A 57,671-nucleotide genomic window follows, 5' to 3' on the forward strand; every position below is an offset into this window, starting at 1 on the left:
AGCGCGGTGAGGAACGTCGTCCGCTCGTCGCGGTTGCGGCGGAGCAGCGGGACCGCGCCCGGGGTCAGCGAGGTGAGTGCGGCGTCCGGCCCCACCTCGACGGGGAGTACGACGCCCAGGCCGCGAAGGGTCTCCACCGCCTCGTGATAGCGGACCGCTTCGCGGATGTGCCGGGTCCAGTAGTCGGGCGACGCCAGCTCCTCGGTCGTGGCGAGGGTGCCGGTGAGGGTGGAGATGATCGGGGTGTGGGGTGGGTGGAAGGTGAGTCCGGCGGCGACGGTGCGGAATTCGTCGAGGATGGGGTCCATGTGGGGGGAGTGGAAGGCGTGGCTGACGGTGAGGCGTCGGGTGCGTCGGCCGAGGGCCGTGAAGTGGGCGGTGACGCGCTGGACTTCGTCTTCGTCGCCTGAGACGACCACGGATTCGGGTCCGTTGACCGCGGCCAGGGCCACGCGCTCGCCCAGCAGGGGAAGGACCTCGTCCTCGGTGGCCTGGACCGCCGCCATGGTGCCGCCTTGAGGGAGCTCGCCCATCAGTCGTCCGCGTGTGGCGACCAGCAGGGCGGAGTCCTGCAGGGAGAGGACGCCCGCCACGTGGGCGGCGGCGAACTCGCCGATGGAGTGCCCGATCAAGTGGCTCGGGACGACGCCTCGGGCGGCCAGCAGTCGATGGAGCGCGACCTCGACGGCGAAGAGCGCGGGCTGGGTGTACTGGGTTCGGCGCAGCAGGGCGTCGTCCTCGGCGAAGACGATCTCCTTGAGCGGCCGGTCCAGATGGGTGTCGAGGGCGGCGGTCACCTCGTCGAAGGCGGCGGCGAACTCCTCGTAAGTCTCATAGAGTTCACGCCCCATCCCTGCCCGCTGGCTGCCCTGCCCGGTGAACAGGAAGGCGGCGCGGAGCTCGCCCTCCGCGGTGCCGCGCACGACCGCCGGGTGCTCCTCGCCGGCCTCCAGGGCGGCCAGCGACGCGAGGGCGTCCTCCCGGTCCTCGGCCAGGACCAGCGCGCGATGGGACAGCGCGGCCCGTCCGGTGGCCAGGACCCGCGCGGCGGCCCGCAGCGTGGTGTCCGGCCGGGCTTCCAGATGGGCCGACAGGCGGGCGGCCTGCGCCCGCAACGCCTCGGGGGAGTGCGCGGACAACGGCAGCAGCACCGGGCCCGACGCCGCTCCGGCATCCGGATCACGATCGGGCGCGTCGGACACGGCAGGCGTCGTGGCCGGAGCCGCCTCGGGCTCCTCCAGGATGACGTGGGCGTTGGTGCCGCTGATGCCGAAGGACGACACCGCGGCCCGTCGCGGGCGTCCGGCCGTGGTCCATTCCCGGGCCTCGGTGAGGAGTTCGACGGCTCCCGCCGTCCAGTCGACGTGCGGGGACGGTTCGTCGACGTGCAGGGTGCGGGGCAGGACGCCGTGGCGCATGGCCTCGACCATTTTGATGATGCCGCCGACGCCTGCGGCGGCCTGCGTGTGTCCGATGTTGGACTTGAGCGAGCCCAGCCACAACGGGTTCCCCTCCGTCCGGTCCTGTCCGTAGGTGGCCAGCAGGGCCTGCGCCTCGATCGGGTCGCCGAGCCGGGTGCCGGTGCCGTGCGCCTCGACCGCGTCCACGTCCGCCCCGGTGAGTCCGGCGCCGGCCAGGGCCTGGCGGATCACACGTTCCTGGGAGGGGCCGTTGGGCGCGGTCAGACCATTGCTCGCGCCGTCCTGGTTGACGGCGGAGCCGCGTACGACGGCGAGGACCTGGTGTCCGTTGCGGCGGGCGTCCGAGAGCCGTTCGACGAGCAGCAGCCCGACGCCCTCCGACCAGCCGGTCCCGTCCGCCGCCGCCGCGAAGGACTTGCAACGCCCGTCGGCGGACAGTCCGCGCTGCCGGCTGAACTCCACGAAGGTGTCCGGCCGCGCCATCACGGTGACGCCGCCGGCCAGGGCGAGGTCGCACTCGCCGCTGCGCAGCGCCTGCGCCGCCAGGTGCAGGGCGACCAGCGAGGAGGAGCAGGCGGTGTCGACGGTGACGGCCGGGCCCTCCAGGCCGAAGGTGTACGCCAGCCGGCCGGAGACCACGCTGGCCGTGTTGCCGGTGAGGACGTACCCCTCGAGCTCCTCCGGTGTCCTGGCCAGTCGCGCGCTGTAGTCGTTGTACATCACGCCCGCGAACACCCCGGTCCGGCTGCCGCGCACCGCCGCGGCGTCGATCCCGGCCCGCTCGAACGCCTCCCAGGCCGTCTCCAGGAGCAGCCGCTGCTGCGGGTCGGCGGCCACCGCCTCGCGCGGGCTGATCCCGAAGAACTCGGCGTCGAACTCGGCGGCCCCGTAAAGGAATCCGCCCTCCCGTGTGTACGAGGTGCCCAGGTGCTCGGGGTCCGGGTCGTACAGTCCGGCCAGGTCCCAGCCCCGGTCCGCGGGGAACGGCCCGATCGCGTCGGCACCCGAGGCGACGAGCTCCCACAGCTCCTCGGGTGAGCCCACCTCGCCCGGGTAGCGGCAGGCCATCCCGACGATCACGATCGGGTCGTCGGACACCGCCGCGACCGCTCCCGGCGCGCCCCGGTCGGTCCGCCCCGTGGCGGAACCACCCGGCAGCAACCCCACCAGATAGGCGGCGAGCGCCTCGGGGGAGGGGTGGTCGAAGACGGCGGTCGCGGGGATGCGCAGGCCGGTGAGGGCGCCGAGCCGGTTGCGCAGCTCCACGCCGGTCAGTGAGTCGAAGCCCAGGTCCCGGAAGGCTCGGGCGGCGTCGATCGACGTGGACGTGGCGTGGCCGAGGACGGTGGCGACGGTGGTCCGGACGAGCTCGGCCACCGTGCGGTCGCGATCGACCGGCGACAGCGCGCCCGTCCGCTCGGCCCAGGACTCCTCGCCGGCCGACCGCCCGGTCGCGGCTCCCGCCGCGGCCCGCCGCAGGGGCGTCCGTACCAGGTGCCGCAGCGGAGCCGGCAGCGGCCCGGCCGCCGCCCGCTCGCGCAGCGCCGCCGCGTCCAGCCGGACGGGGACGAGCGCACCCGCCGCACCGGCCGGGAGCGCGTCGAGCAGGGCCAGGCCCTCGGCCCCGGTCAGGGGGGCGAAGCCGGAGCGCGCCCACCGCGCCCGCTCGGCCGCGCCCAGCCCGCCCGCCATGCCGTCCTCGGTGTCCCACAGGCCCCAGGCCAGCGACACACCCGGCAGTCCGGCTGCGCGCCGCTTCTCCGCGAGGGCGTCCAGGACGGCGTTGGCGGCCGCGTAATTGGCCTGCCCGGCGGTGCCGACGAGACCGCTGACCGACGAGAAGAGCACGAAGGCGGACAGGTCCCGGTCCGCGGTCAACTCGTGCAGATGGAGGGCGGCGTCGGCCTTCGGCCGCAGGACGGCGTCCAGGCGGTCGCCGGTGAGCGACGCGAGCGTGCCGTCGTCCAGCGCCCCCGCCAGGTGGAACACCGCACCCAGCGGACGCTCCTCGGGCACGGACTCCAGCACCCGGGCCAGCGCCTCCCGGTCGGCGGCGTCCACGGCCGCGAACTCGGCCCGTGCACCGGCCGCGGTCAGCTCGGCCAGCAGCTCGTCGGCCCCGGCGGCCGCCGCCCCGGACCGGCTGAGCAGCAACAGGTGCCGTGCGCCGTGCCGCTCGACGAGGTGACGGGCCAGCAGCCGCCCCAGGGCGCCCGTGGCACCGGTCACCAGCACGGTGCGGTCCGCGAGCCCGGTCGGACCGCCGAGCGCCGGCGCGTCCGCGCCGTCCTCGGCGCCGACCAGCTTCGGTGCTCTCAACACGCCTGCACGCAAGGCGAGTTGAGGATCGCTCGACGAGGCGGCGGCCAGCGTCGTGAGCACGCCCTGAATCTCGGGCTCCGCCGCCCCCTCCGCCCCGTCCAGGGCGAGATCGACGTCGGCGACCGCGAACCGGTCCGGGTGCTCCGACTGAGCCGTCCGTACGAGCCCCCACACGGCGGCCGCCCAGGGGTCCGCCACCGCGTCCCCGTCGGCAGCGGCGACCGCACCCCGGGTGAGCAGCAGCAGCCGCGCGTCCCGGAACCGGTCCTCGATCAGCCAGGCGCGAAGCTGCTCCAAGGCGTGCCCGGCCCCCGCACGACCGGTCGGGACGCGGACCGCGACCACCGGCGGGACCTCGACCTCCGTTTCCCACTCGGCGACCGCGTCCACGAGGGCGACGGAGCCGGGCCGACCCGGCGCGGTCTCCGCGACGACCGGATCCCAGCGCAGCCGGTGCAGGTCGCGCGGACGCCCGGCGGGCGCGCCCAGCCGGGCCGGGTCCACCGGCAGCAGCGCGAGCGCGTCCGCCGAGACGACCGGTCGTCCCTCCGGGTCCACCGCCGTCAGCCGGCCGTCCGCCGACCAGCGCACCCGCAGGACCGAGGCCCCCGTCGCGTGGAGTTCCACCCCGGTCCAGGAGAACGGCAGCGGCAGCCCGCCGCCGGCTTCCCCGGCCGCTCGGATCACCGGCAGATGCAGAGCGGCGTCAAGGAGCGCGGGGTGCACGGCGAACCCCCGCGGCTCCGCGCCCGCCCGGGCCGCCGTGTCCGCCCCGGCCTCCGCGACCGGCAACTCCAGCTCGGCGTACAGCTCCCCGTCGTGTCGCCAGCCCGCGCGGACGCCCCGGAACGCGGGCCCGTAGCCGTACCCGAGGGCGTCGAGCTCCTCGTACAGCGCGGCAGGATCCACCGGCTCGGCGCCCGGCGGCGGCCACGAACCGGTCGATTCGGCTGCGGGTACGGCGGTACGGGCCGGGGTGAGCAGTGCGGTGGCGTGCCGGGTCCACGTGCCCTCGCCCGAGCCCGAGCCCGCGTGCGTCTCCGTGTCCGAGGCGCGACCGTGGACGGACAGACTGCGCGCCCCGTGCTCGTCCGGGGCCCCGACCGACACCTGCAGCCGCACCGGCGTGTCCCCGGCCAGGACGAGCGGGGCCTCCAGGGTCAGTTCCTCGACCCGCGGGGTTCCGGCCTGCTCGCCGGCGGCCAGGGCCAGGTCGAGAAACGCGGTTCCGGGCAGGAGCACCCGGCCCGCGATCCGGTGGTCCGCCAGCCAAGGGTGCGCCACCGCCGAGACCTGACCGGGCAGGACCAGGCCGCCGTCCTCGGCCAGTTCGATTCGCGAGCCCAGGAACGGGTGCCCGACCGCGGGCAGCCCCGTCAGCCCCAGGAGTTCCGCACCGCCCACGGCGGTGGGTGCGGCGAGCCAGTGCCGCTCGCGCTGGAAGGCGTACGTGGGCAGGTCGCCCCGGTGCGCGAGCAGGCCGGGGTCCAGCACGGACCGGTCGAGGACCGCACCGCTCGCATACGCGGCCGCGAGCGCGCCGAGCAGGGTGCGCCGCTCGTCGCGGTTGCGGCGCAGCAGGGGCAGAGCCCCCGGAGTCGTCGCGCTCAGCGCGGCGTCGGGACCCAGCTCGACCAGCACCTGCGTCCGTCCCGTCCCCAGGCCACGGAGGGTCTCGACGGCGTGGTGGTAGCGGACGGTCTCGCGGATATGGCGCGTCCAGTAGTCGGGGGAGGCGAGTTCTTCGGTCGTGGCGAGGGTGCCGGTGAGGGTGGAGATGATCGGGGTGTGGGGTGGGTGGAAGGTGAGTCCGGCGGCGACGGTGCGGAATTCGTCGAGGATGGGGTCCATGTGGGGGGAGTGGAAGGCGTGGCTGACGGTGAGGGGGCGGGTGCGTCGGCCGAGGGCCGTGAAGTGGGCGGTGACGCGCTGGACTTCGTCTTCGTCGCCTGAGACGACCACGGATTCGGGTCCGTTGACCGCGGCCAGGGCCACGCGCTCGCCCAGCAGGGGAAGGACCTCGTCCTCGGTGGCCTGGACCGCCGCCATGGCGCCGCCCTGTGGCAGCTCGCCCATCAGCCGTCCGCGTGCGGCGACCAGCAGGGCCGCGTCCTCCAGCGAGAGCACGCCCGCCACGTGGGCGGCGGCGAACTCGCCGATGGAGTGCCCGATCAAGTGGCTCGGGACCAGCCCCTGATGCTCCGCGAGGCGGAACAGAGCCGTTTCCAGGGCGAAGAGCGCGGGCTGGGTGTACTGAGTGCGGTGCAGCGGGGTGTCGTCCTCGGCGAAGACGATCTCCTTGAGCGGCCGGTCCAGGTGGGTGTCGAGGGCGGCGGTCACCTCGTCGAAGGCGGCGGCGAACTTCTCGTAAGTCTCATAGAGTTCACGCCCCATCCCTGCCCGCTGGCTGCCCTGCCCGGTGAACAGGAAGGCGGTACGGACCGGGCCCGCGGCCGTGCCCCGCACCACAGCCGGGTGGTCGTCCCCGGCCTCCAGCGCGGCCAGCGCGGCCAGCGCCTCCTCCCTGTCCTCGGCGACCAGCACCGCACGGTGCTCCAGAGCGGCCCGGCCCCGGGCCAGCGCGCCGGCGACGCCGGCGAGGTCGGCGTCCGGGCGATCGGCCAGGTACGCCGACAGGCGCGCGGCCTGTGCGGGCAACGCGTCCGCGGTCCGTGCGGACAGCGGAAGGAGCACCGGACCTGATTGCGGCCGGTTCTCCGCCACGGGCTCCGGGCTCCGCTCCGGACCCTGCTCCAGGATGACGTGGGCGTTGGTGCCGCTGATGCCGAAGGACGACACCGCGGCCCGTCGCGGGCGTCCGGCCGTGGTCCATTCCCGGGCCTCGGTGAGGAGTTCGACGGCTCCCGCCGTCCAGTCGACGTGCGGGGACGGTTCGTCGACGTGCAGGGTGCGGGGCAGGACGCCGTGGCGCATGGCCTCGACCATCTTGATGATGCCGCCGACGCCTGCGGCGGCCTGCGTGTGTCCGATGTTGGACTTGAGCGAGCCCAGCCACAACGGGTTCCCCTCCGCCCGGTCCTGTCCGTAGGTGGCCAGCAGGGCGTCCGCCTCGATCGGGTCGCCGAGCCGGGTGCCGGTGCCGTGCGCCTCCATCGCGTCCACGTCCGCCCCGGTGAGTCCGGCGGTGGCCAGGGCCTGGCGGATCACGCGTTCCTGGGAGGGGCCGTGGGGCGCGGTCAGGCCGTTGCTCGCGCCGTCCTGGTTGATCGCCGTGCCGCGCACGACGGCCAGGACCTGGTGTCCGTTGCGGCGGGCGTCCGAGAGCCGTTCGACGAGCAGCAGGCCGACTCCCTCGGCCCACGCGGTGCCGTCCGCCGCCGCGGCGAAGGGCTTGCACCGGCCGTCCGGCGCGAGTCCGCGCTGCCGGCTGAACTCCAGGAACATGCCCGGCGTGGGCATGACCGTCACCCCGCCGGCGAGCGCGAGGTCGCACTCGCCCTGACGCAGCGCCTGCACCGCGAGATGCAACGCGACCAGCGAGGAGGAGCAGGCCGTGTCCACGGTGACGGCCGGGCCCTCCAGGCCGAAGGTGTACGCCAGCCGGCCCGAGGCGACGCTCGCGGTGCTGCCGGTCAGGAGGTACCCGTCGTAGCCCTCGGCCGCCTCGTGCAGCCGCGGCCCGTAGTCCATGGCCGTCGCGCCGACGAACACGCCCGCCCGGGCGCCGCGCAGCCCGTCGGGAGCGATCTCCGCCCGCTCGAACGCCTCCCACGCCGTCTCCAGGAGCAGCCGCTGCTGCGGGTCCATCGCCGCGGCCTCGCGCGGGCTGATGCCGAAGAACGCGGCGTCGAAGTCACCCGCGCCGGTGAGGAATCCGCCCTCCCGCGCGTACGTCGTCCCGGGGCGGTCGGGGTCGGGGTCGTACAGTCCGGCCAGGTCCCAGCCCCGGTCCGCGGGGAACGGCCCGATCGCGTCGGCGCCCGAGGCGACGAGCTCCCACAGTTCCTCGGGGGAGCCGACCCCGCCCGGGTAGCGGCAGGCCATGCCGACGATCACGATCGGGTCGGTCCCGGTCCCGGCTGCGGGGCGGGCGGCGGCGGAAGCCGCGGCGCGGGGGGCGGCGTACCGCTCCTGGAGCAGGCCGACCACCGCCTCGGGCGTGGGCTGGTGGTAGATCAGCGCGGACGGCAGGGAGAGCCCGGTCGCGGACTGGAGCCGGTCCCGGAGCTCGACGCCGGAGAGTGAGTCGAACCCGAGCTCCTTGAAACTGCGCGCGGTGTCGACGGACTCGGCGGTGACGTGCCCGAGCACGAAGGCGATGTGCGTACGGACCAGTTCGGTCAGATCGGGTACGGCGGGCGGTGAGGCCGGGCCGCCCGGCTCGGCCGGGTCGACGGCCGATGCCTGCGCGGTGACCGGCTCCGTCTCGGCGGGCTCGGCCGCGACCGCTCCCTCCGAGGCGTCCAGCCAGTGCCGCTCGCGCTGGAAGGAATACGTGGGCAGCGGCACCGCCCGCCCGCCCCGGGTCGCGAAGAGCCCGGCCCAGTCCACCGCGGCCCCGTGGGCGTGCGCGCCCGCGACGGCGGCCAGCAGGGTGGACGCCTCGGGCCGGCCCCTCCGCAGTCCGGCCGCCAGGACGTGTCCGCCGTCCGTCTCCTTCAGGGTGCGGCGGGCCGCCCCGGTGAGCACCGCGTCCGGCCCGAGTTCGAGGTACACGGTGACGCCCACGTCGTGGAGGGCTCGTACGCCGTCGTGGAAGCGAACGGCCTCCCGGATGTGGCGGGCCCAGTAGTCGGGGGAGGCGAGCTCGTCGGCGGTTGCAGGGGCGCCCGACACGTTGGAGATCACCGGGATGCGGGGGGCGTGGAAGGAGAGTCCGGCGGCGACGGAGCGGAACTCGTCGAGGATCGGGTCCATGTGGTGGGAGTGGAAGGCGTGACTGACGGTGAGCCGTCGGGTGCGCCGGCCCTGCCCGGCGAAGTGGGCCGCGACCCGCTCGACCTCGTCCTCGTCGCCCGAGATCACCACGGAATCGGGCCCGTTGACGGCCGCGAGCGTCACCCGCTCGTTCAGCAGCGGCCGGACGGCGTCCTCCGGCGCCTCCACGGCGGCCATCGCGCCGCCCTGCGGCAGCTCGCCCATCAGCCGGCCGCGCGCGGCCACCAGCAGCGCCGCGTCCTCCAGGGAGAGAACTCCCGCCACATGAGCGGCCGTCAGCTCCCCGATGGAGTGGCCGGCCACATGGTCCGGGGTGATGCCCCAGGTCTCAAGCAGTCGGTACAGCGCGGTCTCCAGGGCGAAGAGCGCGGGCTGGGTGTACTGGGTCCGGTGCAGCAGGGTGTCGTCCTCGGCGAAGACGATCTCCTTGAGCGGCCGGTCCAGGTGGGTGTCGAGGGCGGCGGTCACCTCGTCGAAGGCGGCGGCGAACTCCTCGTACGTCTCGTAGAGTTCACGGCCCATTCCGGCCCGCTGGCTGCCCTGCCCGGTGAACAGGAACGCGGTGCGCGCCGGGCCCGACGCCGCGCTGCCGCGCACCACCGCCGGGTGGTCCCGCCCCGCCGCCAGCGCCGCCGTCCCGGCGAGCAGACCGGCCGTGTCCTCGGCGACCACCACGGCCCGCTCGTCGAAGCGCGTACGGTGCGCGGCGAGCGAGTACGCCGTGTCCACTGCGTCGTGGCCGTGCTCCTCCTGGTGCCGACGCAACCGGTCCGCCTGCCCGCGGAGCGCCGCGGCGTCGCGTCCGGACAGCAGCCAGGCCACCGGCCCTCCGGTCCTGCCGCCGTCCTCGCCCGGACGCCCCTCACCGGCCGTCCGTGTCGGCGCCGGGTCCACCTCGCCAGGACGCCCCTCACCGGCCGTCCGCGTCGACGCCAAGTCCGCCTCGCCCAGCACCACATGGCAGTTGGTGCCGCCCATGCCGAACGAGCTCACGCCCGCGATCAGCGGTCGGTCGGGCGTCGGCCAGGCGCTCTCGCGCGTCTGCACCCGCAGCCCCAGGGCGTCGAGCGGGATGGCCGGATTCGGCTCGCGGAAGTTCAGGCTCGCGGGGATGCGCCGGCGGGACACCGCAAGCGCGGTCTTCAGCAGGCCCACCAGGCCGGCCGCGCCCTCCAGGTGCCCCACGTTCGTCTTCGCGGAGCCCACCAGCAGCGGGGCGTCCGCCGGACGGCCCGCGCCCAGCGCGGCGCCGAGCGCCGCGGCCTCCACCGGATCGCCCACCGGGGTCCCCGTGCCGTGCAGTTCGACGTACTGGACGGAGGCCGCGTCGGTGCCGGCGCGCGCGTGCGCGGCCCGCAGCACGGCCTCCTGCGCGTCCCGGTCCGGCACCGTCAGGCCGGCCGAGGCGCCGTCGTTGTTGACGGCGCTGCCCAGGATCAAGCAGTGCACGCGGTCCCCGTCGGCGACGGCCCGGTCCAGCGGCTTCAGCACGACGGCGACCCCGCCCTCGCCCCGGACGTACCCGTTGGCGCGGGAGTCGAAGGTGAAGCACCGACCGTCGGGGGACAGGGCGCCGAACCGGGCGCTGTCCGCGCTGCTGCCGGGCGACAGGATCAGGTTCACGCCGCCCACCACGGCCAGGTCGGCCTCCCCGTGCCGCAGGCTCTCGCAGGCCAGGTGGACCGCGACCAGCGAGGACGACTGGGCCGCGTCGACGGTCAGGCTCGGGCCGGTCAGCCCCAGCACGTACGAGAGACGGTTCGCGATGATGCCCCGGCCGAGCCCGGTGACCGAGTGCCGTCCGGCCCCCGCCTCGCCGCGCCGGTGGTGAAGCGCCGCGTAGTCGTCCCACATGGCGCTCGCGTACACCGCCGTGCGGCTGCCGGCCAGCGCGCCGGGCACGATCCCGGCCTCCTCCAGCGCCTCCCAGCCCAGTTCGAGCATCAGGCGCTGCTGCGGGTCCATGGCCGCCGCCTCGCGCGGCGAGATCCCGAAGAAGGCGGCGTCGAAGCGGTCCACCTCGTCCAGGAAGGCCCCGTGCCGGGGAGCCGAGGCGGACCAGCGGTCCGCCGGCGGCTCCCCGACCGCGTCCTCACCCCGGCCGAGCAGCCGCCAGAAGGCGTCGGGGTCGGCGGCGCCCGGCAGACGGCAGGCGAGTCCGACGACGGCGATCGGTGCGGAGCTGGGCTTGGCCATGGTCTGTCACGTACTCCCTCGTCGAGGACGAATGCGTCACCAGACTCACCACCTGCCCTAACGGGGGTCTTTCGGCGTTCTAAACCCGGTCGGCCGCAGGGAGGACCTGGTCGGCCGCAGGGCGGACCCGGTCGGCCGCGGGCCGGTGCAGCCCCGCGCGCAGCGCCGTGAGGTGCTCGATCCCGATGCGCTGCTGCTCCTCGGGCTGCGCCCCGTCCACGAACGCGTGGTACGCACCGGGGAAGTTGTGCAGCTCCACCGGCACGCCCGCCTCGGCCAGCCGCAGCCCGTACGCCAGCCCCTCGTCCCGCAGCGGGTCGAGGCCCGCGGTCGAGATGTAGGCGGCCGGCAGGCCGCTCAGGTCCGCGGCCCGGGCCGGCGCCGCGTACACCGGCAGCGAGTCCCGGTCCCGGGCCGCGCCCAGGTACAGCCGCCAGCTCTCCTCGGCCAGCCGACGGTTCCAGACCGGGGTGTCGGTGTACGCGGCCATCGACGCGGTCACCAGCCGGTCGTCGAGCACCGGCGTGCTCAGGTGCTGGAAACACAGCGCGGGTCCGCCCCGGTCACGGGCGAGCAGGGTCAGCCCGGCGGCCAGCGCGCCGCCGGAGCTCGCCCCGGCGACCGCGAGGCGGGCCGGGTCGGTGCCGAGCTCGCCCGAGTGGCCCGCGGCCCACTCCAGCGCCGCCCAGCAGTCGTCGAGTCCCGCCGGGTAGGGGTGTTCCGGCGCCAGCCGGTAGGAGACCGCGACCACCACGGCCCGTGCGTGCAGCGCGGCCTGCGCGGCGCCCCCGTGCACGGAGTCCACGTTGCCCAGGCAGAACCCGCCGCCGTGGATCCACAGCACCGCGGGCAGCGCCGCCCGCTCGGCCCGCGGCCGGTACACCCGCACCCGTACCTCGGGCCCGCCGGGCGGCCCCGGGACGAGTCGCTCCCGTACGTCCACCCCGGGCACGGGCGGCAGCTCGGCGATGCTCAGCAGCCGGCCCCGGTGGTCCGCGACCGCGTCGACCAGACGTCCTTCGACCGGCATCCTCAGGCCTCCAGGGTGAGCGCCTGCGAGGGACACAGCGCCACGGTCCCGCGGACCAGCGCCTCCTCCTCCGGGCCGGTCACCGGGGCCCTGAGCAGGAGCACCGTCCCGTCGTCCGACTGGTCGAAACGGTCGGGGTCGGACAGCACGCACTGTCCCGCCCCCAGACACCGGTGGGTGTCGGCCGTGATGCGCATCTCTTCAGGTCCCTTCTGCAGTGCGGGCGACCGCGGTGCGATCGCGTCCCGCGGTTCTTTCACCAGGTGACGGGCAGTTCCCAGATGCCCTGCACGCCGCCCGGCTCCTTGAGCGGCAGGGTGCGCGACGGCACGGCGAGGCGCAGCCCCGGCAGCCGGCGGAACAGGGTGGACAGGGCGATCTCCATCTCGGCGCGGGCCAGGTTCTGGCCGATGCACTGGTGCACCCCGTGGCCGAAGGAGATGTGGTGGCGCGCGCCGCGCGCCACGTCGAAGGCGTCCGCCCCGGGGAAGGCGTCCTCGTCCCGGTTGGCGGTCGAGATCACCACGATCACCCCGTCGCCGGCCTTGATCCGATGGCCGGCGAGCTCGGTGTCGACGGTGGCGAACCGGGCCACCCCGTCGGCGATGGCCATGTAGCGCAGCAACTCCTCCACCGTCGTCGGCAGCAGAGCGGCGTCGGTCCGCAGCGCGGCGAGCTGCTCGGGGTGCTGCAGCAGGGTCAGCACCCCGAGGGCGATCGCGCTGGCGGTGGTCTCGTGCCCGGCGACCAGCAGCAGCAGCGCGATGTCGACCAGGTCGCGGTGCGAGAGGTGTCCGGGCGCGAGCTGCTCGGCGATCAGCGTGTCCAGGAGGCCGTCGCCGGGCTCCTGTTCCTTGCGCCGGATCAGCCCGTCCAGATAGGAGCTCAGCTGGGCGAAGGCGTCGGTGCTGTCCTCCAGCGAGGTCGTGCCGGTCACCACGCGGCGCGACTGCTGCTCGAAGAAGGCATGATCCGCGTACGGGACGCCGAGCAGCTCGCAGATGACGATGGACGGCACCGGCAGCGCGAAGTCCGGCACCAGGTCGGCGGTCGGGCCCTTGGCCTCGATCGCGTCGATGAGCTCGTCGACCAGCTTCTGGATGCCCGGCCGGAGCGCGTTCACCTTCTTCACCGTGAACGTGGAGAGCAGCATGCGCCGCTGCACGGTGTGCTCCGGCGGGTCCATGCCGATGAAGTTGCGGACCTTGCGGGCGGCCTCGAAGCGCGGCGCGGTGGCCGGGTAGTGCGGGTGGACGCGGTCGGAGGAGAAGGTGGCGGCGTCGAGCAGCACCTTGCGGGCCTCCTCGTGGCCGCTGACCGCCCACACGCGGCGGCCGTCGTACAGCTCGACGAGGGACACGGGTCCCTCGGCGCTGTAACTGTCGTAGCCGGCCGGCGGCTGGAAGGGGCAGCTGCGGGCCTGGGGATAGGCGGGCGGGGCCGCGGCCGTCCCCGTCGTCCCGATCGTCTCGGTCATTCCTTGGCCTCCAGGGTGGCGGTGTGCGGCGCGGCTACCGGAACGGGTGCGAGCGGTACGGGCCGGGGCGAGCCGAGCAGCCGGACCAGCGGCGTCTCCACCCAGCGGAACAGGACGTACGCCAGCGCCAGGGCGACCAGCAGCGCCGCAGCCAGCAGGCCGGCCCCGGCGGCCGCGGACAGGTCGTGTCCGGCGATCAGCCAGCGGTGGCCGTACGACACCACCAGGCCGTGCACCATGTAGAACGCGAACGAGAGCTCCCCGAGCCGGACCGCCACCCGGCCGCCCAGCGGGGACCGCTCGCCGCGCTCGTCGGCCAGCGCGGTGGCGGCCACCAGCGGGGTCAGCCACAGCGCGGCGGTGCCGGCGACCCCGTACAGGTACGGGACCAGCGAGTTGACGGCGTATCCGGCGACGGCGAGCAGCCCGGCCGGCAGCAGGCCGAACCGCGGCCACGCCCCGGCGAGCACCAGGCGGGCGGCGACCATGCCGAGGACGAACTCCAGGGCGCGGACCGGCGGGAAGAAGTAGACGAACCAGATCTGCTCGAAGGACAGCGTGCCGTCGTCGATGAACGGCAGCGGGGTCCCGGTGACGGCGTACTGTCCGACCACCGGAGCGAGCACCGTGAACGCGCCGAGGGTGACGGCGACCGGCCACAGTCGGGCGGTCGGCACCCGGTCGAGCAGGCGCAGCAGGAACGGGAAGCTCAGGTAGAAGAACAGCTCCACCGACAGCGACCAGCTCACCGCGTTCATCGTGTTGGGCACGGTGATGTCGGGGAACCAGGCCTGGAGCAGGAAGAGATTGGCCAGCGTGCCCTTGGCGGTGAAGGGATCCGCGGCGATGAGCATCAGCAGGGCCGCGAGGACGAAGGTGACCAGGTGGTTGGGGTAGATCTTGGCCAGTCGGCGGCGCCAGATCCGCGGCGCGGTGTCGTCCGCCCGCGCCGACCAGGTCAGTACGAAGCCGCTGAGGACGAAGAAGAAACTGACGCCGTAGAACCCGGCGTTGGCGAACACGTCACCGAGCGCCTCGCCGCCGGACCCGGTGACGTAGCGGGTCTGCCAGGTGGTGTGGAAGGCGAAGACGAGCAGCGCCGCGACGAACCTCAGTCCCGTCAGGGACGGGAGTCTCGACGCGCGCGGGGTGGCTGGTGGGCGGGGCATGGACGCTGACCTCCGGCTGGGACGGGATGGGGCACGCCTACGCTGGCAGCGCCCTGTTGGCCGGATCTAAAGCCGCTCTTGTGCCGGACCGGCCCCGTCGGCCGTGCCCGCCCTCCGGTCCGGACCGGCCCCGTCGGCCGTGCCCGCCCTCCGGTCCGGACCGGCCCCGTCGGCCGTGCCCGCCCTCCGGTCCGGACCGGCCCCGTCGGCCGTGCCCGCCCTCCGGTCCGGACCGGCCCCGTCGGCCGTGCCCGCCCTCCGGTCCGGACCGGCCCCGTCGGCCGTGCCCGCCCTCCGGTCCGGACCGGCCCCGTCGGCCGTGCCCGCCCTCCGGTCCGGACCGGCCCCGTCGGCCGTGCCCGCCCTCCGGTCCGGACCGGCCCCGTCGGCCGTGCCCGCCCTCCGGTCCGGCACCGCCCGCGCCCGCTTCGGCACAGCCGCCAGCAATGCCCGGGTGTAGGGGTGGGAGGGAGCCGCGAAGACCTCCTCCACCGGGCCGGACTCCAGGATCCGGCCGTCCTTCATCACCATCACCCGGGCGCAGACCTCCCGGACCACCGCCAGGTCGTGCGAGATGAACAGCGTCGCCAGACCGAGCGAGCTCTGCAGCTCCCGCAGCAGGTCCAGGACCTGCGCCTGCACGGACACGTCGAGCGCCGACACCGGCTCGTCGCACACCAGCAGCCGGGGCTCCGGCGCCAGGGCCCGGGCGATCGCCACCCGCTGCCGCTGGCCGCCGGACAGGGCCGCGGGCCGGCGCGCCAGATGCTCCTCGGACAGTCCGACCCGCTCCAGCAGCGTCAGCGTCCGCTCGCGCCGTTCCGGGCGCGCCGTTCCGGACGCGGCCAGCCCCTCGCCGACGATCCGCTCCACGCTCCAGCGCGGGTCGAAGGCGCTGAGCGGATCCTGCGGCACCAGCTGTATGTCGCCGCGGCGAGGGCGCCGCTCCCGCTCGGGCGCCGCGCTCCACGCCCGGCCCGCCAGCAGGACGTCCCCGGCGTCGGGCGCCGCGAGGCCCAGCACCAGCCGGGCCAGCGTGGACTTGCCGGACCCGGACTCGCCGACCAGGCCGAGCGACTCGCCGGGCCGCAGCGCGAACGACACGTCGGCCACGGCGGTGCGCCGGCCGCCGCGCGCCCCGGTGAACTCCTTCACCAGATCGCGGGCCACCAGCAGCGGCTCGCCCGCGGTGACGGCGGTGGGCGCAGGCCGCCGCCGGCTGCCGGGCACTGCTGCGAGGAGCGCCCGGGTGTAGGCATGCCGCGGCTGCTCCAGCACCTCCCGTACCGGGCCGGACTCGACGATCCGGCCGTCCTTCATCACCGCCACCCGGTCGGCCAGCGCCTCGACCACGGCCAGGTCATGACTGATCAGCAGCAGCCCGGTGCCGCCCGCCTTCAACTCCCCGAGCAGGGCGAGGATCCGGGCCTGCACGGAGGCGTCCAGGGCGGTGGTCGGCTCGTCCGCGACGATCACCCCGGGGTCCGCCGCCAGGGCGGAGGCGATCAGAGCCCGCTGGCGCAGCCCGCCGGACAGCTGATGGACGTAGCTCGCCGCGCGCTCGGCCGGCTCCGGCACCCCGACCCGCCGAAGCAGCTCCAGCACCCGCCGGCCGGCCTGCTGCCGGGGCACGAGACGATGGGCCAACAGCGGTTCGGCGATCTCCTTGCCCACCGGCCGCAGCGGGTCGAGCGCGACCAGCGCGTCCTGCGCCACCAGGCCGATCCGCCGGCCCCGTACGCCGCGCCACTCGCGGTCGCCGAACTCCCGCGCGTCCTGCCCGAACAGCCGCAGCCGCGCCGCGCCCACCGAGGCGGTGGGCCCGGCAAGCCCGAGCAGGCTGCGGGCCAGGGCGCTCTTGCCGGACCCGGACTCGCCGACCAGAGCCAGGCAGCGGCCCGCGGTCAGCTCCAGCGACGCGCCGCGCACGGCGTGCACCTGTCCGGGGCCGCTGCCGAACCGGACGTCCAGATCGGTCACCTCGATCAGCGGCCCGTCGTGCGCGGGAGCGTCCGGCCCGGGCCGGGCCGCCGCGGCCGACGCGCGGACACCGGTCCGCCACGTCCTGGCGGTCCGTACGCCGGTCTCGCGTACACCGCTCATGAGAAGGCCCGTCCTTCGGCTCGGTTCTGTGTGTGACGGCCCACCACCGTGACCGCGAGGACCGTGCACAGCAGCAGCAGTCCGGGGAAGAGGGCGATCCACCACGCCTGGTCCAGGAAGCCCTGGCCCTCGGTGAGCATCGCGCCCCACTCGGGGGTCGGCGGCTGCGCCCCGAGCCCCAGATAACTCAGCGCCGAGCCGGTGGAGATGGCCGCGCCGAGGGTCACCGTGGCCAGCACCAGCAGCGGACCGAGCGTGTTCGGCAGCACGTGCCGGACCACGATCAGCGGGCGCGGCACCCCGAGGGCGACCGCCGACTCCACGTACCCGGAGCGGCGCACGACCAGGGCCTGCGCGCGCACCACCCGGGCGAACCCGGGGGCCGTGCCGACGGCCACCGCGATCGTCGTCCCGACGACCCCCTTGCCGGCCACCAGCACCACCAGCAGCGCGAGCAGCAGCCCGGGCAGGGCGAGCAGTGCGTCGGCCGTGCGCATCAGCAGCGCGTCCCCGACCCGCCCGGACAGGGCGGCGGCCAGGCCCCACACGACGGCGACCGCGACGCCCGCACCGGTCGCCGCCGCACCGATGGCCAGCGAGTAGCGGGTGCCGTGCACCACCCGGGCGTACACGTCCCGGCCCAGCTGATCGGTGCCGAACCAGTGCGCGCCGTCCGGCGGGCGCAGCGCGTTCAGCGGATCGGTGTCGATGGCGCCGACCCCGGTGAACAGCCCGGGCGCGAGCGCCGCGAGCAGGATCAGGGCGAGCCCGGCCCCGGCCGCCCACACGGACGGCCGGACGCCGCGTATCCGGGCGCTCATGCGGCCACCACCCCGGTCCCCTTCCGCAGCCGCGGATCCACCACCACGTACAGCACCTCCACCAGCGCGCCGATCGCCACGAAGGCGACCGCCGACAGCGCCACCACGCCTTGGATCACCGGAAGGTCCCGGCCGCCGACCGCCTGCAGCGCGACCCGGCCGATGCCGGAGCGGGCGAACACGTTCTCCACCACCACGGCACCGCCGAGCAGTGAGCCGGTGAACCAGCCCGCCAGCGTCAGCGCGGGCAGCGCGGCATGACGCAGCGCGTGCCGGGACCGCACGGCGGGCTCGCGCAGCCCGCGCGCCCGGGCGGTGAGCGCGAACGGCTGCTCCAGCGCGTCGAGGAGTCCCTCGCGCATCACCTGGGTGAGCACCGCCGCGATCGGCAGCGCCAGCGTCAGCACGGGCAGCACCAGCGAACGCCCGTCGCCGCTGTCGGAGACCGGGAACCAGCCGAGCCGGAAGGAGAACACCGTCAGCAGCATGATCCCCAGCCAGAACGACGGGGTGGACACCACCACCAGCTCGAAGAACGCCGACACCCGGCGCGGCCAGCGGGCCCGCCCGGTGGTCAGCAGAGTCACCGCGACCGACAGCACCAGAGCCACCAGCGTGGCGTACAGCGCCAGCTCCAGCGTCGGCCCGAGCTGGTCCGCCAGCACCCGGATCACCGGCTGCTGGAGCTGGTACGAGTCGCCCAGGTCGCCGGTGGCGAGCCGGCCGAGATGGGTCGCGTACTGGACGACGAGCGGCTCGTCGAGCCCATAGCGGTGCCGCAGGTCCTCCCGCTGCTCGGCGTCCAGCAGCGCGTTGGAGCCGACCACCGCGTCGACCGGGTCGCCCGGTACGAGTTGCAGCACCACGAAGGCCAGGGTCGCCGCGCCCCACACGACCAGGGCGGCCGCGCCCAGCCGGGCGGCGAGGTACCGGACGACCGCCGGCATCAGCGGGCCTCGACCCAGGCGCCGTAGAACTCCGGCCAGCCCGAGATCGACTGGCGCAGCCCGTGCACCTTCTTGTTCACGGCCACCGTGGACTGCTCGACGTACGCGGGCACCACCGCGGCCTGGTCCAGCGTCCAGCGCTGCACCTTGGCGTAGAGCGCGGCGCGCTGCTCGCCGTCCGGCGCCGCCTGGGCCTCCTTGAGCCAGCGGTCGACCTGCGGGTCGGCGACCCGGGCGAAGTTGTGCCCGCCGCCCGCGGAGGTCTCGGTGGACAGGAAGAAGTGGCTCAGGATGTCGCCGTCGGCTCGCGCCCAGGACGTCTCGACCACGTCGTACCGGCCGGAGTCCAGCCGGCCGGAGACCTCGGCGGCGTCGGTGGAGGCGTGCAGGTCCAGCTTGATGCCGGCCTTCTTCAGGTCGCCCTGCACCGCCTGCGAGAACAGGCTGGCCTTGCCGTAGACCGGGGCGACGACGGTGAGCACCTTGCCGCCCTTGGTGCGGTAGCCCTCGGCGTTCCGCCCCGTCCAGCCCGCCTCGTCGAGCAACTCGGCGGCCTGCCGCGGGTTGTGCGGCCAGCTCTTCTCCAGCGAGGCGTCGTAGCTGTCCGGGGTGGTGGGGGAGAGGATGCTCCAGGCCCGGGCGCCGGTGCCCTGGAAGACCGAGCCGACCACCGCGTCGAGGTCGATGGCGAGCTTGAACGCCCGGCGGACCCGGACGTCGGAGAACAGCGGACCGCGGGTGTTGAGGTAGAAGGCGTCGACCGCGCCGGGCACCGCCTTGCTGCTCAGTGCGAGCCGGGTGTCGCGCTTGACCACGCCCGCCTGCTGGGGCGGGACCGCGCCGGCCGCGTCGACCTGACCGGACGTCAGGGCGCCGACCCGGGTGGCGTCCTCGGTGATGAAGCGCAGCGTGAAGGAGTCCAGCCGGGCCGGGCCGGTGCCGCCCGCGCCCTCGGGGGCCCAGGCGTAGCCGGCGTTCTTGGTGTAGCCGCGCTGCTGGCCCCGGGTGTACGCGCCGGCCTTGAAGGGCCCGCTGCCCACCGAGGCGTTGCCGGCGCAGAGCTTGTCGGCGCCGGACGTGAGCGAGGCGGGCGCCGCGATGCCCAGGTAGGTCGTGCTGGCGGCCTGGAGGAACGGGGCGTAGGGGCGGCTGAAGCGCACCTCGACCTCGGTCGGGCTCTTCACCGTGGCGCCCGAGTACGGGCCGAGAAGTCCGGCCGCGTACTGCGACTGGGTCTTCTTGTCGGTGATGTGGTCGAAGTTGGCCTTGACGGCCGCCGCGTCCAGCTTGCTGCCGTCGTGGAAGGTGACGTCGTCGCGGAGAGTGAAGGTGTACGAGGTGCCGTTCGCGCCGACCTTCCAGGACTTCGCCAGCCAGGGCTTCAGCTTGCCCTCGGGGGTCTGGTAGACCAGCGAGTCGAAGACCGGCCGCTGGACGAACGCGGTGACGTCCTGGGCGCTGGTGTGCGGGTCCCAGCAGTCCGGCTCGCTGTCCGTGGCGTAGACGAGCTTCCCGCCGTTCACCGGCTTGGCGTCGGCGGCCGGAGCGGCGCCCCCGCCCGCGGAGCAGGCGGGGACGGCGGCGAGGACGAGGGTGGACAGCAGGACGGCTCTGAGGGCCGGACGGCGCGTGTGCATGACGAACTCCGTGCGATTGACGAGTGCGGGGGCCGGGGCCACTGTCGCGGCGGGGGCTAAAGCCGGACTGAACCGTCGTCGGCGCCGGGGACCGGGACCGGCGTGCCGGCGGCCGCCCGGGCCAGCAGTTCGAAGGAGCGCAGCCGCTCCTCCTGGCCGTGCACCACCGTCAGGGCCATCACCTCGTTCGCGCCGGTACGCGCGAGCAGGTCGGCGAGCTTGTCCTGGACCGTCTCCGGCGAACCGACCAGCTGCGGCTCGAGGAGCTCGTCGAGGAAGGCCCGTTCGGCGCTGCCGTACGCATGCGCGGCGGCCGTGCGGGCGGAGGGGAAGGCGTCGAAGCGCCGGACCGTGCGCATCCTTATCTTGCCGAGCAGGTAGGGCGAGGCGACCGTGCGGGCGTCCCGGTCGGTGTCGGCGACGGTGGCCAGGACCGAGACGAGGGTGCGCGGCCGGTCCAGGTACCGGGACGGCCGGAACGCCTCGCGGTAGCGCTCGAGGGCGAAGGCCGTGGCGTGCGGGTTGATCTGGTGGGCGAAGGCGTACGGCAGGCCGAGCGCGCCCGCGGCCGCGGCGCTGGCCGGGCTGGAGCCGAGCATCCACAGCTCGGGCCGGCCGTCGGCGGCGGGCACGGCGGTGATGCCGGAGGCGGGGTCGCCGGGGGCGAAGTAGCCGTCCAGTTCGGCGATCTGGCGCGGGAAGTCGTCCTCGCCGCGTTCCGGTGAGCGGCGCAGGGCGCGCGCGGTGACCGGGTCGGTGCCGGGGGCGCGTCCCAGGCCCAGATCGACGCGGCCGGGGTGCAGGGCCTCCAGGGTGCCGAACTGTTCGGCGACCACCAGCGGGGCGTGGTTGGGCAGCAGCACGCCGCCGGAGCCCACTCGCAGGGTGCCGGTGGCGGCGGCCAGCCGACCGATGAGGACGGCCGGCGCGGAGGTGGCCAGGCTGGGGGTGTTGTGGTGCTCGGCGACCCAGTAGCGGTGGTAGCCGAGGGCCTCGACGCGTGGGGCGAGCGCCACGGTGTCGTGCAGGGCGGCGGTGGCGGAGCCGTCCTCGAAGACCGGGACGACGTCGAGCACGGAGAGCGGGACCGGGGCGTTGCCGGCGGTGGTCATGGGGTCCTCCTCGGAGAGGTGGTGGCAGGACGAGGGGCGGATACCGGCCGGGCGCCGCGACGGGGGTGGCACGGCGCCCGGCCGGACCCTAGGCCGGGTCGGCGACGGGCTCGGCCGAGGCGTCGGCCGGGGCGGCCTCGGGGGCGGGCTGCGGCCGGCCCGGCAGCAGGAGTCCGGCGAGGAAGACGACCACGGCGGCCGCCACCGGCCACCAGAAGGCGTCGCCGAAGCTCTCGGTCGTCGGGGTGGCGTGCGCGCCGCCGCCCTGCAGGATCAGCGCGACGACGGCGATGCCGAGCGAGGCGCCGATCTGGTTCAGGATGAACACCGCACCGGTCGCCCCGGCGACGGCCTCGCCGGGCACTGTCCGGTACACCGAGCTCATGGTCGGCGCGCCGACCAGGCCCATGCCGAATCCGGTGGCGAGCTGGGCGGCGGTGAGCAGCACCTGGGAGCTGTCGGCCCCGGACCCGGTGAAGACCAGCGCGCCCGCGCCGATCAGCAGGGCGCCGGTCGGGACGAGGACCCGGGCGCCGAACCGGTCGGCCAGGTTGCCGGCCAGCGGCATGCCGATGAGGGTGCCCAGGCCGAGCGGCGCGAGCAGCAGCCCGGACTCCAGCACGCTGCTCCCGTGCACCTGCTGGTAGTACAGCGGGAGCAGGAAGAGCAGCGAGAACAGGCCGCCGCCGAGCAGGAACATGGTGGTGACGCTGGCGGTGAAGCCCTTGCTGGCGAACAGCCGCAGGTCGAGCAGCGGGGTCTTGTCGGTGCGCAGGGCGTGCACGGCGTACGCGGCGAACAGCGCGAGGCCCACGGCGAGGCCGACGATCACGCGGGTGCTGCCGAAGCCGTGCGCGCCGGCCTGGGAGAGCGCGTACACGAGCGCGGCGAAACCGGGGGAGAGCAGGAACACGCCGAGGGCGTCGAGCGGCACCGGGTCGCCGCTCGGCGGCGGGTCGGCGGGCAGCACCTTGATCGCCAGCAGGATGGCGGCGAGCGCGAACGGGATGTTCACCAGGAACAGCCACTGCCAGGTCAGGCCGTCCAGGATCAGTCCGCCGATGATCGGGCCGACGACCGGGCCGAGGGTGATCGGCACGGAGATCAGGCCCATCACCCGGCCGATGCGCTCGGGGCCGGCGGCGCCCGCGACCACGGTCATCATGATCGGGTCGATCATGCCGCCGCCGAGGCCCTGCAGGACGCGGAAGGCGATCAGTGACTCGGCGTTCCAGGCGAAGGCGGCCAGCGTCGAGCCGACCAGGAAGACCGTGAGCCCGAGCAGCCACATGCGCTTGGCACCGAAGCGGACCAGCGCCCAGCCGGCCAGCGGGATGGCCAGGGCGACCGCCAGCAGATAGCCGGTGGTGACCCACTCGATGGTGGCCAGCGTGACCGTGAACTCGCTGCTCAAGGTGGAGATTCCGACGTTGACGATCGTCGCGTCCAGGTAGGACATCATCCCGCCGAGCACCATCACGCCCAGCAGCGTGAGCAGCCCGGAATCGAGCCGGGCGGGCCCGCCCTCCGCCGTCTTTGTTGCAGACACGGCAACTCCTTTGAACCGTAGTGCCTATCAATTTGAACTGGGTAGTTAAATTTTGTGGCTGTGACGGTAGCATGGGCGCATGAGCGTTGGCGAGACCCCGAAGACGAAGGCGGTTCCGGCGGACCGGGGCCGGATGGACAAGCGGCGGGCCATCGTGGAGGCGGCCCTGCGGGTCTTCGCACGCGTCGGCTACAGCCAGGCGAGCCTCGACCTGATCGCCACCGAGGCGGGGGTCGCGAAGCCCACGATCTACAACCACCTCGGGTCGAAGGAGAACCTCTTCCGGCACGTGATGACCGAGACCGCGGCCCGCTCCAACGCCAAGACCCTCGACGTCCTGGACTCCTTCCCGACCGACCCCGACGGGCTGCGCCCCGGCCTGGAGGACGTCGCCCACAAGCTCGTCGACTGCTACTGCGACGAGCAGTCCGAGTCGGTCCGGCGGCTCCTGTACGCCGAGGCGGTCCGCTTCCCCGACCTGTTCGACGAGGTCCGCGCCAGCGGCCCCAACCAGTTCACCGACGCGCTGGCCGGCCGTCTCGCCCGGCTCGCCAACGCCGGACACCTGCGGATCGTGGACCCCGAGCGGGCGGCCAACCAGTTCATCGCCCTCGTCTACGAGGAGCTGCCGGGCCTGAGCGCGCTGGGCACCCGGCCGCTCGACCCCGAGCAGGTCCGGCGCGTCGTCACCGCCGGCGTGGACACCTTTCTGCGGGCCTTCGCGGCCCCGCCCCGGTCCGCCGAGGGCCCCGGGGCCGGGCGGGCCGTCAGCGACTGATCCGCTCGAACTCCCCGCGGAAGAACAGCAGCGGCTCCCCTTCCCGCGACGCGTCGAGGCGGAGCACCCGGGCCACCACGATCACGTGGTCGCCCGCCGGATGCTCCGCCTCGATCGTGCACTCCAGCCATGCCAGCGCCCCGTCCAGCACGGGGGCCCCGCCGGGGGACGCCGACCACGGCAGCCCCGCGAACTTGTCGCCGCCGCGCACCGCGAGCCGCGTCGCCGCCTCCCGCTGACCGGCCCCCAGGATGGAGATCCCGAGCTGTCCGGCCGCCCGGATCCGTGGCCAGCTGGAGCTCGTGTGCGCGACGCAGAAGGAGACCAGCGGCGGATCCAGGGACACCGAACAGAACGAGTTCGCGGCCAGCCCGGCCCGCTCGCCGGTCCCTGGGTCCCGTGTGGCGACCGCGACCACCCCGGTCGCGAACCGCCCCAGCACACTGCGCAGACATCGCTCACCGGCCGGCCCGGCCGTCGCCCTGCCCACCCCCGCCCCGCCGCTCACACCCGTACCGCCGTTCACAACCGCGCTCACGTCTGCCCCGCCCACGCCCGCCTCGCCGCTCACGCCCGCCCCGCTCACGCCCGCCCCGCTCACGCCCGCCCCGCTCACGCCCGCCTCGCCGCTCACGCCCGCACCGCCGTGCGCGCCCGCGCCGACGACGCGTAGCGCAGCCGGGCGAACTCCCGTGTGAGCGCGATCCGCTGCTCCCGGTACCCGCCGTGCATCCGCAGCACCGACAGCAGCGTCCACAGCCGGGTCTGCGCGAAGAACCGCGGCGAGCCGTGCACGTCGTCGTGCTCCAGCAGCCGCACCGAGCGCACCCGTTCGCGCAGCAGCCGAGCGTCCCCGGGTGGGATGATCTCGTCGCGGAGGCTGGTCACGTGCGCCACCGGGATACGCAGCGCCGCCAGCTCCTCCGGCCCCAGCGCCCGGCCCGCGAGCAGCCCGTAGACCTCCCCGGGCGTGCTGCCCGCCAGGTGCGCGAGCGTGTCGGTGGTGACGCGCGGCACCCCGCGCTGCCACCGGGCGTCGGTGAAGAAGTCGTGCAGCGGCGCCCCGGCGCCGACCACGCCCCGGATCCGCTCGTCGGACAGGGCCGCCCGCAGGGCCAGATGACCGCTGAAGCTGAGCGCCAGCGCGTAGGTCCGCGCGGTGTCGGCCCGGCCCTCGACCGCGTCCAGGAGGCCGGAGAACATCCGGTGCGCGTCCGCGTCGAACGGCAGGGTGTTCTCGCCGACCCCGGGCATCTCGGTGACCAGTCCGGCGAAGCCCAACCGGTCGAGCTGGAGCAGCACCGGAGCCCACTGCTCCTTGACCGACACGATGCCCCCGGTCATCACCAGCAGCGGCCTGGGGACGTCTGCGTCCAGGCCCACCGTCCAGCATCGCACGCGCCCCCCGGCAAGCTCCAGGTCCAGCCGGCTGATCGCCGGAAAGCCGGCCGCCCACTCGGCGAAGGCCGCCGTACAGCGTTCCAGCGCCGTGGCCCGGGCCGCGCCGTCCACGAACGGGAAGCGCGCCATGTTGTAGTGCACGGACGCCTCCAGCGGCTTGCCGGCGTCTGCCAGCCGGGCCGCCTCCGCACTCCACTCGCGCACCCAGGAGCCGGGGGTGCCGTCCCCGTCGTGCCGGATCCGGTCAAGGAGCGGATCGTACGTCTCGGGCGGCAGCCCCTGCGAACGGGTGTGCGCCACCACGAAGTTCTTCAGCTCGGCGATGTCGTTCATGCGCTCTCCAGCACCTCCTTCACCTCGGTCAGTACGTCGGCGGCCTCGGCGCCGTCGATGGCCCGGTGGTCGAACGCCAGACTCAGCCGCAGCACCGGCGCGATCACGATCTGCCCGTCCCGGACGACCGGCCGGTCCAGGATCCGGCCCACCCCGAAGGTGGTGGTCGTGCCGCCGACCGAGTGGAACGAGTCCACGGCGCGGTGGCCCAGCGAGGTCACCGAGAACGTCCCGGTCAGGTGCGGCCGCGACGCCAGCGACCCGGCGGCCTGCCGGAACGCCCGCCGGCCCTCCGCCCAGGGCAGCCGGTGCAGCCTGCGGATGCCCTCGAAGTCCTCCAGAACCTCCGGGTCCCCGTCCCGCACCCGGTCGATGTGCTTCTGGACGACGGACAGTTCGGCGTCCTGGAGATCCGGCACGACGGTCCCCAGCACCACCCGCCGGCCCTCCAGGGTCCGGTCCAGGGCCAGCTTGCCGTTGACGAACGGGTAGTGCGCGACGCGCGGCCTGCGCGGGCCGCCCTGGATCGCCGCGTTCGCGTCGGGGTGCGCGGCCAGGACCCGGCCGGCGGCCCGCAGCACGTACGCGGAGACCGCGTAGCGCACGCCCTCGCGCTCCGCCGCGGCGGCCCGGTGCGCCAGCACCCGGCTCATGTCCACCTCGGTGTCCAGGAAGACCGGCGCGAAGTCGCGCACGGCCTCCAGGAAGAACAGCGTGTGCCGGCGCTGCCGGGGCAGCTGCCCACCCTCGTCGGTCACGGCCCCACCGCCAGCCGGTACAGCCCCTCCAGGCTCTCCGCCTCCAGCGCGTCGGCCAGCGACAGGGACCGTCCGGTCTCCCGTTCCAGAGCCGTGCACAGGGCCAGCAGGTGCACCGAGTCCCAGGACTCGACGGCGTCGAAGCCGCGACCGAGGTCCTCGGCGGTCACGGACAGGGCGAGCTCGTCCTGCAGCAGCAGGACGAAGTCCTCCACGGTCTTCACGGGGTACTTCCCTTCGGGGGCGCGGCGTCGAACCGGGCCGTGAGTCGGATGTGGTCCGCGGGCTCCGGCAGTGGGTCCAGGCCGTGCCGGAACGCCGCCGCGTCCGGGCCGGTGCCGACCCCGGCGAAGCCCGCGCGCGGATAGAAGTCGGCGACCTTGCCGTTCTTCGCGGTCCGCCGGTAGGCCGCGAGCACCTGCCCGGCGCCGCTCTCCCGGGCCTCGCGCAGCACCGCCGCCAGCACCGTCGTCTCTATGCCGCGGGAGAACACCCGGCAGCTCAGCAGGAAGTTGTCGATGTGCACGGTGTCGCCGTCGCGGCGCAGCAGCACCGCGCCGACCAGCCCGTTGTCCCCGAACCGGTCGGCCGAGGAGACGGCGAGCACCGAGGCGGCCGGATCCTCGGCGAGCGCCTGCACCTCGGCGGGCTGGAGCCGGCCGGTGGTGAGGTTGAACTGATTGGTCCGCAAGGTCAGTTGGGACACCCGGCCGTACTGCTCGGGGCCGGCCGGAGCAAGCGTCACGGAGACGTCCAGCTCGCGCAGGTAGCCCTCCAGCGAGTCGAAGCCGTCCAGGAAGTCCTGCCGGGCCTGCTCCTCCCGGTAGCGGACCGGCCGCGCGACGTCCTCCGCGGTCAGCTCGCGCACGTCGAACCAGCCCTCGGCGAGCAGCCGCGGCACGTGCAGCGCCGGCTCCTCGTCGACCTGCACCACGGCCACCCCGGGCAGCTCCCGGCGCACCAGGCCGCACTCGAAGGAGCTGTCGTCGACGAACACGACGCTGTCCACGCCCACGTTGAGCTCGCGGGCCAGCTCGGTCAGGTTGTCGTGCTTGGGGGCCCAGTTGGCCCGGATCCGGACGAAGTCCTCCTCGCGCAGGGCCAGTCCGGGATGCTCGCGCAGCGTCTTGACCACCGGCTCCTGGTCGTTCTTGCTGACGGCGGCGAGCAGCACGCCCTGCGAGCCGAGCTGCGCGGCAACCCGCTGGAACCGGCGGAACGCCTCGCCGCGGTAGCTCCCCTCGGTCTCGATGCCCTCGGGCCCGACCTCGCCCAGCACCCCGCCCCACACCGTGTTGTCGAGGTCCAGCGCCAGCACCTTCTTGCCGCCGCCGGCCGACTGCCGGGCCAGCTGGCCCACCTCGCGGGCGAAGCCGGCGAGCAGCGCCTCGGACAGATGCGCCTTCGCGTACACGCTCTGGCGTACGTCCCGGGCCGGCACGCCCTCGGCGAGCAGCGGATCGAGGTCGACCGTCACCACCCCGGGCCGCTCCTCGCCCAGCCGCAGCAGCCGGACGTTCGCCTCCCGCCACAGCACACCCAGTCGGGCCCGGGCCCGGCGGTCGATCAACTGCGCGGTCAACTCACGAGGCAACGGAAGGGTGTTGAGTACCAGAGTGCCGCCGGGCGCGGCGCCCGCGAAGACCGCGGCGGCCCGCTCGATCACGGCCAGCTTCTCTTCCAGCACCCGCTCCACGTCCGTGACCCGCCACGGCGCCGGGAGCTCGTCGGCGACCACTGCCGGATCCAGCACGCACAGCGCGAACGCGGGCGCGGCCGTGTACAGGGAGCTGTTCGGGTCGACGAGATCGAAGACCCAGCCGTCGAAGTCGGAGAGTCGTGTCCGCGCCAGCAGCCCGTGCCGGGCGAACTCGACGGCAAGCGAGGGGACCAGAGCCGACAGGGTGCCGTGCCCGGTCACCGCGACCAGCGGTGCCGGCACCGACGGATGGGCGGCGAGCACGGTCTCCGGATCGAGCCGGGCCAGCAGCCGGCCTGCGCGGACCAGCTCCTCCTCCGGCAGGTGGGCCAGCAGCCCCGCGACGTCCGGATAGCGTTCGGCGAGCCGCCCCGCCCGGTGCAGGTCGCTCAGGGACTCCGTCGCCATCTCAGTTCCCCTCCAGAGCGAAGCCGGACTTGATCCACTTGCTGGACTCGATGGAGATGCCGACCGCCCGCCGCCCCGGCCCGAGCCGGCCGGCGAGGGCTCGCTCCAGCTGGAGGAAGACGATCGCGTTGCCGCTGTTGCCGGCCTCGTCCACGACCGAGACGTCCTCGGCGGCCGGCAGCGCCAGCCGCTTGGAGATCAGGCTCGTCATCCGGCCGGACAGCTGCGGCGGCAGCAGCAGGTCCACGTCGTGCGGCTGCCAGCCGGCTCCGGCCAGCAGTTCCGCCAGCACCTCCTCGGCCAGCACGGGGACGTGCTCCTCGATGGCCTTGTAGTCCTCCGTCGCGGCCGGCCGGTCCGGATCCCGGTCCCGGTCGGCCGGACCGAACCACTCCAGGACGGCCCCGGGCTCCCGGCCCAGGCCGACCAGGCGGGTGAAGAGACCCCGCACCCGGGCCGAGCCGGGACCCGGCTCGACGCCGAGGACCGCGGCCCCGGCCGCGTCGCCGAACAACACGTAGTTGACCAGCTCGGCGGGCGCGGTCTTCTTCAGGTCCACCGTCAGGTCGTAGAACCGGGCGATCACGTCCCCGCCGAGCACCAGCACCCGGCGGCCGTCGCCGCTCAGCAGGATCTGCCGGGCCACGTCGAGCGCCTGCACGGCCCCGGAGCAGCCGGACTGCAGCTGGAAGGAACGGACCTGGTCGATGCCCAGCCGGTCCGCGACGATGTTCACGGTGGCGGGCATCAGCCGGTCCGGGGTGGCCGTGCCCAGCACCACCGCGTCCACGTCCGAGGCCGTCAGGCCGGCCGCGTCCAGCGCGCGCCGGCCCGCCAGCTCGGCCAGGTCGGCCAGCGAACTCGTGAGCCGCCCGGACTCCAGGTCCAGCGCCAGATGGCGGGACCTGGTGCCGATGAACGCCTCGACCCACTGCTCCCACAGCGGATCCATGCCGAACCGCCGGGCCAGCGCGGCGTTGTCCACGGCGGGTCCCGGCAGCGCGGAGGCCGCCGAGAGGATGTGTACGTCCCGACCGGTCATCAGTGCCTACTCCTCGTACTCTCTCCCGGTGCGTGCCACGGGCTCAGTCGGACAGCAGGATCCGCGCCTCGGCGGACGCCCGGACGCCGGTCATCCGCCAGGTGCGGAAGCCGGTCAGGCCCGCGTAGCGGCCGCCGGTCCCGGTGGCCGGGTAGTGCACCCATTCGCTGGTGCGCACGTCGTTGAAGTCGGCCCAGCCCTCGGCGTGGATCGTGCCGTCGTCGAGGGTGATGTCCTCGGTGTAGTAGGTCAGCAGGCCGCCGTCGCCGGGACGGACGTACTCGATCCGGAACGAGCCGTGCGAGGTGCCGATCAGCTTGCCCGACTCGTCGAACAGCTCGTCGTCGAAGGTGCCGGTCTGCCCGACCTGCGGATCCGCCACCTCCACGTCGTCGACCACCTTGACGACGATCTCCTTGGGCACGCGGATCACGATCTGGTCTGCCATGGTGCGGTTCCTCTCGGTAGGGGGTGCGGCGGGTGTCGTGGAGGGTCACAGCGTCGGGGACGGAAGCGCCCCGGCGATCAGCGGCGGCCGGCCCGGAACGGCGCCCGGCCCGGTGAAGGCGTCGGCGCTCGCCCGCCCCGCGTCGCCGGGGGACGGGAGGAAGCCGGCGGGGGACGGGAAGAACACGTCCGTCGCGGGCTCGCCGGTCCGGGTCAGCACGGCCCAGAAGCTGCCGCGCGTCCAGGTCCCGGTGTTGAGGGGGTCGTTGTCGGCGAAGGTGTACGGCGCGTAGTGCCGGCCGGTCGGATCGGGCTGGGTGAAGCGGCCCCAGAACCCGTTGTAGAGGTGGTGGTCCAGGACATGGGCGCTGCGCAGCAGCTGGTACGCGCCCCGGTAGCGGAACGGATTGGCGGCCGCCGCCGCACCGGTGGCCGTGACCGCCCCGTGCGGGGTGTACCGGTACCGGGCGGCGAGCCCGCCCCGCTCGTCGAGGAGCGCCAGCACCGAGCCCTGATGATCCGTCACGGCCCAGTACCGGCGCCCGTCCGCGGCGAGGACGGCGAGCAGGGCGCCGTCCGGCGTGCGGACGAAGTCGGTGGGCGTCCCGTCGTCGGCCACACGGACCACGCCCAGATGGCTGTGGGTCAGGACATGCGTGACGGTGCGTCCGTCGACCGTGGTCTCGGTGATCCGCCGCGGAGTCTCGTGGCCGAGCCCGTCGTAGGCGATGTCCACCACCCGCTGCCCGCCGAACACCCCGGTCAGCGTCTGTCCGGTGGGGCTGTACGCGAAGGAGCCGGTGGGGTTCTCCTCCTCGGTGAAGTTGCCCGCCCCGTCGTACGCGAACGTGGTCTCGCCGAACCGGGTCACCTGGCCCGCGGAGTTGAGGGTGAACCGCACCTCGCCCAGGCGCACCAGGTGATTCGCCTCGTCGTACGCGTACTCCACCTCGCCCGCCCGCACCAGGCGCCCCAGCGTGTCGTAGCCGTAGCCGGTGAACTCCCCGTCGACCACGGTGTGCCGGAGGACGCCGGTGTCCGCGCCGCCGCCCGTGCTGTACCCGTATTCCACGGAGAGCAGGACCTCCCCGGCGGAGTCGCGCACCGTCAGCGAGGTGGGCCGGCCCGAGGCGTCGCGGCCGATCTCCTGGACGGCCGGGCCGAAGTCCACCGAGGTCAGCCGGCCGGCCGCGTCATGGGTCAGCACGGCCGTGCCGCCCGCCGGGGTGGTGACGGAGGCGGGGCGGCCGGCGGCGTCGTGCGCGTAGCGGGTCGTGCCGCCGGGCGTGGTGAGCGAGACCGGCAGGCCCTCGGCGTCGTACCCGGCGCGTATCTCCTCCGTGCCTTCGTCGTCGGTCCGGACGGCCCCGCTCAGCCGCGACCCGCCCGCGGTGCGGACCCAGTCGAAGGAGTACGACCAGCCCGGGCCGGACTTGCGGACCGGCCGGCCCAGACCGTCGTGGCTCAGCGCGAGCAGCGTCTCCCCGCTGTCCTCGTCGCTGACGCCGGCCGGGCGCCCCAGGGCGTCATGGTGCCGCCCGAGGGTGCGGCCGTCGCCGGAGGTCACGGCCGTGATCCGGGACAGCGCGTCGTAGCGGACCACGGTGCCGCCCAGCGGCTGGGGCGGCACGACCTGCGTGAGGTTGCCCGCAGCGTCGTGGCGGAAGGCGGTGGTGGCCCCGTTGCCGTCGGTGAACTCCGTGATCCTGCCGTGTTCGGGGTGGTACGCCCGGGAGTCGAGCGGCGCCGCGCGGCCTGCGACCCGGGTGCCCACCACCCGGCCCGCAGCGTCCCGTTCGAGCAGCAGCTCGTGGCCGGCCGGGCTCCGCAGCGTGCTGGGCAGGCCGGGGTGGGCGGGATCGTCGTACGCCGCCGAGAACTCCCCGGACGTCGGGAGCCGCAGCGCGACGGGGCGGCCCTGTTCGTCGTAGCGGCGCAGCAGCGTGCCGCCCGCGGCGTCGGTCGAGCGGGTGGGCCGGCCAGCGCCGTCCCACTCCTGGCGGACGATACGGCCCAAAGCGTCGGTGACCGCGGTCGGCCGCCCGGCCGCGTCGAAGGCGTACACGGTTCGCCCGCCGGTCGGGCCGGTCACGGTGGTGCGCCCCGGGGCGTACCCGAAGCCGATCCGCACCGGGCCGTCCGGACCGGCCCAGCCCACCCGGGCGATCCGGCCGTCACCGGTGTGGCCGAGCTCCACCGGACCGTCGTGCGGCGGCGTGATCCGGGTCAGGCGGCCCGCGTCGTCCCAGGCGTACTCGGTGACGGCGCCGCTCGCGTCCTCGTCGCGGACCAGCCGGCCCGCCGCGTCGTAGCCGAACGCGGCGACCTGGGCGCCCGAGGGATCGAGCAGTTTGGTGAACCGGCCCTCGCCGTCCCGGTGCAGCGTGGTGACCCGGCCCTGGGAGTCGGTGAAGCCCCAGGGGTCGCCGCCGGTCCCGGCGGTCGCGCCCCCGGCCGAGACGGACCAGCCCGGGCCGAACCCCTCGTCGGCCGTGGAGCCGCCGCGGAACTCGCGGATCAGCCGCAGATGGCGGCCGGTCCCGGCGATCACCAGGTCGAGCCGGCGCAGCAGCGGCTGCCCGGACGCCAGGTCGACGAGCAGTTCCGTCCGGTCCCCGATCGGCACACGGCGTACGGCGCGGTCGGCGACGGGCTCCCCAAGCGTGGGCACGGGCGACTCCTCAGGCGGGATGTCGGAGAGCCGGCGCGGCAGGACGCCGCCCGGCGGGAGCCAGGCTCACTCCGGGCTCTAAAGCTCGCCTAAGGCCGGGCGCGGCGTGGCCGGATCGGCACCATGAACCTTCTGTTACAGGCGACTTGGCAGAGAGAACCGTCTCCTAGGCTGTGTCCGGGTCGATTTCGATTCCGGGCCGCCGCTGGGAAGGAGACGCACCGTGACCACCACCATCACCGCCGTCGGAAACCCCCCGCCCGCCACGATTCGCACCACCGAACTCGCCTGTCTGGAAAGGCTCCTGGACGCAGCAAGGGAAGGACGGTCCGCGGTGGCCGAGATCGCCGCGGACCCGGGCAGCGGCAAGTCCCGGCTGCTCACCGCCCTGACCCGGCAGGCCGAGCGCCGTGGCGTCCGGGTACTGCGCAGCCGCTGCGCGGAGGCCGAGTCGGGCGTCGCCCACGGCCCCTTCGTCCATGCCTTCTCCACCTGGCAGGACCAGGACGCCACCGGCGCGGCCACGCCGCCGACGGCCGCGCTGCTGAGCCTGCTCGCCCAAGGACCGGGACCCGAGGCCCGCCGCGGAACAGGCGGCCGCGGCTACTACGCCGAGGTGCGCCGGCTGATCGGCGCGAGCCTGGCCACCGCCCCCGGCGGGCTGCTGCTCATCCTCGACGACTACCACTGGGCGGACCCGGGCACCGCCGAACTCCTCGGCACCCTGATCCACTCGCCGGCCGCCGGCGGCCTGGCCGTCGCGGTCGCCCACCGGCCCCGCCAGATCCCCGCCGCCGTCCGCGCACCCCTGCACGAAGGCGTCGAGCAGGGGCTCGTCGACCTCGTCGACCTGCCCGCCCTGGACCTGGCGCAGAGCGCCGCCGTGCTGCGCACCGCGCCCGACGCCCCCGGCCTGGCGCGGCTGCGGGAACGCGCCGGGGGAGTCCCGCTGTACCTGCTCGCCCTCGCCGAGGAGGAGCAGCAGGCCACCGGAGCCGGAGCCGGGACGGTTCCCGCGGCGAGCGGGTTCGCGGTGCACCTGCACGCCGAACTCGAACCGCTCGACGAGTCCTCCCTGACCGTCGTCCGAGCGGCGGCCGTCCTCGGCGACACCTTCACCGTCGACACCGTGGCCGAGGTCGCCGCGGTGAGCCGGGCCCGCAGCTGCGCGATCCTGGGCGAGCTGCGCCGTCGCGACCTGGTGCGGCCCACCAGCCAATCCGGACTGCTGACCTTCCGTCACCCCCTGTTGGGCCGGGGCCTGTACGAGACGACCGATGGCTGCTGGCGGGCGGGCGCACACGGCCGGGCCCTGACGTGCCTGCGCGCGCTGGGCGCCCCTGCCACCGAACTGGCCCCGCACATCGAGCAGGCCGGCTCCGGGATCGGCGACGCCGACCGGCGCGACCTCGGCACGGCTGCTCGCTTCGCCCTCCACCTGAGCCGGCCGGCCGCCGCAGCGCACTGGCTGACGGTCGCGATCCGGCTCGACCGCGCCGCGCACGCCGCGGACGGCGGAGGAAGGGGCCACGAGGACGGACCCGGCGGCGCACCGGCCACCGCGGAGGCCGACGAACCCGTCACCGAGGAGCTGTGGCGGTCGGTCGTCCAGCACCTCGCCGCGGCCGGCGACGCGGACCGGGTCGTCCGGCTGGTCCGGGAGATCCTGGCAGGCCCCGCCGCCCGGACCGGTGTGGACCGGGCCGGCACCGTGGCCTACCTGTCCGCCGTCCTCGCCGCCCTCGGCCGGGACGAGGACGCCCAGGGCCTGATCGCCGCGGAACTCTCCGCCGAACCCGGACCCGCCCCGGAGGCGGCGGCCCTGCTCCAGCTGCGCCGGCACGTCTGCAAGGTGCTGGCAGGGCAGGTGCCCGCCCGCGCCGATGTCGAGCGGCTGGTCCGCGTCACGGCGGGCGCGGGTCCCGTCGCCGAGGCCGGCGCGCTCACGCTGCGCGGGCTGTGCGCGGTCGTCGCGGGCGACACCTGCGCCGCCGAATGGGCGCTGGTGGCCGCCGCCCAGACCATCGACGAACTGGACGACAGCGGCCCGGCCGACGAACCGGAGAGCACCCTGCTGCTCCTGCTGAGCTGGGCCGAGGCCCTCATGGGCTGGTACGGCCCGGCGCACGGCCACGCGGAGCGCGCGCTGTCCGCCGTACGGGCCAGGGGCGACGCCCATCTGCTCGCGCCGCTCCTGGACACCCTCGGCTACGTCCACTACCAGTCCGGCCGCATGCCGGACGCGCTGACGGCGGCGCAGGAGTGCCGGGACGTGGCCACGGCGGCCGGCCGCAGCGACCACGTCGGCCTCTCGGACGCCATCACGGAGGCGGCCTGGGCGCAGCTGGGCCGCCGCAACCCCTCGGCGCGGCTCACCCGTCCGGTGGCCGGGGACCCGCTGGAATCCCCGCGGACGCCGCTCAACGCACTGCTCCAGGCCGAGGCCCACCTCGCGGCCGGCGACGGCGAGGCCGCGTTCGCGCTGCTGCTGCCGCGCCGGGAGGCCTGGCGGGTCTCCGAACCGGTCGCGGTGCTCGCCGCCCGCGGCTACGAGCTGCTCGCGGCGGCCGCCGTCACGGCGGGTCTTGAGACGGTCGGGATGTCCGCGGAGGTCGTCGACGAGTGGGCGGCCCACTCGGCGGACGCGGCCGCCGCCGTGGGGATAGCCGAGCAGCGCGGGCACGCGCTGATGGCCCGCGGCCACGCGCTGCTGAGCAGACGGCAGAACGGCGAGGCGGCCCGGGTGTACGCGGAGGCCGTGGACCTGCTCGGCGCGGAAAGCCCGGCCGGAGCCCGGGCCCGGGAGCTGGCGCGGGAGCTCGACCGGCCTGCTCGCGTCGCCTCCGCGCGCGAGGCGGACACGGGACCGGAGGGGGCGTTCGCGGACCTCACCCTGCGGGAGAAGGAGGTCGCGGCGCTCGCCGGGGAGGGCTGCAAGACCAAGGAGATCGCCCAGCGCCTGACCGTGAGCCCGCGCACCGTCGACGCCCATCTGACCCGGATCTACAGCAAGTTGGGAGTGAACTCGCGGGCCGAGCTGGCCCGGCTGATGGCGCTGGCCGGCTGAGGGAGCGCGATCGCGGTCGCCAGCAGGCCGTGCTGTGCCGCCCAGCGGCCGTGGAAGGCACGCAGCTCCCGGCCACCGACGAGCGGGCCGGGCACCAGCAGGTCGGCCCGGAAGGTCCCGCGCCAGGGGTCGAACCGCAGGTGGGCCTCGTGGAAGTCGAGGACTCGCGCGGTCAGCGGGAACCAGGCCTTGTACACGGACTCCTTGGCGCTGAACAGGAGCCGGTCCCAGTGGATGTGCGGGCGCAGCGCGGCGAGTTCGCGGACCCGGACCCGCTCGCGCGGCAGCGAGACGGTGTCCAGCATGCCGTGCGGCAGCGGCTCGTCGGGCTCCGCGTCCACACCGAGGGCCGCGGCCTCGTGGGAGCGGGCCACCACGGCCGCGCGGTAGCCCCGGCAGTGCGTCATGCTGCCCACCACGCCGTCCGGCCAGCCCGGCGCTCCGCGCTCGCCGGGCAGCAACGGACGGTACGGCACGCCGAGTTCACCCAGCGCCCGGGCGGCGCAGTGGCGCACGGACGTGAACTCGCGGCGTCGTGACGGGACCGCTCGCGCGATCACCGCCTCCTCTGCCGGGTGCAGCCGGGCCTCGGGCGGATCGCCGTACACCTCGGCGGACGACGCCCAGGACGGCAGCAGATCGCGTATCACGCTCGCTCCTTCGGAAGGCCGGGGCGGCCCGTCAGGATCAGCCGGGGGCCGGGCGGACGGTCGCCGCGGCGGCGCCATTCGCGCGGGTAGCCCATCGACACCTCCTCGAACCGGACTCCGTCGTGCCAGGTCGTCCGGGGGATGTGGAGATGGCCGTAGACCACCGCCGTGGCACGGAACCGCAGGTGCCAGTCGGCCGTCGCCTCGGTCCCGCACCACAGGGCGAAGTCGGGATGGCGCAGCACCCGGGTCGGTTCGCGGACCAGGGGGAAGTGGTTCACCAGCACGGTGCGGACGTCGGGTCCCAGGGCGGCGAGCCGCCTCTCGGTCACGGCCAGCCGGGCCCGGCACCAGGCGGCGGCATCCGGGTACGGCTCCGGGTGGATCAGGCTCTCGTCGGCGCACACCACACCGCGCTCGGCGGCCAGGTCCAGGGCCTCCCGGGCGGTCCGCACGCCGGGTTGCCGGAACGAGTAGTCGTACAGCAGGAACAGCGGAACCACCGTCACCGGACCGCCGGGCCCCTGCCAGACCGGGTACGGGTCCTCCGGCGTGACGACGCCGAGCGCGCGGCACGTGTCGACCAGGCGCTCATAGCGGGCCGGGCCCCGCAGGGTCGCCGGATCGCGTGGGTGCGACCACAGCTCGTGGTTGCCGGGTGCCCAGACGACCTTGGCGAACCGCCGGCTGAGCAGCCGCAGGGCGGCCTCGACGTCGGACAGGATCTCGCCGACGTCCCCGGCCAGCAGCAGCCAGTCGTCCTCGTGCCGGGGCCGCAGGGCGTCGAGGGCGGCGCCGTTCTCTCCGTAGGCCACGTGCAGATCGCTGAGGGCCAGCAGGCTGCCGCTCATGCGCGCAGCGGCAGCGGGCCGGCGGCCAGACCGGTGACCGCGTCGGCGACGTCGGCCAGGTGATCGGTGAGGAAGAAGTGCCCACCGGGGAAGACCCGCAGGGCGAACGGGCCGGTGGTATGCGCACCCCAGGCCGCCACCTCGTCCGGCGCGGCCTCGGTGTCGCGGTCCCCGGTGAGCCCGACCACGGGGCAGGACAACGGGGGAGCGTGCGTCGGGAGGTACCCGGCCAGCGCCCCGTAGTCGGCGCGCAGCACCGGCAGGACCAGGTCCCGCATCTCCGGGTCGTCGAGCAGACCGGGACCGGTGCCGCCCAGGGCGCGCACCTTCGCCAGCAGGGCCCGGTCGTCGCCCAGCCGGTCGGCTCCGGTGCGGTGCCGGGACGGCGCCGGACGGCCGGAGACCAGCAAGGCGGACGGGCCGCCGCCGGCGCGCCCGAGACGGACGGCCACCTCGTACGCGAGCGACGCCCCCATGCTGTGGCCCAGGAAGAGCCGGGGGCGGGCGCCCGGTCGGGGCAGCACGGCCGCGATCCGGTCGGCCAGGAGGTGGAGGTCGCCGACCGGCTCCTCGCGGTGCCGCTCCTGGCGTCCCGGGTACTGCACGGCCACCACCTCGACGGCCGGCGTCAGCAGCCGGGACAGGGCGAACCAGTAGGCCGCCGAGCCGCCCGCGTGCGGGAAGCACACCAGTTCGGCCGAGGCGTCGGGGGACGGGTGGAACCGTCGCAGCCAGGTGTCCTGTTCCTGTCGGGCCATGGTCAGCCCGCCATCGGAAGGTCGAGGAGCCGGTCGGAGGTCAGGATCGCCTGGTGCAGACGGCGCAGCGACCGGCAGGGCTCCAGGCCCAGTTCGGACCGCAGGACCTGCTGCGCCGAGCGGTACACACGCAGCGCCTCGGCCTGCCGGTCCGAGCGGTACAGCACGAGCATGAGCTGTCGGTAGAAGGACTCGCGCAGCGGGTACTGGGTGATCAGCCCGGTCAGCAGGCTGATCACCTCCCGGTGCCGGCCGAGCGCGGTACGCGCCTCGACCGACAGCTCCAGGCAGTCCAGCCGCTCCTCCTCCACCCACGTGGCGAAGGCGGAGAGCGCCGGGCCCTCGGCGGTCCCGTCCAGCACGGGGCCGCGGACGAGCAGCAGCGCGCTCTCGAATGCCGCGAGGGCCGCCTCGTACCGACCCGCGTGCTGGTGGGCCCGTCCGGTGCGCATCAGTTCCTGGAAGTCGTCGACGTCGTAGCCCGCGCCGTCCAGGTGCAGGACGTACCCGGACGGCTTGGTGACGATGGCCCGGCCTTCGCGGTCCCCCGCGGCGGCGAGGAACTTGCGCAGCTGGGACAGGTAGACGTGGACCGCGGCCGAGGCCCGCCGGGGCGGGGCGGTGCTCCAGAGCTCGGCGACGAGCTGCTCCTTGGTGGTGACGCGCCCGGCGGTCATGAGCAGCGTGGCCAGCGTCATCTCCATCTTGGGAGCACTCAGGGAGTGGTGGGCGCCGGCGTCGTCCGAGACGAGCAGTGGACCCAGTAGTTCATAGCGCATTGATGCCCCCGAGTCGTGGCGTGAACAGGCTTGCGTATCCCTGGGCTTCACTCTCCGTGGCCGGAAGGTGTCCACGCATCGGGGAAAGTACGTACGTAGGGCGAATGGCCGAAATCACGCGCTACGCAGCGGCAGTCCGAACGGCCTTGACCACCGCTCCGAGCTGCTGCTTTGGAACGGCTTTGGCGGTCTGCCGCAAGCTCTGTCCATGCCGCCGTACATGTCGCGCTGTCTGAAAGCGCTGGGCAACTGGCTCATCGCCGCAGGCCAGTTGTGGATACCCCCGCCGCCGCCCCCACCGCTGGAGGACCCTCCGCCCGGCCACCCCGAGCGCCTCGCGGACGGCATCCCCCTGACCGACCTCGAACGCAGCCTCCGTGAGGAACTGCCCAGCTGGCCGTGACAGGGGCCGGGGAAATGCCATCGAGTGGAGCTCTCTCTGTCTCAGGTCGTACGGCATCGAGACTCCGGACAGACGCGCTCACGGTGCTGCGGCAGCCACGGTGGTCGCATGACGAACGAAAGCACGACGACGCCCGCGGCCGTGTCCGGGCCCGTACCAGTGGCCGTGAGCGCCTTGAGCGCCGCCGCTACTCTCGCGGCCTGCGCTGTCCAGCCGTACCTGCCCGGCGGGCGGGACTACATCAGTTCCCTGGGCATCGTCCCGGACTGGGCGCCTTGGGCCGCCGGCGTACTGGGACTGGCCGCGGCGCTCGCCATCTCGCGTGGGGTGGGGCGGCGGCCGGTGGTGGCTGTGGGCTGGATCGCGTCCGTGCTGCTGCTGTGGGCTGCGGTCGGTGTCGTCTTCGACGGCTTCCGTGCCTTCTTCTGGGCCACCGGTATCCCTGCCGGTGACTTCGCGCAGGTCGACTGGCCCGGGTTCCTGACACGAGCGGTGGCGTTCGTCGCGGCCGTGGCGCTGGCAAGGACCGTACTGGCGTACCAAAGACTGACGGGGGCCGGCTGCGACAGGTGCGGCCGTAGGGCCGACGCGGTGGCGTGGCAGGCAGCCTGGCCGGGATACGCGGCCTGCGCGCTGGCGTGCGTGTATCCGGCGGTGAAGTCCTACTGGTGGCTGGGCGGTGGGTTCGGCCGTTCCGCGGACTTCAAGGAGACCGGTGCCCCGGTCATGTCGCTGCTGCTGCTGGCCGGGAGCGTGCTGCTCGCTCTGGCGCTTGTACGGCCGTGGGGCCGCGGGCTCCCTCGATGGATGCCGCTGCTCGCCGGATGGAGCCTGGCCTCCGTGCACATCCTGCAAGGTCTGATCCCGGTCTTCGCCGGCGTCAACCGTATGCTCGGCGGACCCGAGCTGCCGTTCGGGTCCGAGGACGACAACTTCCTTGTCATCATGGCTGTGTACGGCAGCTGGTCCTTGTTCGGCCTCTCACTCGCCGGGGCCGTCCTCTCGTACGGGCACCGCACCAGGACGGAGTGCGCACAGTGCGGTTACTGACACCACGTCCCGCTCCGAGGGACATCCTGCTCGCGGCCGCCGTCGCGGTGCCGGTCGGCGCCTGGTCTCTGACACTGCTGTGGCTGGCGGTACCGAGGAGCAGACTGCTGCCGTTCGCGGTCGCGGTACTCATCGGACACGGCGCCCTGGCCTGGCGGCGCGTCGCGCCGGCGCTTTCGTTCGCCGTGGTCACCTGCGCGGGCACCGCGCAACTCGCCGGAGCCGGAGGGCTGCCACTGCTGCCCTCGCTGGTGGTGTTCCCGATCGCGCTGTACGCATACACGGTCCATGGCGGAGACCGGTCCCGGCTCGTCGCCCTGGCCGTCGGCGCGACGGCAGCTGTCACGGCCGGGGTCTGGGCCGCCGCCGGAGGACCCGGACGGATGCCTGTCCCGGCGGCGTACTTGATCGGCCTGCTCCTGGCCGTGGTAGCGGTCGCCGTCAGCCTCGGTGCGTACCGTCGTATGCAACTGGCCTATGTGGAAGAACTGTTGGCCCGCACCGCACGTGCCGAGGCCGACCGCGAGGAACGGGCCCGAAGCGCCGTGCTGAGCGAACGGGCGCGTGTTTCGAGGGAGATGCACGACGTCATCGCCCACTCCCTGTCGGTGATCGTCAGCCAGGCCCGGGGAGGCCGCTACGCGGCGCGCACCAGGCCCGAGCGCGCCGCCGAGGTGCTCGGCCGGATCGAGGAGACCGGACGGCAGGCACTGACCGACATGCGAGGGCTGCTCGGGGTACTGCGCTCCGATACTCCCGAGGCCACCGAGGGCTGGGATCCGCAACCCGGGCTCGCGGAACTGCCGGTGCTCCTTGACCGGGTCAGAGCCGCGGGGCTGACAGTGGATCACACGGTGAGCGGGGAGCCGTACCCGATGAGCGCGGCGGCCGGGCTGGTCGTGCACCGGCTGGTTCAGGAGGCTCTGACGAACACCTTGAAGCATGCGGGGCGCGACGCCCGGGCCCGGATACGGTTCGACTGGTCGGACGGGGCGCTCGTGGTCGAGGTCAGCGACAACGGGCACGGACCCGGCGTGAGTGACGGGGCGGGACAGGGGCTGATCGGGATGCGCGAGCGGATGGCGGTGGTCGGTGGCACGGTGCACACCGGTCCGGCGGGCGAGGACGGCTGCGGCTATCTGGTCCGGGCACGGCTGCCGCGGCAAACGGGAGGAGAGACGCGATGACGATCCGGGTGGTCTTCGTCGACGACCAGGTGATGGTGCGGGACGGCTTCGTCATGGTGGTCGAGTCGCAGGACGACATGGAAGTCGTCGGCGAGGCGGGTGACGGCGCCGAGGCACTGGATCTGCTCGCCGGCCGCCGTGCCGACATCGTGCTGATGGACGTACGCATGCCGCGACTCGACGGGGTGGAGGCGACCCGACGGCTGTTGGCCCACCCCGACGCGCCGAAGGTGATCGTCCTGACCACCTTCGACCTCGACGAGCACGCCTTCGCCGCACTCCAGGCCGGGGCGAGCGGCTTTCTGGTGAAGGATGCGCCGGCGGAGGACCTGCTCGCGGCGATCCGTACCGTGCACCGCGGCGATGCGGTGATCGCCCCCTCCACCACGCGCCGCCTGCTCGACCACGTCGCCGCCGACCTCCCGGGGCGACACGGCGCGGCGGACCCGGTCGCGTCGCTCACGGACCGGGAGCGCGATGTGCTGCTGCTGATCGCGCGCGGCGCCTCCAACGCGACGATCGCCCGACAACTGTTCCTCTCCGAGGGGACGGTGAAGACACACGTCGGACGCATCCTGGCCAAGCTGGGGCTGCGCGATCGGGTACAGGCGGTGATCTACGCCTACGAACACCGCCTGATCCGGATCGGTTCCTGACCGAGCGCGGTACCGGCTGCGGTGCGCCGACGGTGGCAACAGTCTGTTTCCACCACAGCAGCACTATCCGGCCAACGTCCCGACGAATTCGACTCTCCGAGACAACCGGGCATCCGGTCCCCTCATCTCACCGCACGGGCGCAGCGAGTGCCTCTCACCGCGCCGGCCGGACGGTAGTCCTGTCCCGCCCGCCCGGTGGCCCGCTGTCCGCTTCCTTCTCACAGCATCCGGAGAACGAGGGAACGATGACCACTACGCGCACCAATCGGCTGCGGCGTCCGCTGCTCGCCGGTACCACGGCCGTCGCCGCCATGGCGGTGACGGTCGGCTTCATGGCCGCCACGCCGGAGCAGGCGAAGGCCGCGCCGGGGCCCAAACTGAGTCTCATCGCGGCGACCGACTCGGTCACGCTCACCTCGTGGAAGGAGGAGCCGGGCGTCTACCTGGACCTGGGCACCTACCTGACCGCGGAGGGAACACCGCTGGAGCTCAAGGTGACCCGGAAGTCCTACAAGGACCCCGTGGTCATCACCCAGACCGTGTACGAGGGCGGCAAGGCCAAGGCCAAGGCCCTGCCGCAGGGCACCGTGAAGGACTTCTCCGGGCTCCCCGGGTTCGCGGAGATCACGGTCACCGACAACACGGGCAAGAAGGTCGTCAGCCGGACGGAGAGCTTCTGTCCGAACAACGCCAGCGGACGGGTCCGACCCGACGCGCCCTCCACCTCGAAGTATCCGGAGAGCTGCCCCACCAACCCCTTCACCCTCGGTTCCGTGTGGGGCGTCGAGAAGGGGTGGGCCGCCAACACCTACGGCGGTTCGTACACCCAGCCGGTGAAGCTGCCCGCCGGCACGTACACGGCGAAGATCGGGGTCGCCAAGAAGTACCGGGACCTCTTCGGAATCGCCGACAGGCCCGCGACGGTGAAGGTCACCGTCCAGGAGCGCAGTTGGGAGGAGGGCGCGGGCGCCGGCGCCGCCCGGGCCACCGCCGGGGGGCACGCCGGGCACGGCGCCGCCCACCAGGCTCCGACCGGTCACGCCGGTCACGGGCCGGCGCACGCTCCGAAGCCCGCTCAGGCCGGCGCGCCGGAGACCAGCGGCGCGGGCCCCTCGTACAACGTGGGCCACGGTCCGCTGAAGGCCGCGCCGCCGGCACTGCCGTGGGCGCTGAAGAAGCAGCAGGCCGCGCGCGCCGACATGCGGGCCGCCGGTGACACCACCGGACAGACCGACGGCTCGCGCCAGGCGCCCGCGCTCACACCGCCGGCCAAGCGGCCCACCGGCGCGGCCTCCGTCCCGAACGTCCCCAAGCCCGACCTGCGGTCGCTGCCGGCCTACGGCATCACCATCAGCGACGGTGGCCAGAACATCCCCGGCAAGGACTACCTGGCGTTCAGCGCCAACGTGTGGAACGCCGGTCCGGCCCAGCTCGTGGTGGACGGCTTCCGCTCGCCGGGGAAAGCCAAGATGGACGCCTACCAGTACTTCTACGACGCCAACGGCAAGCAGGTCGGATACACCCCGACGGGCACCATGGAGTGGGACCCGCGTCCCGGCCACGTGCACTGGCACTTCACCGACTTCGCCAGCTACCGGCTTCTGAAGGCTGACCAGAAGGAAGCGGTTCGCAGCGGCAAGGAGGCCTTCTGCCTGGCCAACACCGACGCCGTCGACTACACGGTGAAGAACGCCAACTGGCACCCGTTCAACACCGACCTGGCCACCGCCTGCGGCCAGGAGAACTCCATCTCCGTCCGCGAGGTGCTGGACGTCGGCTCCGGCGACACCTACACCCAGGACCTGCCGGGACAGTCGTTCGACATCACGGACGTGCCCAACGGCACCTACTACATCCAGGTGCTGGCCAACCCGGCCAAGCGGCTGAAGGAGACCAACCTCGACAACAACAGCGCCCTGCGGAAGATCGTCCTCGGTGGCACGCCCGGCAAGCGGACCGTGACCGTTCCCGCGCACGACCTCGTGAACGCGAACTGATCACACGCCGTCGGTCGAGAGGCGCCTGACGGGCAGAAGTCCAGGTCAGGCGCCTCTAATTGTGCACCTGGAAGAAGCCGCCCGGCCCGCGCCGCGGCAGAAGGCGGCGGACGCTCGCCCTATCATCTGCCGTAACCGGCAGGCAGAGGGCACCGGTGAGCGAGGGGACGGGCATGTCGTCGGTGAACGAAGCACGTGCTTGGCTACTGCTGTGCCCTGGGCTCAGCCGGGGCACGGAGGGTGCTGCCGGCAGTAACCCGGGTCCGGTCACGTCGTCACTCATGGCCTCCTTCGCCGCGGAGCTCGGGCACCAGGCCGCGGTTGTCCACAGCAGCCAGCTGGTACTCGGCGTGGAAGGCGGACGGCTCACACTTGCCGACACCAGCGGGCGACCCGTCCCTGCGCCCGCTGTGGCCTACGCCCGCCTGTCGACGCCTCACCTGTCACCCGACAGAGAAGTCACCTTGCTGCGGCACCTGGCCACGATGGGCACGCAGCTGATCAACCCCGCCGAGGCGGTCCTCGCGGCGGTGAACAAGTTCTGGCACCTGCAACAGCTCGCTGCCGCAGGCATCCCCGTCCCCGACACCCGCACCCACACCGACGCACCTCTGGAGGACGTACTCGATGTCGGTGTACCGCAGCCGTGCGTGGTGAAAGCCGTGCGCGGCCATCGTGGCCGACGGGTCTTCCTCGCCGCTGACGACAGGGGGCTGCGAGCTGTGGCGGGCAGTCTGGACGACCGGCACCCCTATCTCCTTCAGCGGTACGTCGCCCACTCCCACGGCCGGGACCTGCGCGTCATCGTGGTCGACCGCCGGGCCGTGGCCGCCGCCGTGCGCACAGCCGGTGACGACCGTCTCGTCTCCAACCTGGCGCAGGGCGGGACCCACACCGTCTGCACCGGCCGGTATCCGGACGCGGAGGCGCTGGCCGTCGAAGCGGCGAATGTCATCGGCCTTGGCGTCGCCGGCGTCGATCTCCTCTTCGAAGCCGACGGTTCCTTCACCGTGTGCGAGGTGAACTGCAATCCCACCTGGCGGCCCGACATGCTCGGTGTCGCCGAAGCCATCGCCGTCGCCTGCCGCAGCCGTCTCGAAGCAGCAGGGCCCGACTGAGGGTGGGAGCAGCCGGACGGCGCACGGCGAGAGCGTGTCAGCGTCGCAGGGCCGTTCGGAGCGTGAGTCCGTGGTTGCGCCGCAGCCGGTACAGCTCCCAGTACGACAGGGCCGTCACCGTGACGGGGGCGCCGAGGATGAAGATTATCCGGACACCCGCCGGGACCTGGGCGTAGGTTTCGGTGATCACATCCAGGAGGGCCATCTCCCACACCAGGACGCCGGCGAGGATCGGCGGTAGCACTTCGTGGATGTCGGCGGTGCGGAACACGTGCACCAATGACAGTCCGATGCCGTAGAGCGCGAAGCCGATCGACCACAGGCACAGCACGACGATGACGATCCTGCCGGGAAGCCCCACGGCGTCCCGTAGTCCCGCCAACTCCGGGGCCATGGCGAGGGCGGAGGTGCCCATGGACGCCATGATGGCCAGTACCGAGCCGAGGGGGCGCAGGGCCCGGCGCAGGTACACCCGGCGCAGGCCGTCCCGTGCGGCCGCCACGAAGGCGCCGACCACTACGGGGAAGGTGCAGACGAGAACCAGCACACTGGACCAGCTCTGGTCGAGGCGTTCGCTCGCCACGCCCTGGACGTCGGCGCTCGCGATGGCGTTGTAGGTGAGCATCAAGCCCAACCAGGCGACGAGTCCCAGCCCGGTCCGCCACAACTGGAGCTTGCGGACCTCCCGATCGTTGACGATCTCGGGACGTGAGGGACGGAAGGTCCGCTGGGCGGCGTACAGGGGGTTGTAGAGGCCACGCAGGATCTTCCGGGCCCGCGAGGGCTCGATGCGCGGAGGCGGGACCGGTGCGTAGATCGGCGGGTACGGGTATCCCGGTGGAGGGCCGGATTGTGCGTACGGGTACCCCGGCGGAGGGCCGGACTGCGTGTACGGGTACCCCGGCGGAGGGCCGGACTGCGCGTACGGATATCCCCGAGGCGGACCGGGGTGGGCGTTCGGGTGTCCCCGCGGGGGGACCGGAGGAGCGTGGGGGTGTCCCTGCGGTGGGTACGCGCCGCTGCTGCCCGCCGGGTCACCGTACTCACCGCTGCCGTAACCGCTCATGCCATGTACCCCCGATGTCCTGCACGTTCGAACCCAGGCATCCTAGGTCCTGGACGACCGGCGGTGGGTCGCCGGCCAGGGATCGTTCCCCGGAGACCGGCAGCTTCATGCGAAGGCTCGTAGTCAGGCACCGGCCCGGGCCTCGGTGTCGACCCCCACACCCTCGACGAGGTCACCACCGCCGCAGAATGGATCGCGTTCTGACCCTGTCCAGGCCGAGAGCGCACCACCGGTGAAACGGCGAGGCAGATCATGGCAGTTCGCCAGGTCGCGCATGTCCAGGTGGCGCCGGACCGAGCCGTCGAGTCCCTGCTCCACTTCAGCCCCGAGGTGGGGCAAGCGGTCGACGATGCTCTCGAAAGCGCGCCGACCTCACCTGTCGCCCAGTCCTTCGCGGCCTATCTGGGGGCGTTGGGCACGGAGCCGGGCGACGCCCTCGCCGCGCGGCGGCGGTTCGACCGGTACGCGGCCGGCGTGGCTCCCTGTACGCCTTGGAGGCGGGAGACACCGGCACCGCCTTGAGCATCTACGACGCCGCCCTGCACAACGACGCGTCGGCCGGTCTGGCCATGGAACTGCTGGATGCCGCAGCGCTGTTGTGGCGGATCAGACTCGGGGGAGGGGAGTCCGGCCCCCGCTTCGGGGCGCTGGCCGACGCGTGGGCTTCGCGAGCCGATCCCCCCTTCTACGCGTCCAACGACGTGCACGCCGTCATGTCCTACGTGGGTGCCGGGCGGCTCGGGGAGGCGGCGCGGCTGATCGCCGACCGACAGCGATGGCTTGCCCAGGGGGTCCGGACACCGTCACCAACCGGCGGATGACCGCGGACATCGGTCTGCCCGCGTGCGAAGCCCTGGTGGCGCACGGGCAAGGGAAGCACGCCACCGTCGTAGAGCTCCTGTGGCCGCTGCGCCGTAGGCTGCACGAGTTCGGAGGCAGTCATGCGCAGCGCGACGCGCTCCAGAAGACCCTGCTCGACTCCGCGCTCAGCTCTGGACGGCACGAACTGGCCCGTGTGCTCATCAGCGAGCGGATCGGGCTTCGGCCCGACAGCTCGTACAACTGGGCGGCTCGGGCTCGCCTCGCCGATGCCCTGGGCGCCGCCGCCCTGGCCGCCGTCGCTCGCGACCATGTGAGGGACGCGGCTGCGGCAGCGGCCGAAACCCTCCTGCCCTCGTCCCTTCGTTCAGACGCCTGCACACCATCCGGCGAAAGCCCTGCGTCTGGAGCCGGTCCCGTACCTCGGTGAATCCCGGGGCAGCAGCGGGGGGATCCGGCTCCAGGTGTCGCAGGGAGCCGGAGCGCGCTGCCGCCAGGTGCAGCCTGTCGTGGCCACGAAGATGATTCCGCCGTCGGGCCTGCGGTGGACGGTGGACCGGTCCGCGGATGGCCCGGATCTTGGTGCTGGCGCGGTCGCGGTGGGACACCAAGGCGTCCCCCATTTCATCTGCCGTACATGGAACCGCGGTTCCACTTCGCCTACCGTCGTGGCCATGGCAGCAGACATCCTCACTGCGCGCCGTCACGTCGACCACGGGCGCGCGGCGAGTGCCCTCTGTACGGTCGCCCAGACGCGCTGAACGCGTCCTTCTCCCTGCGGGATCTGCGGGATCTGCGGGATCACCACCTGGTGCCCTCGCCCGGATCCCGCCGCTCCCCCCTTTCTTCTCGCAACGCAGTCGGCGGTTCGGAGCCGCCCGCCTGTCGTGCCCCCGTACATCGACGTATTCAGGAGGATCGGACACCATGAGCGAGAACCGACGAACCCCGGTGAGCCGTCGCGGCTTCCTCGGCGGAGCAGCCGCCGTGGCCGCGGCCACCGCAGTGCCCGGCCTGGCACAGATCGCCGGGGCCGGCCCCGCCGCTGCCGCCGGCCGCCCGAACATCCTGCTGATCGTCACGGACGACCAGCCCAAGCACACCGAGTGGGCCCTGCCCAAGACCGTCGGCTGGCTCGCCGACCAGGGTGTGAGATTCACCAACGGCCACGTCACCACTCCGCTGTGCTCTCCCTCGCGCTCCAGCGTCTTCTCCGGCCGGTACGCCCACAACCATGGCGTGCGCAACAACAAGGCCTCGAACGAGCTCGACCAGAGCACCACCGTGCAGAAGTACCTCAAGCAGGCGGGCTACCGCACCGGCCTGTTCGGCAAGTACCTCAACTCCTGGACCCTGGCGGACAACCCGCCGCACTTCGAGGAGTTCGCCCTCCTTCAGCCCGGATACGTCGACGCCCAGTGGAACGTCAACGGCACCGTCCAGGCGATCAACGGCTACACCACGACCGTCATCAAGAACTGCACGCTGAACTTCCTCGACAAGGCCGCCGACGACCCCCGACCGTGGTTCGCCTATGTCACCCCGTACGCCTCCCACGGCCCGCGCACCCCCGAGGCGAAGTACGCCGACACCCCCGTCCCCGAATGGAACGGCCGGCCCTCCGTCCCCGAGGGAGACCGCAGCGACAAGCCGGGCTACATCAAGAACGCCACCGGCACCCTCGAGGACGGCCGGCGGATCCGCGCCGAGCAGCTGCGCACACTGCTCTCCGTCGACGACGCGGTGCAGGCCTTCAAGGACAAGCTCCAGGCCCTGGGACAGCTCGACAACACCCTGGTCATCTACATCGGCGACAACGGATTCAGCTGGGGCGACCACGGCTGGACGGCCAAGTCGGTGCCCTACCGGCCGGCCCACGAGGTGCCGTTCTACCTCTCCTGGCCGGCCGGCGGGCGCGGTGCGGGGATCTCGGACCACCGCATCGTCGCGAACATCGACATCGCGCCGACCATCCTCGACGCGGCGGGCATCACCCCGAGCGCCCCGCAGGACGGCAGGTCCCTGCTCTCCTCCCACAGCCGCGACCACCTGCTGGTGGAGTGGTGGAAGCAGGGCACCGGCACCGGCGGGGCCCCGACGTGGTCCTCGTACGTCGCCAAGGACAAGCAGTACACGGAGTACTACGACCTGACGACCGACGGGAACGGCACCGTGTCCGGCACCGGCCAGGTGAAGTTCCGCGAGTACTACGACCTGGCGAACGACCCGCACCAGCTGACCAACAAGCTGTACCAGGCAACTCCGGCCCAGGAACAGGCCCTCGGCATTCCCGCCCTGGCCGCCCAGCTCGCCGCCGACCGCGCGGCCTGACCCGGACCGCGGAACCGCCGGCCGGGCACCGTGCCTCGACGCACGGTGCCCGGCCATCCACCGTCCCCACGGAGCCGCCATGTCCGGATGCTGCACCCCCGGCAACGCCCAAGCACCCCTGCTCACCCTCGCGGCGCCACCCGCCGCGGCACCGCCCTCCCGGGTGGCCCGGCAGCTGCTCACCCTGCCCGGTGGACGCTTCCTCATGGGCACCGACGACCCGGAGGGTTTCCCCGCGGACGCGGAAGGGCCGGTCCGCGAAGTGGTCGTGGAGCCCTTCCGTATCGCGGCCACGACCGTGACCAACGCGCAGTTCGCCACCTTCGTCAAAGCCACCGGCCACATCACCGAGGCCGAAAACTTCGGCTTCTCCTTCACCTTCGGGGCCTTCCTCGCCGACCCGGTCGCCGACATCTCCCCACCCGTGGAAGCCGTCCCCTGGTGGCGGGCGGTGAAGGGGGCCAGCTGGCGCCACCCCGAGGGACACGGCTCACACGTCACCGACCGGCAGAACCACCCCGTCGTCCACGTGTCCTGGAACGACGCCCAGGCCTACTGCGCCTGGTCCGGCACCCGCCTGCCCACCGAGGCCGAATGGGAGTACGCGGCCCGCGGCGGCCTGGAGCAGCGCCGCTATCCGTGGGGCGACGAGCTCACGCCCGGCGGCCGCCACATGTGCAACATCTGGCAGGGTGACTTCCCGAACCTCAACACCGCTGCCGACGGCCACCTGGGCACCGCTCCCGTGAAGTCGTTCCGCCCCAACGGCTTCGGGCTCCACAACACGGTCGGCAACGTCTGGGAGTGGTGCGCGGACTGGTTCACCCCCGGTGAGGAGAGCTCACGGGCGATGCGCGGCGGCTCGTACCTGTGTCACGACTCCTACTGCAACCGCTACCGGGTGGCCGCCCGCAGCTCCAACACGCCCGACAGTTCGACCGGCAACATAGGGTTCCGGGTGGCTGCCGACCCCGCGTAGAACCGTCCGTCCGTCGTGCCGGAGGCCGTTTCCGAATGTCCGGAAACGGCCTCCGGATGTGTGACGGACGGGGGACGTCAGCCCACGGTGACGTGGGCCAGGGCCCAGGAGGCCGCGGCGCCCGCAGGGGACATGGAGATCAACCACATACTGGCCAAGGCCTCCTACGCGCACCTCGACGAGGAGGGCGCGCAACCCACGAGAAAGGCCCCTCATGCAGTTCGTCCTCGATCCGCCCCGCGGCGTGGCTCCCGTCCAGCTGGGAATGACGCTCGACGAAACGGTCGCCGCGGTCTCGGCATGGGGTGCGCCTCGGGTGTACCCGGCCGACGCGATGCGTGACTTCGACCTGGTCTCCGCCGAGTACGACGGCATCGGCTTCCAGGCGGCCCTCGAACGCGACCACCGGGTCACCGCCGTCACCGTCTGGGGACCCGACGAGGACGATGACCCGGACGTGCAGGTCCTCCTGGACGGTCTCGACGTCTTCCGCACCCCCGCCGACGAAATCCTCGCCCACGCTGCCCGGAAGGGCTGGCATGTCAACAACGACGACCCGCGAGCCCCCTACATCCCCGGTGTCACCCTGGCCTTCACCCGGGACACCTCCCAGGAGGTGCCGAGGGACGAGATCGGCCTGCCGGTCTACTTCACCACCGTGCTCGTGGCCGACGAGAAGTACCAGCAGAACTGACGACGGTCAGGTGCCGGCATCCCTCGCAGCGCTGATGCCGGGGCAGCCGGGGCAGCCGGGGACGGCGAGGTCGCAGAACCTCGGGTAGCCGAGGGTTTGGAGGTGAGCAGACCCGATGGGCCCTGCCCAAGAGCCGAGGTACGCCGGCGCCCCGCCCCCTCAGGACCCCAGTACCTCCACGTGGTCGCCGATCGCGACCACCAGGACCCGCGAGCCCGGTTCGGTGGTACGCCAGCGGTGCCGGACACCGCCGGACAGCAGCAGGGTGTCCCCGCGCGCCAGCCGGTGGATCCGGCCGTCGGCCTCCACCTCCGCCGCGCCGTCCGCCACGTACATCAACTCGTCGTTGCGGTGCCGGAACTCGCGGTCCGCCTCGTGCTCGCCGACGAACTCCAGGGCGTGCAGCTGATGGCGGCCGCGTACCACCGGCCGGACGCGTGCCTCCCGGTCGAGGCCGCTGTCGTCGCCGGCGCGCACCACGTCGATCGTGCGGGTCTCGTCCGAGGTCGCGAGCAGATGCACCGCCGTCGTGCCGAGCGCGTCCGCGATCCGCTGCAGGGACCGCATGCTGGGGCGCGCCCGGTCGTTCTCGATCTGGCTGAGGAACGGGGAGGAGAGCCCGCTGCGTTCTGCCACGTCGGCGAGCGTCAGGTCGAGTGCCCGTCGCCGTCGGCGTACAGCGGCACCCACCCGCGGTGTGTTCACGGCCTCCATGGACGTCCCGTCCTTCCCCACCCCACGGTGCCGTTCTCCCTGGTCGACGGCGCCTGACGGCACCTTACGCGGCGCGCGCCGGAAACCCGGAGACGGTTTCGTACTGCTGACACACGCCCGTCACGCAACGGCTCTACCGTCAAAGTCGATTGATCTGATCAAAGAAACTTTGATGACCGGCAACTGGCGACCGACGACGACCGACGACGACTGACGACTGATGACGACTGGAGTTCCGACATGCCCCCGATCGACCAGAACTCGCGCCGCCGACGCCCCACCGGCCTCATCGCCTGCGACGAGACGGCCGTGTACGACGGCTACACCCTCTACGCGCCGCTCACCGGCACGGGAGAGGTTCACCTCGTCGACATCCACGGCCGTACCGTCCACCGCTGGGACCTGCCCTACCGGCCCGGCCGCCACGCCCGGCTGCTCGCCGACGGAACCCTCGCCTACAACGGCGTACTCCCGGGCGAGAGCGCCCTTTTCCCCATGTGGCACAAGTACCGGGGCGGCGTCATGCTCCGGGCGGCACCCGACGGATCCGTCCTCCGGGAGCACCGGGATCCCCTCCAGCACCACGACGCCCACCATCTCGAGGACGGCCGCATCCTCTACACCGCCCTGGAGCCCCTGGCCGGGGCCGAAGCCGCGACGGTACGAGGCGGGGTGCCCGGTTCCGAAGCCGCGGACGGCGTTGTCTGGGCCGACACCATCAGGGAAGTGGGCCCGGACGGCGAGCTCCTGTGGTCCTGGCGTGCCGCCGAGCACCTCGACCGCGCGTCCTTCGCGCTCCACGAGGCGTACGCCCGCGAGCACTGGCCCCTGATCAACAGTGTCACGCCCCTACGGGACGGCAACATCCTCGCCAGCCTGCGCAGCGTCTCGGCGGTCGTCGTCATCAGCCGCGACACAGGCGAGATCCTCTGGCGCAGCCGACCCGGCACGGTCAGCCAGCAGCACGCGCCCACCGAACTGGACGACGGGCGGCTGCTGGTCTTCGACAACGGCGTCTTCCGCCCCGGACACGACGTGCCCTACTCCCGCGTCATCGAGATCGACCGGGCCGGCGGCGACGTCGTATGGGAGTACCACGACCCGGCCCGCGAGTTCTTCTTCGCGCCCTTCATGGGCTCCGCACAGCGACTGCCCAACGGCAACACCCTCGTCACCGACTCCCCGTCCGGGCGCCTCTTCGAGGTGACGAAGGACGGCTATCTCTGCTGGGAGTACGTCGTCCCCCACTTCGCCGGATACGACGAGAGCGAGGTCCGGGGCCTCTTCCCGTCCGAACCCAACGCCGTCTTCCGCGCCTACCGTTACGCCGCGGCCGACATCCCGTGGCTGGAGGCGACGGCATGACGACCACCCGAGACACCGACTCCGCTTCCGCCTCGCCCCGGTCCGCCAAGGCCCCCAAGGCCGCCGAGGCCGCGGAGGCCGCCAAGCCCGTCGACCCCGTCCAGGCGCGGGTTCCGCTGCGGCGACTGGCACCGCTGGCGGCCCAGCACGTCCTGGCGATGATCGCCGCGCCGGTCTCCACCGTCTTCCTCGTCGCCGGCACCCTGAAGATGCCGCCGGGAGCCACGGCCTCGCTGCTCAGCGCCGTCCTGCTGCTGTGCGGCGCGGGCGCCCTGTTCCAGTCCCTCGGCGTGTGGCGGATCGGCGGCCGCCTGCCGTTCGTCATGCTGCCCGGCGGCGCCGCGACCGCGCTGTTCCTCCAGATCGCCCAGGAACACGGCGCGCCGACCGCCACCGGTGCCGTCCTCCTGGCAGCGGCGCTGCTGCTCTCCGTACTGCCCCTGTACGCCCGGGTCGTACGCCTCTTTCCGCCCCTGGTCATGGGCGTGACCGTGCTGCTCATCGGGATCGCGATGATCCGGGTCGCCGCCCGGCTCATCGCCGGCCCGGACGGCACCGGGGAACCGCGCGCGGTGCTCCTCGCCGCGCTGACGGTCGCGGCGACCGTCGCCGCGTACGTGTTCCTGCGTGGCGTCTGGCGCCAGACCTCCGTCCTCATCGGGATGGCGACCGGCACCGTCGTGGCGGTGACGACCGGCCTCGGGACCTTCGGTCCGGCGGCCGGCAGCGGCTTCGCCCTGCCGGACCTCCTGCCGTTCGGGTCGCCCCGGTTCGATCTCGTGGCCGCCCTGCCGCTGCTCGTGTTCAGCCTCACCACCCTGGCCGAGATCACCGGACAGACCGTGCTCAACAGCGAGACCGTCGGCCGGACTCCCGCCCCCGAGCGGGACGTTCCGCGCGTCGCCCGCGCCGACGCCCTCGTCTCGATGGTGGGCGGACTGTTCGGCACGTCCCTCATGGTCACCAGCGCGGAGAACATCGGCATCGGGCGACTCACCGGAGTCCGCAGCCGCTTCGTGACCGCCGGGGCAGGAGTCCTCCTCATCGGCCTCGGGCTCGCCACGCCGGTGTCCCGCGCCCTGGCCGGCATACCGGAGGCCGTCGTCGGCGGCTCGTCCCTCGTCGTCTACGCCGTCATCGCCGTGATGGGAGTCGAGATGCTCCGCCGGGCCGACCTGTCCGGCACGGGCACGGGCAGTCTGACGGCCGCGCTCGCACTCACCGCGGGACTGCTGCCGCTGCTCACCCCGGACCTGTACGCGGGATTCCCCGCCTGGGCCCGTACGATCCTGGGCAGCGGCGTCGTCGCCGGCACACTGACGGCCGTCCTTCTCACCGCGCTCCTGCGCCCCCTCCGCGGCCATCGTGAGCAGGAGGAGGACGCCGACGTGGGAAAGGGCGACCGCTGACCCACCGGAGGAGTGGCGAGCCGGGGAGAGCCACGCGGCGCGTTCGGTGCACAGGCAGCCGACGCCTACCCCTCCGTGCCGAACTCACCGGGCTCTGCGGATACTTGACCGGTGATCTGCGAAACGGCTGTGCGGTGAACTGGTCCTCGGGACTGCTGGGCTTCGCGGCCGGGCTGGTGATCTCGGTGGTGACGGCTCCGGCCGGGGTGTCCGGCGCGGTGTTCCTGCTGCCGGTGCAGGTCAGCGTCCTGGGCGTGCCGTCCCCCGCCGTGACACCCACGAATCTGCTCTACAACGTCGTCGCCGGTCCCGGCGCCCTGGTCCGGCATGCCCGCGCGGGCAGGCTCGGGGGCCCGCTGACCCGCCTCCTGCTGGCCGGAACCGTCCCCGGGGTCGTGGTCGGCGCGGTCATCCGCGTGTTCGCGATCCCCGGTCCGACGGTCTTCCGCCTGCTGATCGCCGCCTTCCTCCTGCCGCTCGGCCTGTGGTTGTGCTCGCGGACCCTGCGACCGGCCGCCGGGGAGCGGCCGGTGCGCGGGTTGTCCGCGCGGGCGACCGGCGGTCTGGCCCTGGTGGTGGGGACGGTCGGCGGGATCTACGGCATCGGCGGCGGCTCCCTCCTCGGCCCGATCCTCGCCGGACGAGGGGTGCCGGTCGCCGAGGTAGCTCCGGCCGCCCTCGCGTCCACGTTCGTGACCTCGGTCGTCGGCGCGGGCACGTACGCGCTGCTGTCCCTGACCACCGAGGGCTCCATCGCCCCCGACTGGCCGTTGGGGATCGCCTGCGGGCTGGGCGGGCTCGTCGGCGGCTACCTCGGAGCCCACCTCCAGCCCCGTCTCCCCGAGACCTTCCTGCGGCTCCTCCTCGGCACCCTCGCCACCGCCATCGGCACGCTCTACGCCGTCCAGACACTCACCTGACCCGCACCGCCGCTCGCCATCGACACAGAGCGGGTCCGATGAATCCGAGCACCTGATGGGGGAGTGCCCTCCTGAAAGGTCAGTGCTCGCAGAGGGAGAATTCTCGTTCGTAGAGCTGCTCGTTGTGTTCGTCGACGAAGAACTTGCGTTCCTGCATGAGTTGTTCGCGGAAGTTCTTGGCCTGTTCAAGCGTCATGGTCGAGGTGTCGGACCATGGCTGTTGCGGTGGCACATCGGATGTCGAGACGATCTCTTCCGACGGGTCGACCAGGAAGAACGCGAGAATTTTGCGATATCCCGGGCGGGTGGGGTCCGTGAGGCGGAATGAGCCGACGCGGTGTTGCAGGATGTTCGGGAACGCCAGGCAGCGGCCCGCTGGGGTCGATGTCGATCCCAGTATCTGGTTCAGTGCGTCTTCGTCCTCCAGGCCGTAGACCTCGCGCAGACCGTTGTCGTCGTTCTGTTCGTAGTTCGGGTCGTCGAGTGCGGCCCGGAAACTCAGCCGGCTCTCGGTGATGTTCTCGCTGTCCCAGTAGTAGATGCCGGTCGAGACGATCCGCTCGTTCAGCATCCCCTCGACATGCCAGGAACCGCCGGGGTACTCGGGCTTGTCCGGGGTGAGATGAATGGTGGCGAGCTTGACGATGACCTGGAGACGGCGGCCGCACAGGTCGACTCGGGCAGATTCATCGGGCAACTCGGGCGGGGTGAAGGCCGGGGCGTCCGGGATGACCGGGCGGCGGTTTTCCCACCAGTCGTCCTGCGCCTGTTCCCATGCACGGAGTGCTTCCTTGTAGGCCCCCTCATCGCTGTAGGAGGATTTGTTCGGATACTCCGGCTCCGAGTCGTACCACCCGAACGGATCGGCCTGGATCCGAAGGGGGCGCGGATGGCGCAGATCGGTGAGCACGTTCTCCAGCAGCGGGCGCAAGCGCGCGAACAAGTCCGGCAGGACGGAGACTAGTTCTCGGTGATCCTCGGGGTGGACGTTGTTGACGTACGAACGGAACGCGACATCGCCGTCGTCACTGACATCGACGTCCGTGGGCAGCCACTGGAACTTCTCCGAGAATTCGTACCTCGAGTAGCGGTCCGTCGGGTTCTGCCAAGCCCGCTCGGGCGCGCCGCTCACCTCTCTCACCAGGCAGAAAAGTGAGGGATGAACCAGATCCAGTACCTGGCCGTCGGATCCGGGATGCCAGTCCTGATCTGCTTCGGGGACCTGTTCCAGAACCCGAACCGCCTCGCGTAGCCGGGATCTGAGCTTGTCGTCGACCAGTGTGTCCGACTGCCACACCCCGTCGACGGCGGACACCTCGACGCCGGTTCGTCCGTCCCGCAGCGCGGCGTAATGCACGAGTTCGGCAAGAACGTAACGAACCTGCGCTTCGGTGAGGCCCTGGGCGACCGCTTCTTGCTTCCATTTGGCGACGATGTCAGCATCGTTCATCTTGTCGAACCACCCGGGCTTCGCTCGAATGTGTGAGCTGCACTGCATGATCTGAAGTTCACGCAGTGTTCGGGGTGTCGCGAACGATATGGAACGGGAAGCATGAAAGGGCAGCGGGAAAGCAGACAGGCCAGTCAATTCTCTTGGTCCTCCCAGTCGGTGTGCGGTGGCGGGAAGGATACTTCAGCGGACTGACACCGCAGCCGGGTCCCTGTCATCGCTGGTCCGGAGGCGCGGCTTGCGGGCGTTGCGGCGTAGGTCGCCGTGAGGAGACGGCATAGACCTGGCCAACTGGCCGCTGGATACTGGCCGCTGACCGTATGAGCCGACCCCCTGGAGACGACGTGCGTAACCGCCTTGCTGTCGCCCTTGGTTCTGCCACGCTGACGTGCGGCGCCCTGCTGGCTGCCCCACCGGCGAGTGCTGCCGACTATCCGGTCAGTAGCTTCGACGTCACCTACGGGCAGACGTACACGCGGGGCACCATCACCTGGTACGGGCGGTCGGTGGTGGTAGCGGGTGAACACAAGTCGGTCGACGTGAACAGCTGCCGTGGTACTACGGCGTTCACGCTCGACTCACAGAATGATCAGATGGGTGTGGGCTTGTCCGGCAGCGTGTGCGGGGCGAGCGACACGTTCTCCATCCTCGTGCCGGCGGATGCTCCTGGTGGAGCCGCGGTGGTGCGGGTGTGTCTGGACAACGGGGCGGACGGCCCGCAGGTCGTGTACCTGAAGTGCGTGAGGTACGGCCACCCGTAACGCACGGGCCCGGATGTTGGGAAGGCCCCGGCACAACAGGATCGCCGTGTGTCGGGGCCTCGCCTCTCCCTCTCGGGGAAGGTCCGTGAGCGCGAGGGCCGGGAGGTGAAGCCTTCGGCGGGGAGCATCGACGCGCAGTCGTGGGCGACGTGGCCATGGACCGAGAAGGCGGCCGAATCCCGCCTGAAGTACTACTGGTACCTGGCCTCTGACCCGCGGGACCCAGCACGCATGAGGCCCGGATCCATAGGATCCGGGCCTCATGTCACTTCAGTAGCGGGGACAGGATTTGAACCTGCGACCTCTGGGTTATGAGCCCAGCGAGCTACCGAGCTGCTCCACCCCGCGTCGGTAGGAGCAACACTACGTCATCCACGGCCCCCCCAGGACCATGCCGTTCTCATCAGGGCTCGCGGACACCGGAAGG

At 73.1% G+C, this 57,671-nt stretch carries 43 protein-coding genes, 1 tRNA gene and 1 pseudogene (1 of these 45 only partly in view); 18 read left to right on the forward strand and 27 right to left on the reverse strand.

Annotated elements, in window-relative coordinates; genetic code table 11:
• The 11 genes and pseudogenes from OG361_RS38305 to OG361_RS38355 all read right to left on the reverse strand — a co-directional run.
• On the reverse strand, positions 1-10,838 hold the 5' portion of the coding sequence (locus OG361_RS38305; RefSeq protein WP_405861122.1) for an SDR family NAD(P)-dependent oxidoreductase. It extends 8,056 nt beyond the left edge of the window; only the first 10,838 of its 18,894 coding nucleotides appear in the window; the start codon lies at positions 10,836-10,838; the stop codon falls past the left edge of the window.
• A gap of 79 nt (positions 10,839-10,917) precedes the next feature.
• A complete protein-coding gene (locus tag OG361_RS38310; RefSeq protein ID WP_405861124.1) occupies positions 10,918-11,868 on the reverse strand; it encodes an alpha/beta hydrolase in 951 nt (316 codons plus the stop codon).
• Positions 11,869-11,870: 2 nt separating this feature from the next.
• Positions 11,871-12,065 carry a ferredoxin gene (locus tag OG361_RS38315; protein WP_405861126.1) on the reverse strand — a complete coding sequence of 65 codons (195 nt, stop codon included), beginning with the start codon at positions 12,063-12,065 and terminating at the stop codon, positions 11,871-11,873.
• 59 nt (positions 12,066-12,124) lie between these two features.
• Positions 12,125-13,345, reverse strand: a complete 1,221-nt coding sequence (locus OG361_RS38320) for a cytochrome P450 (protein ID WP_405861128.1) — start codon at positions 13,343-13,345, stop codon at positions 12,125-12,127.
• Entirely contained in the window at positions 13,342-14,514 is a 1,173-nt protein-coding gene (locus OG361_RS38325; RefSeq protein WP_405861130.1) for an acyltransferase family protein, read from the reverse strand. Before OG361_RS38325 ends, OG361_RS38320 begins: the two co-directional genes overlap by 4 nt.
• A 402-nt stretch (positions 14,515-14,916) precedes the next feature.
• Positions 14,917-16,503: pseudogene (locus tag OG361_RS38330) on the reverse strand (dipeptide ABC transporter ATP-binding protein); the annotation flags it as partial.
• A gap of 110 nt (positions 16,504-16,613) precedes the next feature.
• Entirely contained in the window at positions 16,614-17,438 is an 825-nt protein-coding gene (locus tag OG361_RS38335; RefSeq protein WP_405861132.1) for an ABC transporter permease, read from the reverse strand.
• Entirely contained in the window at positions 17,435-18,385 is a 951-nt protein-coding gene (locus OG361_RS38340) for an ABC transporter permease (protein ID WP_405861134.1), read from the reverse strand. The genes OG361_RS38335 and OG361_RS38340 overlap by 4 nt, the downstream gene beginning before the upstream one ends.
• Entirely contained in the window at positions 18,385-20,022 is a 1,638-nt protein-coding gene (locus OG361_RS38345) for an ABC transporter substrate-binding protein (RefSeq protein ID WP_405861136.1), read from the reverse strand. The genes OG361_RS38340 and OG361_RS38345 overlap by 1 nt, the downstream gene beginning before the upstream one ends.
• A gap of 56 nt (positions 20,023-20,078) precedes the next feature.
• Positions 20,079-21,134, reverse strand: coding sequence for an LLM class flavin-dependent oxidoreductase (locus OG361_RS38350; protein ID WP_405861138.1), 1,056 nt, complete (start codon positions 21,132-21,134; stop codon positions 20,079-20,081).
• Positions 21,135-21,222: 88 nt separating this feature from the next.
• Positions 21,223-22,683: a DHA2 family efflux MFS transporter permease subunit gene (locus OG361_RS38355; protein ID WP_405861140.1), complete on the reverse strand. Its 1,461-nt coding sequence runs from the start codon at positions 22,681-22,683 to the stop codon at positions 21,223-21,225.
• Between the two features lie 79 nt (positions 22,684-22,762).
• Here OG361_RS38355 and OG361_RS38360 point away from each other — a divergent pair, with 79 nt between their 5' ends.
• Positions 22,763-23,461 carry a TetR/AcrR family transcriptional regulator gene (locus OG361_RS38360; protein ID WP_405861142.1) on the forward strand — a complete coding sequence of 233 codons (699 nt, stop codon included), beginning with the start codon at positions 22,763-22,765 and terminating at the stop codon, positions 23,459-23,461.
• On the opposite strand, the gene OG361_RS38365 is transcribed toward OG361_RS38360, so the two are convergent.
• Genes OG361_RS38365 through OG361_RS38400 form a run of 8 tightly spaced genes read right to left on the reverse strand, consistent with a single transcriptional unit; the run spans position 23,451 to position 32,220 of the window.
• On the reverse strand, positions 23,451-24,095 hold the full coding sequence (locus OG361_RS38365; protein WP_405861144.1) for a flavin reductase family protein: 645 nt from the start codon (positions 24,093-24,095) through the stop codon (positions 23,451-23,453). The genes OG361_RS38360 and OG361_RS38365 overlap by 11 nt on opposite strands.
• Positions 24,092-25,195 (reverse strand): alpha/beta hydrolase, encoded by a 1,104-nt coding sequence (locus OG361_RS38370; protein WP_405861146.1) that lies wholly within the window; start codon positions 25,193-25,195, stop codon positions 24,092-24,094. The genes OG361_RS38365 and OG361_RS38370 overlap by 4 nt, the downstream gene beginning before the upstream one ends.
• Positions 25,192-25,953 (reverse strand): 2-oxo acid dehydrogenase subunit E2, encoded by a 762-nt coding sequence (locus OG361_RS38375; RefSeq protein ID WP_405861148.1) that lies wholly within the window; start codon positions 25,951-25,953, stop codon positions 25,192-25,194. Before OG361_RS38375 ends, OG361_RS38370 begins: the two co-directional genes overlap by 4 nt.
• Positions 25,950-26,177, reverse strand: coding sequence for an acyl carrier protein (locus tag OG361_RS38380; protein WP_405861150.1), 228 nt, complete (start codon positions 26,175-26,177; stop codon positions 25,950-25,952). Before OG361_RS38380 ends, OG361_RS38375 begins: the two co-directional genes overlap by 4 nt.
• Positions 26,174-28,060 (reverse strand): HAD-IIIC family phosphatase, encoded by a 1,887-nt coding sequence (locus OG361_RS38385; protein ID WP_405861152.1) that lies wholly within the window; start codon positions 28,058-28,060, stop codon positions 26,174-26,176. Before OG361_RS38385 ends, OG361_RS38380 begins: the two co-directional genes overlap by 4 nt.
• Position 28,061: 1 nt before the next feature.
• Positions 28,062-29,102: a 3-oxoacyl-ACP synthase III family protein gene (locus OG361_RS38390; RefSeq protein ID WP_405861154.1), complete on the reverse strand. Its 1,041-nt coding sequence runs from the start codon at positions 29,100-29,102 to the stop codon at positions 28,062-28,064.
• Positions 29,103-29,145: 43 nt separating this feature from the next.
• Positions 29,146-29,550 carry an allene oxide cyclase barrel-like domain-containing protein gene (locus OG361_RS38395; RefSeq protein WP_405861156.1) on the reverse strand — a complete coding sequence of 135 codons (405 nt, stop codon included), beginning with the start codon at positions 29,548-29,550 and terminating at the stop codon, positions 29,146-29,148.
• Between the two features lie 45 nt (positions 29,551-29,595).
• Positions 29,596-32,220, reverse strand: a complete 2,625-nt coding sequence (locus OG361_RS38400; RefSeq protein ID WP_405861158.1) for a DUF6531 domain-containing protein — start codon at positions 32,218-32,220, stop codon at positions 29,596-29,598.
• Positions 32,221-32,443: 223 nt separating this feature from the next.
• Between OG361_RS38400 and OG361_RS38405 the strand changes: the two genes are divergently transcribed.
• A complete protein-coding gene (locus tag OG361_RS38405) occupies positions 32,444-35,287 on the forward strand; it encodes an AAA family ATPase (RefSeq protein ID WP_405861160.1) in 2,844 nt (947 codons plus the stop codon).
• On the opposite strand, the gene OG361_RS38410 is transcribed toward OG361_RS38405, so the two are convergent.
• From OG361_RS38410 to OG361_RS38425, 4 genes are read right to left on the reverse strand one after another with little or no spacing between them, the layout of a single operon-like run.
• Complete coding sequence (locus OG361_RS38410) at positions 35,224-35,937, reverse strand: 4'-phosphopantetheinyl transferase (RefSeq protein ID WP_405861162.1); 714 nt, start codon at positions 35,935-35,937, stop codon at positions 35,224-35,226. The genes OG361_RS38405 and OG361_RS38410 overlap by 64 nt on opposite strands.
• On the reverse strand, positions 35,934-36,788 hold the full coding sequence (locus OG361_RS38415) for a metallophosphoesterase family protein (RefSeq protein ID WP_405861164.1): 855 nt from the start codon (positions 36,786-36,788) through the stop codon (positions 35,934-35,936). The genes OG361_RS38410 and OG361_RS38415 overlap by 4 nt, the downstream gene beginning before the upstream one ends.
• Complete coding sequence (locus tag OG361_RS38420) at positions 36,785-37,546, reverse strand: thioesterase II family protein (protein ID WP_405861166.1); 762 nt, start codon at positions 37,544-37,546, stop codon at positions 36,785-36,787. The genes OG361_RS38415 and OG361_RS38420 overlap by 4 nt, the downstream gene beginning before the upstream one ends.
• 2 nt (positions 37,547-37,548) lie before the next feature.
• On the reverse strand, positions 37,549-38,325 hold the full coding sequence (locus OG361_RS38425) for a BTAD domain-containing putative transcriptional regulator (RefSeq protein ID WP_405861168.1): 777 nt from the start codon (positions 38,323-38,325) through the stop codon (positions 37,549-37,551).
• A 208-nt stretch (positions 38,326-38,533) separates the two neighbouring features.
• Between OG361_RS38425 and OG361_RS38430 the strand changes: the two genes are divergently transcribed.
• The 6 genes from OG361_RS38430 (at position 38,534) to OG361_RS38455 (ending at position 44,736) form a co-directional block, all read left to right on the forward strand.
• Entirely contained in the window at positions 38,534-38,728 is a 195-nt protein-coding gene (locus OG361_RS38430) for a DUF6059 family protein (protein WP_405861170.1), read from the forward strand.
• Between the two features lie 108 nt (positions 38,729-38,836).
• Positions 38,837-39,778 carry a hypothetical protein gene (locus OG361_RS38435; RefSeq protein WP_405861172.1) on the forward strand — a complete coding sequence of 314 codons (942 nt, stop codon included), beginning with the start codon at positions 38,837-38,839 and terminating at the stop codon, positions 39,776-39,778.
• Positions 39,766-40,965, forward strand: coding sequence for a sensor histidine kinase (locus OG361_RS38440; RefSeq protein ID WP_405861174.1), 1,200 nt, complete (start codon positions 39,766-39,768; stop codon positions 40,963-40,965). The genes OG361_RS38435 and OG361_RS38440 overlap by 13 nt, the downstream gene beginning before the upstream one ends.
• Positions 40,962-41,621, forward strand: a complete 660-nt coding sequence (locus tag OG361_RS38445) for a response regulator (RefSeq protein WP_405861175.1) — start codon at positions 40,962-40,964, stop codon at positions 41,619-41,621. Before OG361_RS38440 ends, OG361_RS38445 begins: the two co-directional genes overlap by 4 nt.
• Before the next feature lie 245 nt (positions 41,622-41,866).
• Positions 41,867-43,618, forward strand: coding sequence for a lysyl oxidase family protein (locus OG361_RS38450; protein ID WP_405861177.1), 1,752 nt, complete (start codon positions 41,867-41,869; stop codon positions 43,616-43,618).
• A 281-nt stretch (positions 43,619-43,899) separates the two neighbouring features.
• Positions 43,900-44,736 carry a RimK family alpha-L-glutamate ligase gene (locus OG361_RS38455; protein WP_405861179.1) on the forward strand — a complete coding sequence of 279 codons (837 nt, stop codon included), beginning with the start codon at positions 43,900-43,902 and terminating at the stop codon, positions 44,734-44,736.
• A 37-nt stretch (positions 44,737-44,773) separates the two neighbouring features.
• Here the strand turns inward: OG361_RS38455 and OG361_RS38460 are convergent, their stop codons facing one another.
• Positions 44,774-45,361 carry a hypothetical protein gene (locus OG361_RS38460; RefSeq protein WP_405861181.1) on the reverse strand — a complete coding sequence of 196 codons (588 nt, stop codon included), beginning with the start codon at positions 45,359-45,361 and terminating at the stop codon, positions 44,774-44,776.
• A gap of 693 nt (positions 45,362-46,054) precedes the next feature.
• On the opposite strand from OG361_RS38460, the gene OG361_RS38465 reads away from it, so the two are divergent.
• The 6 genes from OG361_RS38465 to OG361_RS38490 all read left to right on the forward strand — a co-directional run bounded on the left by OG361_RS38465 (position 46,055) and on the right by OG361_RS38490 (position 50,625).
• Complete coding sequence (locus OG361_RS38465) at positions 46,055-46,324, forward strand: hypothetical protein (RefSeq protein WP_405861183.1); 270 nt, start codon at positions 46,055-46,057, stop codon at positions 46,322-46,324.
• Positions 46,321-46,623, forward strand: coding sequence for a hypothetical protein (locus OG361_RS38470; protein ID WP_405861185.1), 303 nt, complete (start codon positions 46,321-46,323; stop codon positions 46,621-46,623). The genes OG361_RS38465 and OG361_RS38470 overlap by 4 nt, the downstream gene beginning before the upstream one ends.
• Positions 46,620-47,051 (forward strand): hypothetical protein, encoded by a 432-nt coding sequence (locus tag OG361_RS38475; RefSeq protein WP_405861187.1) that lies wholly within the window; start codon positions 46,620-46,622, stop codon positions 47,049-47,051. Before OG361_RS38470 ends, OG361_RS38475 begins: the two co-directional genes overlap by 4 nt.
• A 497-nt stretch (positions 47,052-47,548) precedes the next feature.
• Positions 47,549-48,952 carry a sulfatase gene (locus OG361_RS38480; RefSeq protein ID WP_405861189.1) on the forward strand — a complete coding sequence of 468 codons (1,404 nt, stop codon included), beginning with the start codon at positions 47,549-47,551 and terminating at the stop codon, positions 48,950-48,952.
• A 79-nt stretch (positions 48,953-49,031) separates the two neighbouring features.
• On the forward strand, positions 49,032-49,931 hold the full coding sequence (locus tag OG361_RS38485) for a formylglycine-generating enzyme family protein (protein WP_405861191.1): 900 nt from the start codon (positions 49,032-49,034) through the stop codon (positions 49,929-49,931).
• 214 nt (positions 49,932-50,145) lie between these two features.
• Positions 50,146-50,625 carry a hypothetical protein gene (locus OG361_RS38490; protein WP_405861193.1) on the forward strand — a complete coding sequence of 160 codons (480 nt, stop codon included), beginning with the start codon at positions 50,146-50,148 and terminating at the stop codon, positions 50,623-50,625.
• Positions 50,626-50,784: 159 nt separating this feature from the next.
• Here OG361_RS38490 and OG361_RS38495 read toward each other — a convergent pair whose 3' ends face one another.
• Complete coding sequence (locus OG361_RS38495; RefSeq protein ID WP_405861195.1) at positions 50,785-51,339, reverse strand: helix-turn-helix domain-containing protein; 555 nt, start codon at positions 51,337-51,339, stop codon at positions 50,785-50,787.
• A gap of 240 nt (positions 51,340-51,579) precedes the next feature.
• Here OG361_RS38495 and OG361_RS38500 point away from each other — a divergent pair, with 240 nt between their 5' ends.
• The 3 genes from OG361_RS38500 to OG361_RS38510 all read left to right on the forward strand — a co-directional run bounded on the left by OG361_RS38500 (position 51,580) and on the right by OG361_RS38510 (position 55,033).
• On the forward strand, positions 51,580-52,704 hold the full coding sequence (locus OG361_RS38500) for an aryl-sulfate sulfotransferase (RefSeq protein ID WP_405861197.1): 1,125 nt from the start codon (positions 51,580-51,582) through the stop codon (positions 52,702-52,704).
• Positions 52,701-54,113, forward strand: coding sequence for a uracil-xanthine permease family protein (locus OG361_RS38505; RefSeq protein ID WP_405861198.1), 1,413 nt, complete (start codon positions 52,701-52,703; stop codon positions 54,111-54,113). The genes OG361_RS38500 and OG361_RS38505 overlap by 4 nt, the downstream gene beginning before the upstream one ends.
• Before the next feature lie 134 nt (positions 54,114-54,247).
• Positions 54,248-55,033: a sulfite exporter TauE/SafE family protein gene (locus OG361_RS38510; RefSeq protein ID WP_405861200.1), complete on the forward strand. Its 786-nt coding sequence runs from the start codon at positions 54,248-54,250 to the stop codon at positions 55,031-55,033.
• A gap of 79 nt (positions 55,034-55,112) precedes the next feature.
• On the opposite strand, the gene OG361_RS38515 is transcribed toward OG361_RS38510, so the two are convergent.
• The gene (locus OG361_RS38515) at positions 55,113-56,621 is read right to left on the reverse strand and encodes a DUF4246 domain-containing protein (RefSeq protein WP_405861202.1); all 1,509 of its coding nucleotides are present in this window, start codon (positions 56,619-56,621) and stop codon (positions 55,113-55,115) included.
• Between the two features lie 206 nt (positions 56,622-56,827).
• On the opposite strand from OG361_RS38515, the gene OG361_RS38520 reads away from it, so the two are divergent.
• The gene (locus tag OG361_RS38520; protein WP_384565436.1) at positions 56,828-57,244 is read left to right on the forward strand and encodes a hypothetical protein; all 417 of its coding nucleotides are present in this window, start codon (positions 56,828-56,830) and stop codon (positions 57,242-57,244) included.
• A gap of 274 nt (positions 57,245-57,518) precedes the next feature.
• Here OG361_RS38520 and OG361_RS38525 read toward each other — a convergent pair.
• Positions 57,519-57,592 (reverse strand) — tRNA-Met (locus OG361_RS38525).
• Between the last annotated feature and the right edge of the window lie 79 nt (positions 57,593-57,671).

It is taken from the genome of Streptomyces sp. NBC_00090 (assembly GCF_045160815.1).
Lineage (GTDB): Bacteria > Actinomycetota > Actinomycetes > Streptomycetales > Streptomycetaceae > Streptomyces.

Bases quoted from the DNA above. Each gene is read 5' to 3' on its own strand.
- OG361_RS38310 (WP_405861124.1), bottom strand. From the start codon at position 11,868: ATGCCGGTCGAAGGACGTCTGGTCGACGCGGTCGCGGACCACCGGGGC.
- OG361_RS38315 (WP_405861126.1), bottom strand. From the start codon at position 12,065: ATGCGCATCACGGCCGACACCCACCGGTGTCTGGGGGCGGGACAGTGC.
- OG361_RS38320 (WP_405861128.1), bottom strand. From the start codon at position 13,345: ATGACCGAGACGATCGGGACGACGGGGACGGCCGCGGCCCCGCCCGCC.
- OG361_RS38325 (WP_405861130.1), bottom strand. From the start codon at position 14,514: ATGCCCCGCCCACCAGCCACCCCGCGCGCGTCGAGACTCCCGTCCCTG.
- OG361_RS38335 (WP_405861132.1), bottom strand. From the start codon at position 17,438: ATGAGCGCCCGGATACGCGGCGTCCGGCCGTCCGTGTGGGCGGCCGGG.
- OG361_RS38340 (WP_405861134.1), bottom strand. From the start codon at position 18,385: ATGCCGGCGGTCGTCCGGTACCTCGCCGCCCGGCTGGGCGCGGCCGCC.
- OG361_RS38345 (WP_405861136.1), bottom strand. From the start codon at position 20,022: ATGCACACGCGCCGTCCGGCCCTCAGAGCCGTCCTGCTGTCCACCCTC.
- OG361_RS38350 (WP_405861138.1), bottom strand. From the start codon at position 21,134: ATGACCACCGCCGGCAACGCCCCGGTCCCGCTCTCCGTGCTCGACGTC.
- OG361_RS38360 (WP_405861142.1), top strand. From the start codon at position 22,763: ATGAGCGTTGGCGAGACCCCGAAGACGAAGGCGGTTCCGGCGGACCGG.
- OG361_RS38370 (WP_405861146.1), bottom strand. From the start codon at position 25,195: ATGAACGACATCGCCGAGCTGAAGAACTTCGTGGTGGCGCACACCCGT.
- OG361_RS38385 (WP_405861152.1), bottom strand. From the start codon at position 28,060: ATGGCGACGGAGTCCCTGAGCGACCTGCACCGGGCGGGGCGGCTCGCC.
- OG361_RS38390 (WP_405861154.1), bottom strand. From the start codon at position 29,102: ATGACCGGTCGGGACGTACACATCCTCTCGGCGGCCTCCGCGCTGCCG.
- OG361_RS38395 (WP_405861156.1), bottom strand. From the start codon at position 29,550: ATGGCAGACCAGATCGTGATCCGCGTGCCCAAGGAGATCGTCGTCAAG.
- OG361_RS38415 (WP_405861164.1), bottom strand. From the start codon at position 36,788: ATGAGCGGCAGCCTGCTGGCCCTCAGCGATCTGCACGTGGCCTACGGA.
- OG361_RS38420 (WP_405861166.1), bottom strand. From the start codon at position 37,546: ATGGCCCGACAGGAACAGGACACCTGGCTGCGACGGTTCCACCCGTCC.
- OG361_RS38425 (WP_405861168.1), bottom strand. From the start codon at position 38,325: ATGCGCTATGAACTACTGGGTCCACTGCTCGTCTCGGACGACGCCGGC.
- OG361_RS38430 (WP_405861170.1), top strand. From the start codon at position 38,534: ATGCCGCCGTACATGTCGCGCTGTCTGAAAGCGCTGGGCAACTGGCTC.
- OG361_RS38435 (WP_405861172.1), top strand. From the start codon at position 38,837: ATGACGAACGAAAGCACGACGACGCCCGCGGCCGTGTCCGGGCCCGTA.
- OG361_RS38445 (WP_405861175.1), top strand. From the start codon at position 40,962: ATGACGATCCGGGTGGTCTTCGTCGACGACCAGGTGATGGTGCGGGAC.
- OG361_RS38450 (WP_405861177.1), top strand. From the start codon at position 41,867: ATGACCACTACGCGCACCAATCGGCTGCGGCGTCCGCTGCTCGCCGGT.
- OG361_RS38455 (WP_405861179.1), top strand. From the start codon at position 43,900: ATGGCCTCCTTCGCCGCGGAGCTCGGGCACCAGGCCGCGGTTGTCCAC.
- OG361_RS38460 (WP_405861181.1), bottom strand. From the start codon at position 45,361: ATGCTCACCTACAACGCCATCGCGAGCGCCGACGTCCAGGGCGTGGCG.
- OG361_RS38465 (WP_405861183.1), top strand. From the start codon at position 46,055: ATGGCAGTTCGCCAGGTCGCGCATGTCCAGGTGGCGCCGGACCGAGCC.
- OG361_RS38475 (WP_405861187.1), top strand. From the start codon at position 46,620: ATGACCGCGGACATCGGTCTGCCCGCGTGCGAAGCCCTGGTGGCGCAC.
- OG361_RS38480 (WP_405861189.1), top strand. From the start codon at position 47,549: ATGAGCGAGAACCGACGAACCCCGGTGAGCCGTCGCGGCTTCCTCGGC.
- OG361_RS38485 (WP_405861191.1), top strand. From the start codon at position 49,032: ATGTCCGGATGCTGCACCCCCGGCAACGCCCAAGCACCCCTGCTCACC.
- OG361_RS38490 (WP_405861193.1), top strand. From the start codon at position 50,146: ATGCAGTTCGTCCTCGATCCGCCCCGCGGCGTGGCTCCCGTCCAGCTG.
- OG361_RS38495 (WP_405861195.1), bottom strand. From the start codon at position 51,339: ATGGAGGCCGTGAACACACCGCGGGTGGGTGCCGCTGTACGCCGACGG.
- OG361_RS38500 (WP_405861197.1), top strand. From the start codon at position 51,580: ATGCCCCCGATCGACCAGAACTCGCGCCGCCGACGCCCCACCGGCCTC.
- OG361_RS38505 (WP_405861198.1), top strand. From the start codon at position 52,701: ATGACGACCACCCGAGACACCGACTCCGCTTCCGCCTCGCCCCGGTCC.